Source organism: Streptomyces sp. NPDC044719 (assembly GCF_056433405.1).
This window is the reverse complement of sequence record NZ_JBWKHE010000001.1, coordinates 280,996-335,438: the sequence shown is the minus strand read 5'-3', so window position 1 is coordinate 335,438 and position 54,443 is coordinate 280,996. Positions and strand designations below refer to the sequence as shown.

At 67.8% G+C, this 54,443-nt stretch carries 63 protein-coding genes (1 of these 63 running past the window's edge); 13 read left to right on the top strand and 50 right to left on the bottom strand.

From position 1 onward, the window contains the following. The 4 genes from glmM to AC07DF_RS01645 all read right to left on the bottom strand — a co-directional run. A protein-coding gene (gene glmM / locus AC07DF_RS01660) for a phosphoglucosamine mutase (RefSeq protein ID WP_478965919.1) crosses the window boundary here: on the bottom strand, positions 1 to 1,356 show its 5' portion. The gene continues 3 nt to the left of window position 1, outside the view; only the first 1,356 of its 1,359 coding nucleotides appear in the window; its start codon is at positions 1,354 to 1,356; its stop codon lies off the left edge, out of view. A gap of 176 nt (positions 1,357 to 1,532) precedes the next feature. Then, positions 1,533 to 2,045 (bottom strand): 30S ribosomal protein S9, encoded by a 513-nt coding sequence (gene rpsI / locus AC07DF_RS01655; RefSeq protein WP_184591418.1) that lies wholly within the window; start codon positions 2,043 to 2,045, stop codon positions 1,533 to 1,535. A 44-nt stretch (positions 2,046 to 2,089) separates the two neighbouring features. After that, positions 2,090 to 2,533: a 50S ribosomal protein L13 gene (gene rplM / locus AC07DF_RS01650; protein ID WP_003992380.1), complete on the bottom strand. Its 444-nt coding sequence runs from the start codon at positions 2,531 to 2,533 to the stop codon at positions 2,090 to 2,092. Between the two features lie 214 nt (positions 2,534 to 2,747). Then, positions 2,748 to 3,083 (bottom strand): hypothetical protein, encoded by a 336-nt coding sequence (locus AC07DF_RS01645; protein WP_478965916.1) that lies wholly within the window; start codon positions 3,081 to 3,083, stop codon positions 2,748 to 2,750. A gap of 74 nt (positions 3,084 to 3,157) precedes the next feature. On the opposite strand from AC07DF_RS01645, the gene AC07DF_RS01640 reads away from it, so the two are divergent. Further along, a complete protein-coding gene (locus tag AC07DF_RS01640; RefSeq protein WP_478965914.1) occupies positions 3,158 to 4,030 on the top strand; it encodes a hypothetical protein in 873 nt (290 codons plus the stop codon). A gap of 3 nt (positions 4,031 to 4,033) precedes the next feature. Here AC07DF_RS01640 and truA read toward each other — a convergent pair whose 3' ends face one another. From truA to AC07DF_RS01455, 37 genes are all read right to left on the bottom strand, one after another. Beyond that, complete coding sequence (truA, locus tag AC07DF_RS01635) at positions 4,034 to 4,888, bottom strand: tRNA pseudouridine(38-40) synthase TruA (RefSeq protein WP_478965912.1); 855 nt, start codon at positions 4,886 to 4,888, stop codon at positions 4,034 to 4,036. Between the two features lie 69 nt (positions 4,889 to 4,957). Further along, entirely contained in the window at positions 4,958 to 5,458 is a 501-nt protein-coding gene (rplQ, locus tag AC07DF_RS01630; protein ID WP_478965910.1) for a 50S ribosomal protein L17, read from the bottom strand. A gap of 185 nt (positions 5,459 to 5,643) precedes the next feature. Then, positions 5,644 to 6,666 carry a DNA-directed RNA polymerase subunit alpha gene (locus tag AC07DF_RS01625; protein WP_003966937.1) on the bottom strand — a complete coding sequence of 341 codons (1,023 nt, stop codon included), beginning with the start codon at positions 6,664 to 6,666 and terminating at the stop codon, positions 5,644 to 5,646. 125 nt (positions 6,667 to 6,791) lie between these two features. Beyond that, the gene (rpsK, locus tag AC07DF_RS01620) at positions 6,792 to 7,196 is read right to left on the bottom strand and encodes a 30S ribosomal protein S11 (RefSeq protein ID WP_003956432.1); all 405 of its coding nucleotides are present in this window, start codon (positions 7,194 to 7,196) and stop codon (positions 6,792 to 6,794) included. 65 nt (positions 7,197 to 7,261) lie between these two features. Further along, the gene (gene rpsM, locus AC07DF_RS01615) at positions 7,262 to 7,642 is read right to left on the bottom strand and encodes a 30S ribosomal protein S13 (protein WP_189728755.1); all 381 of its coding nucleotides are present in this window, start codon (positions 7,640 to 7,642) and stop codon (positions 7,262 to 7,264) included. A 197-nt stretch (positions 7,643 to 7,839) separates the two neighbouring features. Further along, complete coding sequence (rpmJ, locus tag AC07DF_RS01610) at positions 7,840 to 7,953, bottom strand: 50S ribosomal protein L36 (RefSeq protein WP_003948619.1); 114 nt, start codon at positions 7,951 to 7,953, stop codon at positions 7,840 to 7,842. Between the two features lie 59 nt (positions 7,954 to 8,012). Beyond that, entirely contained in the window at positions 8,013 to 8,234 is a 222-nt protein-coding gene (infA, locus tag AC07DF_RS01605) for a translation initiation factor IF-1 (protein WP_003948620.1), read from the bottom strand. A 211-nt stretch (positions 8,235 to 8,445) separates the two neighbouring features. Then, the gene (map, locus tag AC07DF_RS01600) at positions 8,446 to 9,282 is read right to left on the bottom strand and encodes a type I methionyl aminopeptidase (RefSeq protein ID WP_478965908.1); all 837 of its coding nucleotides are present in this window, start codon (positions 9,280 to 9,282) and stop codon (positions 8,446 to 8,448) included. A gap of 132 nt (positions 9,283 to 9,414) precedes the next feature. Beyond that, the gene (locus tag AC07DF_RS01595) at positions 9,415 to 10,077 is read right to left on the bottom strand and encodes an adenylate kinase (protein WP_478965906.1); all 663 of its coding nucleotides are present in this window, start codon (positions 10,075 to 10,077) and stop codon (positions 9,415 to 9,417) included. Next, positions 10,077 to 11,390, bottom strand: a complete 1,314-nt coding sequence (gene secY / locus AC07DF_RS01590) for a preprotein translocase subunit SecY (protein WP_478965904.1) — start codon at positions 11,388 to 11,390, stop codon at positions 10,077 to 10,079. The genes AC07DF_RS01595 and secY overlap by 1 nt, the downstream gene beginning before the upstream one ends. Positions 11,391 to 11,635: 245 nt before the next feature. Then, complete coding sequence (rplO, locus tag AC07DF_RS01585) at positions 11,636 to 12,091, bottom strand: 50S ribosomal protein L15 (RefSeq protein WP_470135177.1); 456 nt, start codon at positions 12,089 to 12,091, stop codon at positions 11,636 to 11,638. Between the two features lie 2 nt (positions 12,092 to 12,093). Further along, positions 12,094 to 12,276, bottom strand: a complete 183-nt coding sequence (gene rpmD / locus AC07DF_RS01580; protein ID WP_003974250.1) for a 50S ribosomal protein L30 — start codon at positions 12,274 to 12,276, stop codon at positions 12,094 to 12,096. Positions 12,277 to 12,278: 2 nt separating this feature from the next. Beyond that, positions 12,279 to 12,884 carry a 30S ribosomal protein S5 gene (rpsE, locus tag AC07DF_RS01575; protein ID WP_164332815.1) on the bottom strand — a complete coding sequence of 202 codons (606 nt, stop codon included), beginning with the start codon at positions 12,882 to 12,884 and terminating at the stop codon, positions 12,279 to 12,281. 39 nt (positions 12,885 to 12,923) lie between these two features. After that, on the bottom strand, positions 12,924 to 13,307 hold the full coding sequence (rplR, locus tag AC07DF_RS01570) for a 50S ribosomal protein L18 (protein WP_030967303.1): 384 nt from the start codon (positions 13,305 to 13,307) through the stop codon (positions 12,924 to 12,926). 3 nt (positions 13,308 to 13,310) lie between these two features. Then, the gene (gene rplF / locus AC07DF_RS01565) at positions 13,311 to 13,850 is read right to left on the bottom strand and encodes a 50S ribosomal protein L6 (RefSeq protein WP_059424839.1); all 540 of its coding nucleotides are present in this window, start codon (positions 13,848 to 13,850) and stop codon (positions 13,311 to 13,313) included. Between the two features lie 24 nt (positions 13,851 to 13,874). Beyond that, complete coding sequence (gene rpsH / locus AC07DF_RS01560; protein ID WP_030839654.1) at positions 13,875 to 14,273, bottom strand: 30S ribosomal protein S8; 399 nt, start codon at positions 14,271 to 14,273, stop codon at positions 13,875 to 13,877. Positions 14,274 to 14,486: 213 nt separating this feature from the next. Beyond that, positions 14,487 to 14,672, bottom strand: a complete 186-nt coding sequence (locus tag AC07DF_RS01555) for a type Z 30S ribosomal protein S14 (RefSeq protein ID WP_003948630.1) — start codon at positions 14,670 to 14,672, stop codon at positions 14,487 to 14,489. Positions 14,673 to 14,677: 5 nt separating this feature from the next. Beyond that, positions 14,678 to 15,235 carry a 50S ribosomal protein L5 gene (rplE, locus tag AC07DF_RS01550; protein WP_003992366.1) on the bottom strand — a complete coding sequence of 186 codons (558 nt, stop codon included), beginning with the start codon at positions 15,233 to 15,235 and terminating at the stop codon, positions 14,678 to 14,680. Continuing rightward, positions 15,235 to 15,558 (bottom strand): 50S ribosomal protein L24, encoded by a 324-nt coding sequence (gene rplX, locus AC07DF_RS01545; protein ID WP_053674523.1) that lies wholly within the window; start codon positions 15,556 to 15,558, stop codon positions 15,235 to 15,237. Before rplX ends, rplE begins: the two co-directional genes overlap by 1 nt. Before the next feature lie 2 nt (positions 15,559 to 15,560). Further along, positions 15,561 to 15,929 carry a 50S ribosomal protein L14 gene (gene rplN / locus AC07DF_RS01540; protein ID WP_003992364.1) on the bottom strand — a complete coding sequence of 123 codons (369 nt, stop codon included), beginning with the start codon at positions 15,927 to 15,929 and terminating at the stop codon, positions 15,561 to 15,563. Positions 15,930 to 16,036: 107 nt separating this feature from the next. Next, positions 16,037 to 16,324, bottom strand: a complete 288-nt coding sequence (rpsQ, locus tag AC07DF_RS01535) for a 30S ribosomal protein S17 (protein WP_003992363.1) — start codon at positions 16,322 to 16,324, stop codon at positions 16,037 to 16,039. Beyond that, positions 16,324 to 16,548, bottom strand: coding sequence for a 50S ribosomal protein L29 (gene rpmC, locus AC07DF_RS01530; protein ID WP_010036720.1), 225 nt, complete (start codon positions 16,546 to 16,548; stop codon positions 16,324 to 16,326). The genes rpsQ and rpmC overlap by 1 nt, the downstream gene beginning before the upstream one ends. Continuing rightward, on the bottom strand, positions 16,548 to 16,967 hold the full coding sequence (gene rplP, locus AC07DF_RS01525) for a 50S ribosomal protein L16 (RefSeq protein ID WP_003992362.1): 420 nt from the start codon (positions 16,965 to 16,967) through the stop codon (positions 16,548 to 16,550). The genes rpmC and rplP overlap by 1 nt, the downstream gene beginning before the upstream one ends. A 5-nt stretch (positions 16,968 to 16,972) precedes the next feature. Beyond that, entirely contained in the window at positions 16,973 to 17,797 is an 825-nt protein-coding gene (gene rpsC / locus AC07DF_RS01520) for a 30S ribosomal protein S3 (protein WP_003992361.1), read from the bottom strand. Continuing rightward, a complete protein-coding gene (gene rplV, locus AC07DF_RS01515; RefSeq protein ID WP_345660740.1) occupies positions 17,797 to 18,144 on the bottom strand; it encodes a 50S ribosomal protein L22 in 348 nt (115 codons plus the stop codon). Before rplV ends, rpsC begins: the two co-directional genes overlap by 1 nt. Positions 18,145 to 18,186: 42 nt before the next feature. Next, positions 18,187 to 18,468, bottom strand: coding sequence for a 30S ribosomal protein S19 (gene rpsS / locus AC07DF_RS01510; RefSeq protein WP_003992359.1), 282 nt, complete (start codon positions 18,466 to 18,468; stop codon positions 18,187 to 18,189). A 12-nt stretch (positions 18,469 to 18,480) separates the two neighbouring features. Then, positions 18,481 to 19,317, bottom strand: coding sequence for a 50S ribosomal protein L2 (gene rplB, locus AC07DF_RS01505; RefSeq protein ID WP_031141294.1), 837 nt, complete (start codon positions 19,315 to 19,317; stop codon positions 18,481 to 18,483). 40 nt (positions 19,318 to 19,357) lie between these two features. Further along, complete coding sequence (gene rplW, locus AC07DF_RS01500) at positions 19,358 to 19,777, bottom strand: 50S ribosomal protein L23 (protein ID WP_031105224.1); 420 nt, start codon at positions 19,775 to 19,777, stop codon at positions 19,358 to 19,360. Next, positions 19,777 to 20,433 carry a 50S ribosomal protein L4 gene (gene rplD, locus AC07DF_RS01495; RefSeq protein ID WP_391103568.1) on the bottom strand — a complete coding sequence of 219 codons (657 nt, stop codon included), beginning with the start codon at positions 20,431 to 20,433 and terminating at the stop codon, positions 19,777 to 19,779. The genes rplW and rplD overlap by 1 nt, the downstream gene beginning before the upstream one ends. Positions 20,434 to 20,440: 7 nt before the next feature. Next, positions 20,441 to 21,085 (bottom strand): 50S ribosomal protein L3, encoded by a 645-nt coding sequence (gene rplC, locus AC07DF_RS01490; protein ID WP_030839681.1) that lies wholly within the window; start codon positions 21,083 to 21,085, stop codon positions 20,441 to 20,443. A gap of 17 nt (positions 21,086 to 21,102) precedes the next feature. Further along, positions 21,103 to 21,411 carry a 30S ribosomal protein S10 gene (gene rpsJ, locus AC07DF_RS01485; RefSeq protein WP_003948644.1) on the bottom strand — a complete coding sequence of 103 codons (309 nt, stop codon included), beginning with the start codon at positions 21,409 to 21,411 and terminating at the stop codon, positions 21,103 to 21,105. Positions 21,412 to 22,043: 632 nt separating this feature from the next. Beyond that, positions 22,044 to 22,589, bottom strand: coding sequence for a hypothetical protein (locus AC07DF_RS01480; RefSeq protein WP_478965896.1), 546 nt, complete (start codon positions 22,587 to 22,589; stop codon positions 22,044 to 22,046). A 5-nt stretch (positions 22,590 to 22,594) separates the two neighbouring features. Continuing rightward, the gene (locus AC07DF_RS01475; RefSeq protein ID WP_478965894.1) at positions 22,595 to 27,097 is read right to left on the bottom strand and encodes a DUF6531 domain-containing protein; all 4,503 of its coding nucleotides are present in this window, start codon (positions 27,095 to 27,097) and stop codon (positions 22,595 to 22,597) included. A 92-nt stretch (positions 27,098 to 27,189) separates the two neighbouring features. After that, positions 27,190 to 27,687, bottom strand: a complete 498-nt coding sequence (locus tag AC07DF_RS01470) for a hypothetical protein (protein WP_478965892.1) — start codon at positions 27,685 to 27,687, stop codon at positions 27,190 to 27,192. Then, positions 27,632 to 27,829, bottom strand: a complete 198-nt coding sequence (locus AC07DF_RS01465) for a hypothetical protein (RefSeq protein ID WP_478965889.1) — start codon at positions 27,827 to 27,829, stop codon at positions 27,632 to 27,634. Before AC07DF_RS01465 ends, AC07DF_RS01470 begins: the two co-directional genes overlap by 56 nt. 156 nt (positions 27,830 to 27,985) lie before the next feature. Further along, complete coding sequence (locus AC07DF_RS01460; protein WP_478965885.1) at positions 27,986 to 28,633, bottom strand: hypothetical protein; 648 nt, start codon at positions 28,631 to 28,633, stop codon at positions 27,986 to 27,988. A 62-nt stretch (positions 28,634 to 28,695) separates the two neighbouring features. Beyond that, positions 28,696 to 29,217, bottom strand: coding sequence for a hypothetical protein (locus tag AC07DF_RS01455; RefSeq protein WP_478965883.1), 522 nt, complete (start codon positions 29,215 to 29,217; stop codon positions 28,696 to 28,698). Between the two features lie 135 nt (positions 29,218 to 29,352). On the opposite strand from AC07DF_RS01455, the gene AC07DF_RS01450 reads away from it, so the two are divergent. Both AC07DF_RS01450 and AC07DF_RS01445 read left to right on the top strand, forming a co-directional pair. Next, positions 29,353 to 30,789 (top strand): S41 family peptidase, encoded by a 1,437-nt coding sequence (locus AC07DF_RS01450; RefSeq protein ID WP_478965881.1) that lies wholly within the window; start codon positions 29,353 to 29,355, stop codon positions 30,787 to 30,789. Positions 30,790 to 30,824: 35 nt separating this feature from the next. Next, entirely contained in the window at positions 30,825 to 31,481 is a 657-nt protein-coding gene (locus AC07DF_RS01445; RefSeq protein WP_478965879.1) for a histidine phosphatase family protein, read from the top strand. Here the strand turns inward: AC07DF_RS01445 and AC07DF_RS01440 are convergent. Further along, a complete protein-coding gene (locus AC07DF_RS01440) occupies positions 31,478 to 31,675 on the bottom strand; it encodes a DUF397 domain-containing protein (RefSeq protein ID WP_478965877.1) in 198 nt (65 codons plus the stop codon). The two genes, AC07DF_RS01445 and AC07DF_RS01440, sit on opposite strands and share 4 nt — an antisense overlap. Beyond that, positions 31,672 to 32,550, bottom strand: a complete 879-nt coding sequence (locus AC07DF_RS01435; protein WP_478965875.1) for a helix-turn-helix domain-containing protein — start codon at positions 32,548 to 32,550, stop codon at positions 31,672 to 31,674. Before AC07DF_RS01435 ends, AC07DF_RS01440 begins: the two co-directional genes overlap by 4 nt. A gap of 155 nt (positions 32,551 to 32,705) precedes the next feature. Between AC07DF_RS01435 and AC07DF_RS01430 the strand changes: the two genes are divergently transcribed. The 4 genes from AC07DF_RS01430 (at position 32,706) to AC07DF_RS01415 (ending at position 34,936) form a co-directional block, all read left to right on the top strand. Further along, positions 32,706 to 33,170, top strand: a complete 465-nt coding sequence (locus AC07DF_RS01430; RefSeq protein WP_478965873.1) for an ATP-binding protein — start codon at positions 32,706 to 32,708, stop codon at positions 33,168 to 33,170. A gap of 211 nt (positions 33,171 to 33,381) precedes the next feature. Beyond that, positions 33,382 to 34,248: a helix-turn-helix domain-containing protein gene (locus AC07DF_RS01425; protein WP_478965871.1), complete on the top strand. Its 867-nt coding sequence runs from the start codon at positions 33,382 to 33,384 to the stop codon at positions 34,246 to 34,248. An 86-nt stretch (positions 34,249 to 34,334) separates the two neighbouring features. Further along, positions 34,335 to 34,682 carry a hypothetical protein gene (locus AC07DF_RS01420; protein WP_478965869.1) on the top strand — a complete coding sequence of 116 codons (348 nt, stop codon included), beginning with the start codon at positions 34,335 to 34,337 and terminating at the stop codon, positions 34,680 to 34,682. Beyond that, entirely contained in the window at positions 34,679 to 34,936 is a 258-nt protein-coding gene (locus AC07DF_RS01415; RefSeq protein ID WP_478965867.1) for a hypothetical protein, read from the top strand. Before AC07DF_RS01420 ends, AC07DF_RS01415 begins: the two co-directional genes overlap by 4 nt. 97 nt (positions 34,937 to 35,033) lie before the next feature. On the opposite strand, the gene tuf is transcribed toward AC07DF_RS01415, so the two are convergent. From tuf to AC07DF_RS01390, 5 genes are all read right to left on the bottom strand, one after another. After that, entirely contained in the window at positions 35,034 to 36,227 is a 1,194-nt protein-coding gene (gene tuf / locus AC07DF_RS01410; protein ID WP_193482362.1) for an elongation factor Tu, read from the bottom strand. A gap of 156 nt (positions 36,228 to 36,383) precedes the next feature. Beyond that, complete coding sequence (gene fusA / locus AC07DF_RS01405; RefSeq protein WP_184591469.1) at positions 36,384 to 38,510, bottom strand: elongation factor G; 2,127 nt, start codon at positions 38,508 to 38,510, stop codon at positions 36,384 to 36,386. A gap of 39 nt (positions 38,511 to 38,549) precedes the next feature. Further along, positions 38,550 to 39,020 carry a 30S ribosomal protein S7 gene (rpsG, locus tag AC07DF_RS01400; RefSeq protein ID WP_003992340.1) on the bottom strand — a complete coding sequence of 157 codons (471 nt, stop codon included), beginning with the start codon at positions 39,018 to 39,020 and terminating at the stop codon, positions 38,550 to 38,552. Between the two features lie 2 nt (positions 39,021 to 39,022). Beyond that, on the bottom strand, positions 39,023 to 39,394 hold the full coding sequence (gene rpsL, locus AC07DF_RS01395) for a 30S ribosomal protein S12 (protein ID WP_003948652.1): 372 nt from the start codon (positions 39,392 to 39,394) through the stop codon (positions 39,023 to 39,025). A 290-nt stretch (positions 39,395 to 39,684) separates the two neighbouring features. Then, positions 39,685 to 40,206, bottom strand: coding sequence for a DUF1707 and DUF4190 domain-containing protein (locus tag AC07DF_RS01390; protein ID WP_478965865.1), 522 nt, complete (start codon positions 40,204 to 40,206; stop codon positions 39,685 to 39,687). A gap of 204 nt (positions 40,207 to 40,410) precedes the next feature. Between AC07DF_RS01390 and AC07DF_RS01385 the strand changes: the two genes are divergently transcribed. The 6 genes from AC07DF_RS01385 to AC07DF_RS01360 all read left to right on the top strand — a co-directional run bounded on the left by AC07DF_RS01385 (position 40,411) and on the right by AC07DF_RS01360 (position 46,518). Then, entirely contained in the window at positions 40,411 to 41,115 is a 705-nt protein-coding gene (locus AC07DF_RS01385) for a Crp/Fnr family transcriptional regulator (RefSeq protein ID WP_478965863.1), read from the top strand. Between the two features lie 140 nt (positions 41,116 to 41,255). Then, positions 41,256 to 41,990 (top strand): hypothetical protein, encoded by a 735-nt coding sequence (locus AC07DF_RS01380; protein WP_478965861.1) that lies wholly within the window; start codon positions 41,256 to 41,258, stop codon positions 41,988 to 41,990. After that, the gene (locus AC07DF_RS01375; RefSeq protein WP_478965859.1) at positions 41,987 to 44,092 is read left to right on the top strand and encodes a hypothetical protein; all 2,106 of its coding nucleotides are present in this window, start codon (positions 41,987 to 41,989) and stop codon (positions 44,090 to 44,092) included. The genes AC07DF_RS01380 and AC07DF_RS01375 overlap by 4 nt, the downstream gene beginning before the upstream one ends. A 19-nt stretch (positions 44,093 to 44,111) precedes the next feature. Continuing rightward, positions 44,112 to 45,020 (top strand): SPFH domain-containing protein, encoded by a 909-nt coding sequence (locus tag AC07DF_RS01370; RefSeq protein ID WP_478965857.1) that lies wholly within the window; start codon positions 44,112 to 44,114, stop codon positions 45,018 to 45,020. Next, positions 45,017 to 45,523: a Pycsar system effector family protein gene (locus AC07DF_RS01365; protein WP_478965855.1), complete on the top strand. Its 507-nt coding sequence runs from the start codon at positions 45,017 to 45,019 to the stop codon at positions 45,521 to 45,523. The genes AC07DF_RS01370 and AC07DF_RS01365 overlap by 4 nt, the downstream gene beginning before the upstream one ends. A 44-nt stretch (positions 45,524 to 45,567) precedes the next feature. Beyond that, positions 45,568 to 46,518 carry a M48 family metalloprotease gene (locus AC07DF_RS01360; RefSeq protein WP_478965853.1) on the top strand — a complete coding sequence of 317 codons (951 nt, stop codon included), beginning with the start codon at positions 45,568 to 45,570 and terminating at the stop codon, positions 46,516 to 46,518. 54 nt (positions 46,519 to 46,572) lie between these two features. On the opposite strand, the gene AC07DF_RS01355 is transcribed toward AC07DF_RS01360, so the two are convergent. Together AC07DF_RS01355 and rpoB are read right to left on the bottom strand one after the other, a co-directional pair. After that, positions 46,573 to 50,472 carry a DNA-directed RNA polymerase subunit beta' gene (locus AC07DF_RS01355; protein WP_478965851.1) on the bottom strand — a complete coding sequence of 1,300 codons (3,900 nt, stop codon included), beginning with the start codon at positions 50,470 to 50,472 and terminating at the stop codon, positions 46,573 to 46,575. A gap of 94 nt (positions 50,473 to 50,566) precedes the next feature. Further along, a complete protein-coding gene (gene rpoB / locus AC07DF_RS01350) occupies positions 50,567 to 54,052 on the bottom strand; it encodes a DNA-directed RNA polymerase subunit beta (RefSeq protein WP_454358870.1) in 3,486 nt (1,161 codons plus the stop codon). Positions 54,053 to 54,443 lie beyond the last annotated feature (391 nt).

Sequence of the window (54,443 nt, the reverse complement as noted above, 5' to 3'; positions counted from 1 at the left end):
CCCCAGCGCGGACTTCACGGCATCAGCCAGCCGCCCCGCAACAGACCGAGCCTGCTCGATATCAGCCGCCTCCACCATCACCCGAACCAACGGCTCGGTCCCGGAAGGCCGAAGCAGCACCCGCCCGGTAGCCCCGAGCTCCCGCTCCGCGTCAGCGACCGCCGCCGACAACTCCGCGGACGTCCGCACCCGCGTCCTGTCGACATCCGGCACATTGATCAGCACCTGCGGCAACCGCTCCATGACAGACGCCAGCTCCCGCAACGAACGCCCGCTCCCGGCGACCCGGGCCGCCAGCAGCAGCCCCGTCAGCGTCCCGTCACCCGTCGTCGCGTGGTCGAGGATGATCACATGCCCGGACTGCTCGCCCCCGAGGGCGAACCCGTGCTCCTTCATCTCCTCGAGCACATACCGGTCACCGACAGCGGTCTGCACCAGCCGGATGCCCTCACGCTCCATGGCCAGCTTGAACCCGAGGTTGGACATCACCGTCGCGACCACCGTCTCGGACCGCAGAACGGAGCGCTCCCGCATCGCCAGCGCGAGCACGGCCAGGATCTGGTCGCCGTCCACCTCCGCACCCGTGTGGTCCACGGCGAGGCACCGGTCGGCGTCACCGTCGTGCGCGATGCCCAGGTCCGCCCCGTGCTCGACGACGGCGGCCTTGATCTTGTCCAGGTGTGTGGAGCCGCACCCGTCGTTGATGTTGAGCCCGTCCGGCTCGGCCCCGATCGTGACGACCTCGGCACCGGCCCGCTGGAACACCTCCGGCGAGACCCGGGCGGCGGCGCCGTGCGCCTCGTCGAGGACGACCTTCAGCCCGTCGATCCGGTTGGGCAGGGCACCCAGCAGATGCTCGACGTACCGGTCGAAGCCCTCCCCGTACTCCCGGACGCGGCCCACCCCGGCCCCGGTCGGCCGCTCCCACGGGGCGCCGGTGCGGTGCTCCTCGTAGACGGACTCGATCCGGTCCTCCAGCTCGTCGGCGAGCTTGTGGCCGCCGCGGGCGAAGAACTTGATGCCGTTGTCGGGCATGGCGTTGTGGCTCGCGGAGAGCATCACACCGAGGTCGGCACCGAGCTCCCCGGTCAGGTACGCCACCGCCGGGGTCGGCAGCACGCCGACCCGCAGGACGTCCACACCGGCGCTGGCGAGGCCCGCGACCACGGCGGCTTCCAGGAACTCCCCGGACGCGCGCGGGTCACGCCCGACGACAGCGGTCGGGCGGTGCCCCTCAAAGGTGCCCGCCTCGGCCAGTACGTGCGCCGCGGCCACGGAGAGGCCCAGGGCCATCTCCGCCGTCAGATCCGCGTTGGCGACACCGCGCACGCCGTCAGTGCCGAAGAGTCGTCCCACTGTGGTGTCCTCCGAATTGCTGTGAGAATGCGGCTCACATCCCCAGGTACGTCCCCAGTACATCCCTGAGACTGTCCGGGGGCGGTAGGGGTTGTGTAAACGAACCGCCCCGGCGGCACCATTCGTGCCGCCGGGGCGATCGTTGCAAAAGCCAGTCGCCAGGACAGGCGACGCGATTAGCGCTTGCTGTACTGCGGGGCCTTGCGGGCCTTCTTCAGACCGGCCTTCTTGCGCTCGACCGCACGGTCGTCGCGCTTGAGGAAGCCGGCCTTCTTCAGCGGGCCGCGGTTGTTGTCGACGTCCGCCTCGTTCAGCGCACGGGCGACACCGAGACGGAGCGCACCGGCCTGACCGGAGACACCGCCACCGGAGATGCGGGCGACGACGTCGTAGCGGTCGTCGAGCTCGAGCACCTTGAAGGGCTCGTTGACTTCCTGCTGGTGCACCTTGTTCGGGAAGTAGTCCTCGAGGGTGCGACCGTTGATCTTCCACTTGCCGGTGCCCGGGACGATCCGGACACGGGCGATGGCGTTCTTGCGACGGCCCAGGCCGGCGGCCGGCTGGGGCTCACCGAAACGCGAGGCGAGGGACTCGGAGGTGTACTCACCCTCCACCGGAACCTCGGACTCGGTGGTGTAGCTGTCGATGTCGACTTCTTCGAGCGGCTGCTCGGCAGTGGTCTCGGCCACGATGCTCCTCAGATTCTGTTCAGTCTTAGGGGGTGTGGCCGGACTTACTGCGCGACCTGGGTGATCTCGTACGGCTGCGGCTGCTGCGCGCCGTGCGGGTGCTGGTCACCCTTGTAGACCTTCAGCTTCGAGAGCATCTGACGGCCCAGGGAGTTCTTGGGGAGCATGCCCTTGACGGCCTTCTCGACGGCCTTCTCGGGGTTCTTGTCCAGCAGCTCGTCGTAACGGACGGAACGCAGACCACCCGGGTAACCGGAGTGGCGGTACGCCATCTTCTGGGTCCGCTTGTTGCCGGACAGGTGCACCTTGTCCGCGTTGATGATGATGACGAAGTCACCAGCGTCGACGTGGGGGGCGTAGATCGGCTTGTGCTTGCCCCGGAGGAGGGTCGCTGCGGTGGTGGCGAGACGACCCAGGACAACGTCCTGGGCGTCGATGACGTGCCACTGGCGCGTCACATCGCCGGGCTTGGGGCTGTACGTACGCACGGTTCGTAGCCTTCGCTTCGAGTGAATGGTCCTGAACAGGTCACCGAAACGATCACGACAGCCTTGACCGCACTGCGGTGACGCAAACCGCGTGCTGGTCGCTGGTCATCGGCCCGGCGGACCGGTGTAAGGGCCCGTCCCGTGAGAATGAGCAAGCCAATACACAACGAACAAGCAGAATACCGGGGCTCACCACAAGGGTCAAAACGCGGGATCACCGTCGACGGTCGAACACGCAGACGCACAGGCCCGCACAGAGCGTGACAGCCCTCCGCAGAGTCCGGCGCCGCACCGGCCGCACCAAGGGAAGCACCGACGACAGCAGCACATCGACGACCACCGCGGCGCCCCACCGCAGCACGGATCCGCCCCCGCGCGGACGACGGTACGCCCGCAGCACCGCGAGCCCGGCGGGCAGCCCGACCGACGGCCACGACAGCACGCACACCAGCAGCGCGACGGCCACGAGCACCCGCGCGGACCCCACCCACAGACTCCGGCTCACGAGTCGCCCCAACCACCCGGAGATGTCGCCTTTGCCCGTCCGCATGGGAGGAACGCTAAGCGCTACGAGCCCGATCCGGACGGACCAGCACACCCCATGTCCCGTCTAAGATGCGCCACATGAGCTATGGGCAGGGGGGACCCCAGTCCCAGTGGGATCCCTGGAAACCGCAGTCGCAGCAGCCCTGGAACAGCGGGGGCGGAGGCCAGTCTCCGGACTGGGCCGCGCTCGCCGAGGCGTCGGAGTCACGTAACAAACGACGGCGGCTGCTGCTGGTCGGCGGCGGCGCGGTCGCCACCGTCGCGATCGGTGCCGCCGTGGCCGTGGCCGTGGTCTCGGCCAACGGCGACAACCAGGCGAGCAACCCGGCCTCCCTGCCCTCGGCGGACATCCCGAGCGGGTCGCCCTCCGGCCCGTCGTTCGCCCCGACCAGCGCCCCGCCCCCGCTGGACCCGAAGGACTTCGTCGCCAGCGCGAAGAAGGACAAGGCGCCGCTCGGCCCGGACACCCTCTTCCCCGGCACCCAGCTGACCATGGGCGAGACGGTCTACAAGAAGGGTCCCACGGCCGACACCAGGAGCTGCGGCACGGCGGCGGGCGGCTCGCTGCCCAAGGTCCTCAAGGCGAACGACTGCACCCGCCTGATACGAGTCACCTACTCCAAGGACGGGATCGCGGTGACGGTCGGCGTGGCGGTCTTCGACACCGAGGCGCAGGCCGTCAAGGCCAAGGCCCAGACCGACAAGAAGAGCTTCGTGAAGTCGCTCTCCGGCGGCGGCGTGAAGCCCTTCTGCGAGGCCGGGTTCTGCCGCACGACCAGCAACTCCTACGGCCGCTACGCCTACTTCACCAACGCCGGCTTCACCAACGGCAAGGACGTGACGGAGAAGGACACCGAGGTGTTCGCCACGGGCGACAACCTCCAGCAGTTCACGTTCAACCAGATCCGCCGCCGCGGCGAGGCCCAGGCATCGGCCGCGGCCAACGAATAGCCCTCAGCAGCACCCGGCCGGCGGCAGCGACCGCTTGTTCCGCGCCTCCTTGTTGCGCGCCGCCAGCAGCTCGTCGGCCGGGTAGCCGACCTCCTCCAGCGTCAGCCCGTGCGGCCGTACGACGTGTACGGCCGAGTCGCGGACGCCGGCCGCCAGCACCTTCCCCGGCCAGTCCGGCGGCCGGTGCCCGTCGCCCACGAACAGCAGCGCCCCGATGAGCGAGCGCACCATGTTGTGGCAGAAGGCGTCGGCCCGCACGGTCGCGGTGATGATTCCCTCGTCGCCCCTCACGAGACTCAGCTCCTGGAGCGTGCGGATCGTCGTCGCGCCCTCCCGCTTCTTGCAGTAGGCGGCGAAGTCGTGCTCCCCGAGCAGCCGGCGCGCGGCCTCGTTCATGGCGTCGACGTCCAGGGGCCAGTCGTGCCACAGCACATGGTTGCGCAGCAGCGGGTCGACGCCTCCGGGATTGTCGGTGACCCGGTACGCGTATCGCCGCCAGACGGCCGAGAATCGCGCGTTGAAGCCACTGGGCGCCTCCCTGAGGGCCCAGACCCGCACGTCCCGGGGCAGCCGCCCGGCGAGCCGCTTCAGCAGCTTCTGATGGTGCTCGGCCCAGACCTCACGCGGCAGATCGACATGCGCGACCTGCCCCCGGGCGTGCACCCCGGCATCGGTACGCCCCGCCACGGTCAGCTCGTACGTCTCCCGCGACCGCGTCACGGTCCGCAGCGCGTCCTCGATCTCCCCCTGCACGGTCCGCCGCCCCCCGGCCTGCTTGGCCCACCCGGAGAACTCACTCCCGTCGTACGACAGATCAAGCCGAACACGAACAAACCCGGCAGCTGCTTCATCACTCACGCACAGATCCTCTCAGAGCACAAAAAAGCGGGCCCGCTCCTGTAAAGGAACGGGCCCGCGGCAGAACGCTTACGCGTCCTTCGACTCCTCGGCGGAAGCCTCGGCGGCCTCGTCGGACTTGGCCTCGACGGCCTCGTCCTTCTTGAGGGCGTCTTCCTTGACCGCACGCTTGGTCGCGGCCTCGGCCTCGCCGGTCGCCTCCTGCGCCACCGTCAGCGCCTCGACCAGCTCGATGACAGCCATGGGCGCGTTGTCGCCACGGCGGTTACCGATCTTGGTGATACGGGTGTAGCCACCCGGACGGTTCTCGTAGCGCGGGCCGATCTCGGTGAAGAGCGTGTGGACGATGCTCTTGTCCGTGATGACCTGGAGCACCTGACGGCGGTTGTGAAGGTCGCCCTTCTTCGCCTTGGTGACCAGACGCTCGGCGTACGGCCGCAGCTTGCGGGCCTTCGCCTCGGTGGTGGTGATGCGACCGTGCTCGAACAGCGCCTTCGCGAGGTTCGCGAGGAGCAGCTTCTCGTGCGCGGCGCTGCCGCCCATACGGGCACCCTTGGTGGGCTTCGGCATGGTGTTTCTCCTAGGTGTCTGCCCCGGCCGTATCAGGTACCGGGGTCAGTATCTGAGCAGACGGTTGCCTGTCAGAGATCCGGACGACAGGCCCCGAAGGGGCTGTCGTCCGGAAGGGGCGCGGGGAACTGCGCGATCAAGCACAGCGCACCCGCACCCGGGTACGGACCGTATCGCCCGAGTTCTCAGTACTGCTCGGTCTCCACGAAGCCCGCGTCCGCGTCGTCGTCCGCGCCAAACGCGTCCGCCGCAGCGGTCGGGTCGAATCCGGGCGGGGAGTCCTTGAGCGCCAGGCCCATACCCGCCAGCTTCGCCTTGACCTCGTCGATCGACTTCGCACCGAAGTTGCGAATGTCGAGCAGGTCCGCCTCGGACCGCGCGACGAGCTCACCCACGGAGTGGATGCCCTCACGCTTGAGGCAGTTGTACGACCGAACGGTGAGCTCGAGCTCCTCGATCGGCAGCGCCAGATCGGCGGCGAGGGCGGCGTCCGTGGGGGACGGGCCCATGTCGATGCCCTCGGCGTCGATGTTGAGCTCACGGGCCAGACCGAACAGCTCGACCAGGGTCTTACCGGCCGACGCCATGGCGTCACGCGGACGCATGGCCTGCTTGGTCTCGACGTCGACGATCAGCTTGTCGAAGTCGGTCCGCTGCTCGACACGCGTGGCCTCGACCTTGTACGTGACCTTGAGCACCGGCGAGTAGATCGAGTCGACCGGGATCCGGCCGATCTCCTGGCCGACCTGCTTGTTCTGCACGGCGGAGACGTAACCGCGGCCGCGCTCGACCGTCAGCTCCATCTCCAGCTTGCCCTTGCCGTTGAGCGTGGCGAGGACCAGGTCGGGGTTGTGCACCTCGACACCAGCCGGGGGCGCGATGTCGGCGGCGGTGACCAGACCCGGGCCCTGCTTGCGCAGGTACATCACGACCGGCTCGTCGTGCTCCGAGGAGACGACCAGCTGCTTGATGTTGAGGATCAGGTCGGTGACGTCCTCCTTGACGCCCGGCACGGTGGTGAACTCGTGCAGGACACCGTCGATGCGGATGGACGTGACCGCCGCACCCGGGATCGAGGAGAGGAGGGTCCGGCGGAGGGAGTTGCCGAGGGTGTAACCGAAGCCCGGCTCCAGCGGCTCGATCACGAACCGGGAGCGGAATTCGTCGACGACCTCTTCGGTCAACGAGGGACGCTGAGCGATCAGCATATTGCGATCCTTCTGTCAGGGGCGCCCGCTATTTGACGCCCTGATGTGAAACAAGGGTACGGGCGATATGGCTCCGAAGAGCCATACCGCCCGAAAACCTCAGACCAAGCGGCCTGCGTCCAAGATCAGACGCGACGGCGCTTGGGCGGACGGCAGCCGTTGTGCGGGGTCGGCGTGACGTCCTGGATGGAGCCGACCTCGAGGCCGGTCGCCTGCAGGGAGCGGATCGCGGTCTCACGACCGGAGCCCGGGCCCTTGACGAAGACGTCGACCTTGCGCATGCCGTGCTCCTGGGCGCGGCGGGCAGCCGACTCGGCGGCCATCTGCGCGGCGAACGGCGTGGACTTGCGCGAGCCCTTGAAGCCGACGTGGCCGGCGGAGGCCCAGGAGATCACGTTGCCGGACGGGTCCGTGATCGAGACGATCGTGTTGTTGAACGTGCTCTTGATGTGCGCGTGGCCGTGAGCGACGTTCTTCTTTTCCTTGCGGCGCACCTTCTTGGCAGCGCCCTGACGTCCCTTGGGGGGCATCTCTTAACTCCTACGGGAGGTGGTCGGTCCTACAGCGAAGACCGTGGACAGGCGTCCGCTGCGGACTACTTCTTGCCCGGCTTCTTCTTGCCGGCGATGGCGCGACGCGGGCCCTTGCGGGTGCGGGCGTTGGTGCTGGTGCGCTGACCGCGGACGGGCAGGCCGCGGCGGTGACGCAGACCCTGGTAGCAGCCGATCTCGACCTTGCGGCGGATGTCGGCCTGGATCTCACGACGGAGGTCACCCTCGGTCCTGATGTTGTTGTCCACGAACTCGCGGATCGCGACGAGCTGCTCCTCGGAGAGATCGCGAACGCGGGTGTTCGGGTCGACGCCGGTGGCGGCCAGCGTCTGCTGCGCGAGGGTCCGGCCGATGCCGAACACGTAGGTGAGGGCGACCTCCACGCGCTTTTCGCGCGGGATGTCAACACCGGAAACGCGTGCCATTCAATGGCTCCAGTTACTTGTCGGAGGTCTTCCACAGAACCGACTCCCAGCCGCCGTATGAGGTACGAACTGGGTCCCCGGCCTCCGAACCAGGGGTGTCAGGCGAACTTCGTCCGCCCGGGTCCTGCGTATGAACATATTCAGCTCGCGTCGCGCGAATCCCTGCGATGGATGCAGAGGGTGCGATCCGCTGTCGATCAGCCCTGGCGCTGCTTGTGGCGCGGGTTGTCGCAGATGATCATGACCCGGCCGTGACGGCGGATCACCCTGCACTTGTCGCAGATCTTCTTGACGCTCGGCTTGACCTTCATTAGGTGAGGTTCTCCGGGTCAGTGCCACCACCTCGCCGGGGCGAGATGCGGGGCAAGATCTACTTGTAGCGGTAGACGATCCGGCCACGCGTCAGGTCGTACGGAGACAGCTCCACCACGACCCGGTCGTCAGGGAGGATGCGGATGTAGTGCATGCGCATCTTGCCGCTGATGTGTGCCAGGACCTGGTGGCCGTTCTGGAGCTCGACCTTGAACATGGCGTTCGGAAGAGACTCGACGACAGTGCCCTCGATCTCGATGGCACCTTGCTTCTTGGCCACGCTTCGCCCTTCGAATCGACTACCTTGATCGACTCCGGGCGAGCGCATGCAGACATGCGGGTGCACCAGAGCCGACGAGTCAGTCTACGTCAGGCCCCTCAGAAACACGAATCGAGAGAGTCTGCCCCAGCGGGCAGCCCTTTAAGCGCCCCCACAGGGGCGCGGGGAACTACGCGAAGAACCCCCACCGGCCCGCAGCCGCGGTCGGCGCTCAGCCCAGCGGGTCCGGAGCGGCAACGATCCCCAGCTCGGCGAGCTTCGCCTTCCCCCCGTCGAAAGACGTCAGCACCAGCGGCCCTTCCTCGGTCAGCGCGACCGAGTGCTCCCAGTGCGACGACCACGTACCGTCCGTCGTGATGACGGTCCAGTCGTCCTTGAGGACCTCCGTCTTCGGAGTGCCCAGGGACACCATCGGCTCGATGGCGAGGCAGAAGCCCGGCACCAGCTTCGGCCCCTTGCCGCGCCGCCGGTCGACGTAGTTCAGCAGGTGCGGGTCCATGTGCATCTCCGTGCCGATGCCGTGCCCGCCGTAGTCCTCGATGATCCCGTACTTGCCACCGCCGGGCTTGGGCTGGCGGCGGATGTACGTCTCGATGGCCCGGGAGACGTCGACCAGCCGGTTGCCCTGCTTCATGGCCGCGATGCCGGCCCACATCGACTCCTCGGTCACCCGGGAGAGCTCGACCAGCTCCGGGGAGTGGCCGGAGCCGACGAAGGCCGTGTAGGCGGCGTCGCCGTGCCAGCCGTCGATGATCGCGCCGCAGTCGATGGAGATGACGTCCCCGTCCTTGAGGACGACGTCCTCGGACGGGATGCCGTGGACGACGACCTCGTTCACGGACGTGCAGATCGTCGCCGGGAAGCCGCCGTAGCCGAGGAAGTTCGGCTTGGCGTTGTGCTCGGCGAGCACCTTGCGGGCGACCTGGTCCAGATCCTTCGTGGTGGCCCCCGGCACCGCGGCTTCCCGGGTCGCCGCGTGGATGGCGGCGACGACCAGGCCCGCCTCACGCATCTTGGCGATCTGCTCGGAGGTCTTGATCTGCACCATGGGAGCTACGGCCTTTCTGGACCGGAGAGAGAATGAACGCCTTCAACGATACGGGGACGCGCGAGGGACCCCGCCCCACACAGCAGCCGCGGCTCCCCGAGGGGAACCGCGGCCGTAGCTGCGTACGAACGACTACTTGTCGCCCTCGCCACGCTTCAGCGCCTCCATGGCGCGTGTCGTGACGTCCTCCACCTTGCCGAGCGCGGAGATCGTGACCACCAGGCCCTGGGCCTTGTAGTAGTCGATGATCGGCTCGGTCTGCGTGTGGTAGACCTCCAGCCGCGTGCGGACGGTCTCCTCGGAGTCGTCGTCCCGCTGGTACAGCTCGCCGCCGCAGACGTCGCAGACGCCCTCCTTGGCCGGCTGCTTGTACGTCACGTGGAAGACGTGCGAGGAGTCGTTGCGGCAGATGCGGCGGCCGGCGATCCGCTTGACGACCTCGTCCTCGGGGACCTCCAGGTCCAGCACCGCGTCGAGCTGCATGGTCTCGGTCTCGAGCAGCTCGTCGAGCGCCTCGGCCTGCGAGACATTGCGGGGGAAGCCGTCCAGCAGGAAACCGTTCTCGGCGTCCGGCTGCTCCATGCGGTCCTTCGCCATGGCGATGGTGACCTCGTCGGGCACGAGATTGCCCGCGTCCATGTAGGACTTCGCCAGTTTGCCGAGTTCCGTCTGCTGGCTGATGTTGGCCCGGAACAGGTCGCCCGTGGAGATGTGCGGGATCGACAGGTTTCTGGCCAGGAACGCGGCCTGCGTTCCCTTACCGGCGCCCGGCGGCCCGACGAGGACGATACGCATCAGCGGAGGAACCCTTCGTAATTGCGCTGCTGGAGCTGGCTCTCGATCTGCTTCACGGTCTCGAGGCCGACACCCACGATGATCAGGATGCTGGTCCCGCCGAACGGGAAGTTCTGGTTTGCCCCGAAACCAACCAACGCCATCGTCGGTACGAGAGCGATCAGACCCAGGTACAGCGAACCCGGCCAGGTGATCCGGTTGAGTACGTAGCTCAGGTACTCAGCGGTCGGTCGGCCAGCCCGGATGCCCGGGATGAAGCCACCATACTTCTTCATGTTGTCGGCGACTTCCTCGGGGTTGAAGGAGATCGCCACATAGAAGAACGCGAAGAAAACGATCAGCAGGAAGTACGAAATGATGTAGTACGGGTGGTCGCCCTTGACGAAGTGTTGCTCGATCCAGGTTTTCCAGCCCGAGTTTCCACCGGCGAACTGGGCGATCAGCGCCGGGATGTAGAGCAGCGACGAGGCGAAGATGACGGGAATCACACCCGCCTGGTTCACCTTCAGCGGGATGTACGTGGACGTACCGCCGTAGGAGCGGCGGCCGATCATGCGCTTGGCGTACTGCACCGGGATACGGCGCTGGGCCTGCTCGACGAAGACCACCAGGCCGACCATGACCAGGCCGACGGCGATGACGGTGCCGAACTCGATCCAGCCGCCGGCCAGGGAGCCCTGCTTCTTGATGGCCCACAGGGCGGACGGGAAGGTGGCGGCGATCGAGATGAACATCAGGATCGACATGCCGTTGCCGATACCGCGGTCGGTGATGAGCTCACCGAGCCACATCACGGCCGCCGTGCCGGCGGTCATCGTGATGACCATGGTGATGGTGACGAAGATCGACTGGTCCGGGACGATCTGGCTGGCCACGGGGCAGCCCTGGAACAGAGCGCCGCTGCGGGCGGTGGCGACGAGGCCGGTGCCCTGGAGGATGGCGAGGGCGATCGTCAGGTAACGGGTGTACTGCGTGATCTTCGCCGTACCTGCCTGGCCCTCCTTCTTCAGGGCTTCCAGGCGGGGGATCACCACGGTCAGCAGCTGGAGGATGATGCTCGCCGTGATGTACGGCATGATGCCCAGCGCGAAGATGGTGATCTGCAGCAGCGCACCGCCACTGAACATGTTGACCAGACCGAAGAGACCCTGGTTGGCCTGGGCGTTATCGATACACGTCTGGACGTTCCGGTAATCGACACCTGGGATCGGGATATGTGTACCGACCCGGTAGACCACGATGATGGCGAGCGTGAAGAGCAGCTTCTTGCGCAGGTCGGGCGTCTTGAACGCCCGGGCGAACGCGGTGAGCACGGTGCCTCCTGCGACCCCCGCGCAACTGCGTCAAGGGTGACGGTCTGAGAGTCCAATGGGAACAACGACATAGGTAACGGTCAACTGCCGCTCAGAGTGCCCGAAGTGCAGCACCCTGTGAAAAGAGGGCAGTGCAGGCCACCTTACCGGCGTGACTGCCGCCCTAGGAACGACCAACCGGGGATACCCCATATGTGGGGTATCCCCGGTCGGGATCGCTCAGGTCATCAAGACGCCCGTGGTGTTCAGACGAGCTCGGTGACGCTACCGCCGGCGGCGGTGATCTTCTCCTTGGCGGAGCCGGAGACGGCGTCGACCGTCACCTGCAGCGCCACGGAGAGCTCGCCCTGGCCGAGGACCTTGACGAGGCTGTTCTTGCGGACGGCACCCTTGGCGACCAGGTCGGCAACGGTGACCTCCCCACCCTCGGGGTAGAGGGCGGCGAGCTTGTCCAGGTTCACGACCTGGAACTCCGTCTTGAACGGGTTCTTGAAGCCCTTCAGCTTCGGGAGACGCATGTGGAGGGGCATCTGGCCACCCTCGAAGCGCTCCGGAACCTGGTAGCGGGCCTTCGTGCCCTTGGTACCACGACCGGCCGTCTTACCCTTCGACGCCTCACCACGACCGACACGGGTCTTGGCGGTCTTGGCGCCCGGGGCGGGACGGAGGTTGTGGATCTTGAGCGGGTTGTTCTCCGCCATGATCAGTCGACCTCCTCGACCGTCACGAGGTGGCGGACGGTGTGCACCATGCCGCGGAACTCGGGGCGGTCCTCCTTGACGACCTGCGTGTTGATGCCCTTGAGACCAAGGGAGCGCAGGGTGTCACGGTGGTTCTGCTTGCTGCCGATGTAGGACTTGACCTGCGTAATCTTGAGCTGCGCCATGATTACGCACCCGCCCCGGCACGCGCACGGAGAAGAGCCGCGGGGGCGACGTCCTCGAGGGGCAGACCACGGCGGGCCGCGATCTCCTCGGGACGCTGCAGACCCCGGAGGGCCTCCACGGTCGCGTGCACGATGTTGATCGCGTTGTCGGAGCCGAGCGACTTCGACAGCACGTCGTGGATACCGGCGCACTCGAGCACGGCACGCACCGGACCACCGGCGATAACACCGGTACCGGGCGACGCGGGCTTGAGCAGCACGACGCCGGCAGCCTTCTCACCCTGGATGGGGTGCGGGATGGTGCCCTGGATGCGGGGGACCTTGAAGAAGTGCTTCTTGGCCTCCTCAACGCCCTTGGCGATGGCGGCCGGCACCTCCTTGGCCTTGCCGTATCCGACACCCACGGTGCCGTCACCGTCGCCCACCACGACCAGCGCGGTGAAGCTGAAGCGACGACCACCCTTCACAACCTTGGCGACGCGGTTGATCGCGACAACGCGCTCAACGTACGCGGTCTTCTCGGCGGCAGCAGCGCCGCCGTCACGGCCCTTCCGGTCCCGCCGCTCGCCGCCACCGGCACCGCCACCGCGGCGCTGGGGTCCAGCCATTGGAATTACCTCTCTCTGTTTCCGCTAGCTACGGCAGGCTCAGAACTTGAGCCCGGCTTCGCGGGCGGCGTCCGCCAGGGCGGCGATGCGCCCCGCGTACTGGTTACCACCACGGTCGAACACGACGGCCTCGACACCGGCGGCCTTGGCGCGCTCGGCGACCAGGGCGCCGACCTGCTTGGCCTGCGCGGACTTGTCGCCCTCGCCACCGCGGATCGAGGTGTCCAGGGTGGACGCCGACGCAAGGGTGTGACCCTTGAGGTCGTCGATCACCTGGGCCACGATGTGGCGGTTCGAGCGGGTAACGACCAGACGCGGACGCTCCGCCGTTCCGTTGATGTGCTTACGGATCCGGATGTGGCGGCGCTTGATCGCGGCGCGCTTGTAGGCGTCGCCCTTAAGGATCTTCTGTCCGTATGCCATGGCTTACTTACCCGCCTTTCCGACCTTGCGGCGGATGACTTCGCCCTCGTACTTGACGCCCTTGGCCTTGTACGGGTCGGGCCTGCGCAGCTTGCGGATGTTGGCCGCAACCTCGCCGACCTTCTGCTTGTCGATGCCCTCGACCGAGAAACGGGTCGGGGACTCCACCTTGAAGGTGATGCCCTCGGGGGCCTCGACCAGGATCGGGTGGCTGTAGCCCAGGGAGAACTCCAGGTTGGAGCCCTTGGCCTGGACGCGGTAACCGACACCGCTGATTTCGAGCTTCTTGACGTATCCCTGGGTCACACCGGTGATCATGTTCGCCACCAGCGTGCGGGACAGGCCGTGCAGGGCCTTGCTCTGCCGCTCGTCGTTGGGCCGGAGCACCTGAAGGGTGCCGTCCTCGGCCTTGGCGATGTCGATCGGCGCGATGACGGTGTGGGTCAGTTCGCCCTTGGGGCCCTTGACCGCGACCGTACGGCCGTCGATGGTGACGTCCACGCCGGCGGGAACCGGGATGGGGAGCTTGCCGATACGCGACATTGCTGTCTCTCCTCCGTTCCCGAACTACCAGACGTAGGCGAGGACTTCCCCACCCACGCCCTTCTTCTGCGCCTGCTTGTCGGTCAGGAGACCGTGGGACGTGGAGATGATGGCCACGCCCAGGCCGCCGAGAACCTTCGGCAGGTTGGTGGACTTCGCGTACACCCGGAGACCGGGCTTGGAGATCCGCTTGATGCCCGCGATGGAGCGCTCACGGTTGGGGCCGAACTTCAGCTCCAGGACGAGGTTCTTGCCGACCTCGGCGTCCTCGACCTTCCAGCCCGTGATGAAGCCCTCCTGCTGGAGGATCTCCGCGATGTGCGACTTGATCTTCGACGCCGGCATCGTCACGGAGTCGTGGTATGCCGAGTTCGCGTTCCGCAGACGCGTCAGCATGTCTGCGATCGGATCAGTCATGGTCATGAATTGGCCTTCGGCCTCTCTCGCCGGGGTTTCCTGGTGCGCCATCCTTCTCCCCGATCCGAGACGGGGCGGGTGCGGCGCGGTGGACCTACGGCGTAGTAAGTCGTACGGGCGGCAGTCAGGCGCCCAACCCTCCAAGCCTAAGCCATGGAGAGGAGGGCACCTGACACGCCCATTGCTTACCGAGAGCCCTGGGAATCCCTAAAAGGGGGATTACCAGGAGCTCTTGGTCACGCCCGGCAGCTCGCCACGGTGAGCCATCTCACGAAGGCACACGCGGCACAGGCCGAACTTGCGGTACACGGAGTGCGGGCGGCCACAGCGCTGGCAGCGGGTGTAGCCACGCACACCGAACTTGGGCTTGCGAGCAGCCTTCGCGATCAGAGCCTTCTTCGCCATCTCGCTCACGCCTCCTTGAAGGGGAAGCCGAGGTGACGAAGGAGCGCGCGGCCCTCAGCGTCGTTGGTCGCCGTGGTCACCACGGTGATGTCCATACCCCGGGTGCGGTCGATCTTGTCCTGGTCGATCTCGTGGAACATGACCTGCTCCGTGAGACCGAAGGTGTAGTTGCCACGGCCGTCGAACTGCTTGGGGGACAGGCCGCGGAAGTCGCGGATGCGCGGCAGCGCGAGCGACAGGGTGCGGTCCAGGAACTCCCACATGCGGTCGCCACGGAGCGTGACGTGGGCACCGATCGGCTGGCCCTCACGCAGCTTGAACTGCGCGATGGACTTGCGGGCCTTGGTGACGGCCGGCTTCTGACCGGTGATCGTGGTGAGGTCCTTGATGGCACCCTCGATCAGCTTGGAGTCGCGGGCGGCGTCGCCCACACCCATGTTGACCACGATCTTGACGAGACCGGGGATCTGCATGACGTTCTCGTACTTGAACTCGTCACGCAGCTTGCCCGTGATCTCCTCACGGTACTTCTGCTTCAGACGCGGGCTGGTGGTGGTCGTCATCAGATGTCCTCACCCGTCCGCTTGGCAACGCGGATCTTGTTGCCTTCGTCGTCGAAGCGGTAACCGACGCGGGTCACGACCTTGTTGCCGTCCTTCTCCACGACCAGCTGGACGTTGGAGACGTGGATCGGCGCCTCGGTGGTGACGATGCCGCCGGCCTGCGAACCGCGAGCCGTCGGACCTGCCTTGGTGTGCTTCTTGACCCGGTTGACACCCTCGACCAGGACACGCTCGTCGCGCGGGTAAGCGGCAATGACCTTGCCCTGCTTGCCCTTGTCCTTACCGGTGATGACCTGGACCAGGTCGCCCTTCTTGATCTTCATGCTCACAGCACCTCCGGCGCGAGGGAGATGATCTTCATGAACTTCTTCTCGCGCAGCTCACGGCCGACCGGGCCGAAGATACGGGTGCCACGAGGGTCGCCGTCGTTCTTCAGAATGACAGCGGCGTTCTCGTCGAAGCGGATGTACGAGCCGTCCGGACGGCGGCGCTCCTTGACGGTGCGAACGATGACCGCCTTGATGACGTCACCCTTCTTCACGTTGCCGCCGGGGATCGCGTCCTTGACGGTGGCGACGATGACGTCACCGATACCCGCGTAGCGGCGACCGGAGCCACCGAGCACACGGATGCAGAGGATTTCCTTCGCACCCGTGTTGTCGGCGACACGCAGTCGCGACTCCTGCTGGATCACGTCTATCTCCTGGTTGTCTGCCGGTTCCCGGCAGGGGCTTCCCTCGTGCGAGGTCGGCCCCTGCCGAGCCTGGCGGAACGATTCCTAGGGCATCCCCCTAGGAGGGATTACTTGGCCTTCTCGAGGATCTCGACGACGCGCCAGCGCTTCGTCGCGGACAGCGGCCGGGTCTCCATGAGGAGGACACGGTCGCCGACACCCGCGGCGTTCTGCTCGTCGTGCGCCTTGAGCTTGTTGGTACGGCGGATGACCTTGCCGTACAGCGCGTGCTTGACGCGGTCCTCGACGGCGACGACGACGGTCTTGTCCATCTTGTCGCTGACGACGAGACCCTCGCGGGTCTTGCGGAAGCCGCGGGCCTCTGCAGTCTGCTCAGTCACGTTGCTCTCACTCATCAGGCGCTCTCCACCGTCTCGATGCCCAGCTCGCGCTCACGCATCAGGGTGTAGATCCGCGCGATGTCCTTACGGACGGCCTTCAGCCGGCCGTGGTTCTCGAGCTGGCCCGTCGCCGCCTGGAAGCGGAGGTTGAACAGCTCTTCCTTGGCCTCGCGGAGCTTGTTGAGCAGCTCCTCGTTGCCCAGCTCGCGCAGCTCGGACGCCTTGGTACCGGCCGACATCACGCTTCACCTGCCTCGCGCTTGACGATCTTGCACTTCATCGGCAGCTTGTGAGCCGCACGGGTCAGGGCCTCGCGCGCGATCTTCTCGTTGGGGTACGACAGCTCGAACATCACGCGTCCGGGCTTGACGTTGGCGATCCACCACTCCGGAGAACCCTTACCGGAACCCATGCGGGTCTCGGCGGGCTTCTTCGTGAGGGGGCGGTCCGGGTAGATGTTGATCCAGACCTTGCCGCCACGCTTGATGTGACGGGTCATGGCGATACGAGCTGCCTCGATCTGCCGGTTCGTCACGTACGCCGGGGTCAGGGCCTGAATGCCGTACTCGCCGAACGCAACCTGCGTGCCACCCTTGGACATGCCGTTGCGCTTGGGGTGGTGCTGCTTGCGGTGCTTGACCCTACGGGGGATCAGCATGTCGGTCAGGCCTCCGTTCCGGTGCTCTCAGCCGGAGCGGCGGACGCGGGAGCCTCGGCCTTGGGGGCCTCGGAACCAGCGGCCTGCTGCGGCTTGCGACCGCGCCGCTCGCCACCGCGGCCACCACGGGCCGGGCGGTCGGCACCGCCGCGGGCCGGGCGGTTACCCGCACGGGCAGCGGCGTTCTCGGCGCGGACCTCGGCGATGTTCTTGACGTCGCCCTTGTAGATCCAGACCTTCACACCGATGCGGCCGAAGGTCGTCTTGGCCTCGAAGAAGCCGTAGTCCACGTTCGCGCGGAGCGTGTGCAGGGGCACACGGCCCTCGCGGTAGAACTCCGAGCGGGACATCTCGGCGCCACCGAGGCGGCCACCGCACTGGATCTTGATGCCCTTGGCGCCGGCCTTCATCGTGCCCTGCATGCTCTTGCGCATGGCGCGACGGAAGGAGACGCGGGAGGAGAGCTGCTCGGCGACGGCCTGGGCAACCAGCTGAGCGTCGGTCTCGGGGCTCTTGACCTCGAGGATGTTCAGCTGGACCTGCTTGCCCGTGAGCTTCTCGAGGTCACCGCGGATGCGGTCGGCCTCGGCGCCACGGCGGCCGATGACGATGCCCGGACGCGCGGTGTGGATGTCCACACGCACACGGTCACGGGTGCGCTCGATCTCGACCTTGGAGATGCCGGCGCGCTCCATGCCGGACGTCATCATCCGACGGATGGCGACGTCTTCCTTGACGTAGTCCTTGTACAGCTTGTCGGCGTACCAACGCGACTTGAAGTCGGTCGTGACACCGAGCCGGAACCCGTGCGGGTTTACCTTCTGGCCCATTACCGGGTTCCTTCCTTGCTGCTGACGACCACGGTGATGTGGCTGGTCCGCTTGCGGATCCGGTAGGCACGGCCCTGGGCGCGCGGACGGAACCGCTTCAGGGTCGGGCCCTCGTCGACGTAGGCCTCGGAGATGTAGAGGCTGTCGACATCGGTGTGGTCGTAGTTGTGCGCGGCGTTGGCAATGGCGCTGTCCAGCACCTTGCCGACCGGCACGCTCGCGGCCTGCGGGGCGAAACGCAGGACCGCCTGAGCCTCCGTGGCGTTCAGGCCACGGATGAGGTCCACCACTCGGCGGGCCTTCATGGGCGTGACGCGGATGTACCGCGCCTGGGCCCTGGCGTCCATGGTTGTCCTTCCAGTGTCTGTCATGGTCATTCCACCCCGCTGCTAGCGGCGCTTCGACTTCCGGTCGTCCTTGACGTGACCCCGGAAGGTGCGCGTCGGCGAGAACTCGCCGAGCTTGTGGCCGACCATCGACTCGGTGACAAACACCGGAATGTGGGTCTTGCCGTTGTGCACCGCGAGCGTGTGGCCGAGCATGGCCGGCACGATCATGGAGCGACGGGACCAGGTCTTGATGACGTTCTTGGTGCCGGCTTCGTTCTGTGCGTCCACCTTCTTGATCAGGTGGTCGTCGACGAAGGGCCCCTTCTTCAAGCTACGAGGCATCTCAACCCGTCCTTAGCGCTTCTTGTTCGTCTTGCGGCGGCGGACGATGTACTTGTTCGACGCCTTCTTGGGCGAACGAGTACGGCCTTCCTTCTTGCCCCAGGGGGACACCGGGTGACGACCACCCGAGGTACGGCCTTCGCCACCACCGTGCGGGTGGTCCACCGGGTTCATGACCACACCACGCACGGTCGGGCGAACGCCCAGCCAGCGCTTACGGCCCGCCTTACCCCAGTTGATGTTGCTCTGCTCGGCGTTGCCCACCTCGCCGACCGTGGCGCGGCAGCGCTGGTCGACCAGGCGGATCTCACCGGACGGCATGCGGAGGTGGGCCATCGAGCCCTCCTTCGCGAGCAGCTGCACCGAGGCGCCGGCGGAGCGGGCGAACTTCGCACCGCCGCCCGGACGCAGCTCGATGGCGTGCAGCGTGGTACCGACCGGGATGTTGCGCAGGGCAAGGTTGTTGCCCGGCTTGATGTCGGCCCCGGGACCGTTCTCGACGCGGTCGCCCTGGCTCAGGCCACGCGGCGCGAGGATGTAGCGCTTCTCGCCGTCCGCGTAGTGCAGGAGCGCGATGCGCGCGGTGCGGTTAGGGTCGTACTCGATGTGCGCGACCTTCGCCGGCACGCCGTCCTTGTCGTGACGACGGAAGTCGATCACGCGGTAGGCGCGCTTGTGGCCACCGCCCTGGTGGCGGACGGTCACACGACCGGAGTTGTTACGGCCACCCTTGCTGTGCAGGGGGCGGACCAACGACTTCTCCGGCGTGGACCGCGTGACCTCGACGAAGTCGGCGACGCTGGAGCCACGACGGCCCGGCGTAGTCGGCTTGTACTTGCGGATTCCCATTTCTCAGTCCTCGTCCGATATCGGACGATCCGGACCGCCCTTAGGCGGTCGGACCGCCGAAGATGTCGATACGGTCGCCCTCAGCGAGGGTCACGATCGCGCGCTTGGTGGACGCGCGCTGGCCGAAGCCGGTGCGGGTCCGCTTGCGCTTGCCCTGGCGGTTGATCGTGTTGACCCCGGTGACCTTGACCGAGAAGACCGCCTGGACGGCCTGCTTGATCTGGGTCTTGTTGGCGCTCGGGTCGACGACGAACGTGTACTTGCCCTCGTCGAGGAGCGCGTAGCTCTTCTCCGAGACAACCGGCTTGAGCAGCACGTCACGGGGGTCCGTGAAGGACTTGCTCAGCGGGGTCTCGACGGTGTTCTTGCCCTCGGCGGCGTGGCGACGCGCCTTGGCGACGCGCGCGGCCTTGGCCTTCTTCGCCGCCTTGGAGGCGATAGCGGGGTGACGGATAGCCATCAGGCCTCGCTCCCTTCGGTGTCATTGGCCTTCGGGCCGGACACGAAGGACTCGAAGGCGGCCTGGGTGAAGACCACGTCGTCCGAGACGAGAACGTCGTACGTGTTCAGCTGGCCCGGCTCCAGGATGTGGACCTGGGGCAGGTTACGGGCGGACAGCCACGCGGCCTCATCGGCGCGGTCGACGACCAGGAGCAGGTTCTTGCGCTCCGAGATCTTGCCGAACAGCGTCTTGGCGGCCTTCGTCGACGGGTTCTCACCCTCGATGACGCCGGAGACGACGTGGATGCGGTTGTGGCGGGCCCGGTCGGTGAGGGCGTGACGCAGAGCGGCAGCCTTCATCTTCTTCGGGGTCCGCTGCGAGTAGTCGCGCGGCACGGGACCGTGCACGACGCCACCACCGGCGAACTGCGGCGCGCGGGTCGAACCCTGACGGGCGCGACCGGTGCCCTTCTGGCGGTACGGCTTCTTGCCGCCACCACGGACTTCACCGCGACGCTTGGTCTTGTGCGTGCCCTGGCGGGCAGCGGCGTTCTGCGCGACGACGACCTGGTGGATCAGCGGGATGCTGATCTTCTCCACGCCGAAGATCTCCGCGGGGAGCTCGACGCTACCGGTCTTCTCGCCCGCAGGCGAAAGGATGTCAACAGTGCTCATCGGTACCTCAGGCCCCCTTGGCCGCGGTGCGGACCAGGACGAGGCCGCCGTTCGGACCGGGAACCGCGCCCTTGATGAGCAGCAGACCCTTCTCCGCGTCAACGGCGTGGACGGTCAGGTTCTGGGTGGTGACACGCTCGTTGCCCATGCGACCCGCCATGCGGAGGCCCTTGAACACGCGGCCCGGGGTGGCGCAGCCACCGATGGAACCGGGCGAGCGGTGCTTGCGCTGGGTGCCGTGTCCGGCGCCGAGGCCCTTGAAGTTGTGACGCTTCATGACACCGGCGAAGCCCTTGCCCTTGCTCTTGCCGGTCACGTCGACCTTGAGGCCGGCCTCGAACACCTCGGCGGTGATCTCCTGGCCGAGGGTGTACTCGCTGGCGTCAGCGGTACGGATCTCGACGAGGTGGCGGCGGGGAGTGACGTCGGCCTTGGCGAAGTGGCCCTTGAGGGGCTTGTTCACCTTGCGCGGGTCGATCTCGCCGAACGCGATCTGGACGGACTCGTAGCCGTCGACGTCGTTCGTGCGGACCTGGGTGACGACATTGGGGCCGGCCTTGACGACGGTGACCGGAACAACACGGTTGTTCGCGTCCCACACCTGCGTCATGCCGAGCTTCTCGCCCAGGATGCCCTTGATCTGCTTAGCCATTCTCAGATCACCAGCCCTCAGAGCTTGATCTCGATGTCGACACCGGCCGGGAGGTCGAGTCGCATCAGAGAGTCAACGGTCTTGGGCGTCGGGTCGAGAATGTCGATCAGGCGCTTGTGCGTGCGCATCTCGAAGTGCTCGCGCGAGTCCTTGTACTTGTGCGGCGACTTGATGACGCAGTACACGTTCTTCTCAGTGGGCAGCGGCACCGGGCCCGCGACCGACGCACCAGTGCGGGTCACCGTCTCGACGATCTTCTTCGCCGAGGAGTCGATGACCTCGTGGTCGTAGGCCTTGAGCCGGATGCGGATCTTCTGTCCCGCCATGGCTACTCAGTAGTCCTGTCTCTCGTAACGCTCTGGAACCCGGTGTTCCGTACTATCCGTTCTCCGACCCACGCGGTCGGGCGTGTCGCGCTCCCGCTGACAAGGATGTCCCTTGTCCGTACTACTTTCCGGGATTGCACACGGCCCTTCCGGAACCGCGAGCCGAGGGCGGAAAACCCACCGGGTGCCTGGCCGGTGCCGCGCAGACGCTTCCCGGAAGATTCCCGTACGTCCGCCTCAGCGCTGCCGTAAGGCAGTTGGGGCGACGAGTACTGTGGGACTCGCTTCCGGTCCCCCCGGCGGGAGGCGCGCAGCATCAACACTCGACCGAGCAACTCGGACAGTCTGCCATATGGGGCAGGGGCGACGCCAATCGAGCCGAGGAGAATACCCCGGGGGTGACGTAGGTCAAACACAAGGCCGGACAGGCCCGGGCCCCTCCCCCTCGACGAGCCACTCCAGCTCTGCGTCGTAGGCCCGGTAGCCGGCCTTGCCCCAGTCGGGTGCGTCGGACTCCGGCCGGATCTCCACCACTCCCCCGAGCGGACCGGAGACGGACCGGAGACGGACCGGAGACGGACCGGGCCGGCCGCCCTTCTTCCGGGACGCGCGTCTTCTCCTGATGGAACAGATCACTCGGCCCAGGGAACGCGCACCGGCTTGCGCTTCCACCACTCGCCGAGTTCCTCTTCCGGCCTCTCGTTCGTCGGGCGCACCCAGGGGCGAAGTGAACGCTCCGGGTCCGGGACGGTGGCGGCACGGAAACGGGCGTCCAGCCGTGCGAGCAGCTGCCCGAGCGCACCCCCGCGCGCCTCCGTCGGCAGCGCACGCATCACCTCGTCCAGAGCGTCCCGGGAGTCGAGGTCGTTGCTGTAGGCACTGATGGGGTAGAACTCGTCGCTCGACCAGCCGGGCTCCATCCGGCGCACCAGGCGTTCCCAGGAGGCGAAGCGGTCGGCGACCGAGTACGCGGGGCTCGTGATCTTTTCCCGTAGGTGGGGTGCGACACGCGACCGCTCCGCCTCCAGCCGCTCCGCGTCACACCGGGCGATCGCCTCCAGGACGGGTGGGCAGAGCTCATCCCATACGGCCCGGCTGTCGGGGGCGACCCAGAAGACGTCGCGGGGTGGCCGCGGCTTGCCCCGTCGAGACCGACCGTGCCCGGCTGCGTCTGCCAAACCGCTCACTCCTTCAGCTGTTTCAAGAAGTACTCGTAGCCACCGTCGGGCTGCATGAAGGTCCCATTGTCACCCTCGCGGATCAGCATCGTCCCGGTCGCGTCGTCCCACCACGCGAAGCGGGGGATACCGGACGGAGTGCTGCGCATGCGCAGTCCCTGCGAGCCGGTCAGCATGTCTTCCAGGTACTCCGGCACGTCCAGGTCGTCGACCCCCGGAATGCCACGTTTCTTGATGTCGCCGTGTGCGGCGATCTTGTCCGCGATCATGGGCAGATTGCCCGCCTGGCTCGCGGCGTCCGGCTTTCCGATCTCGTAGAGCCCGTACAGATCCGCCGAGAGCTGGGGATCGAGGAAGTAGAGGAAGGGGTTGGGTGAGGGGCCCAGTCCGAGCGGATCAGGGGTGATGTAGCGGGCCGTCTCGGGGTCGTAGTAGCGATGGAAGTTGTAGTGCAGGCCGCTTTCGGGGTCGTAGTACTGACCGGGAAAGCGCAGCGGGGTGTACGCACTGCTGTCACCCGTCCAGGCCGTGACGCCCCACAGCGTGCTTCTCGCCTGCCAGGCCAGGTGGCCGTCCTCGCCGACCAGTTCGGTGGGAGCTCCGGCCAGGTCGGTAACGATGGCGAAGAACCGCGTGTCGATCTCTTCCCGGGACGCGGTGAGGAGGCGTTCCGTCTGAGTGAGGGGACGTGCTCCGTCGTAGTCCCAGGTCACCGCCACATCGTGCGAGTGGGTGGGACCGGTCGTGAGTTGTTCGGCGAGCGCGGTCCCGTCCCAGGTGAAGTCCGTCTGTTCGACCACGGTGGCGCCGTCCGCCCCCAGCCGCTGCTTGGCGATACGGCGCCCCATCGGGTCGTACCGATACCGCCACAACGTGCCGTCGGGCGTGCGGACGGAGGTCAGGCGATCCTCCGCGTCCCACGTGTACGCCCAAACCTCCGGCTTGCGGGACAGGCGGGTGCGCTGCCGTCGCACCACCCGGCCCTGCTCGTCGTAGTGGTAGCGCGTGTTGCCGGCCCTCAGCAGCCGGGTTCCCACGCTCTCTCGTTGGCCCACAGCGGCCTGACCAGGATGCGTGCTCGGCCAGGCGGCGGCTGTCTGCGCACCGTCGTCACCGTACGCGTACGACTCTGTCCAGTGTTCCGCCCTGACAGCCGTGGTGCGGCCGACCCTGTCCAGCTCGAAGGTCAGGGGCTCACCGTCGGGACCATCGACCCCGACGAGGTGTCCGTCGGCGCGGTAGTGGTAAGAGCGCTCGAGCACTGTGCGGCCGACGGCGGTGCCGACGCTCTGCGCACTGATTCTCCCGCCCTCGTCGTACGCGCGCGTCAGCGACAGGGAGTCGTCCACACCGAGGGACAGCAGTTGTCCCGCCGCGTCTCGGCCGCAGGCGAGAGTGCGGCCTGCGATGCGGCTGCTGGACCGATCGCCACGGTCGTCGTAGGCCCATGTGCTGGTCGCCCCGGTGGGGGTGGTGCGACTGAGGGGTCGGCCTGCGGCGTCGTAGGTGAAAGTACTGGTCCTGCCGTTGACCGTCTCCGAGACCAGGCGTCCTTCCAGATCCCGCAGCAGCGTCACGGTCGCGTCGGGGCCCTCGGCTCCGACCAGCCGGTCGTTGAGGTCGTAGGTGTAGGTGCTGGCTGCGAGGTCCGCGTCCTTGGCGACCATGCGCCCGAACTCGTCCCGGGTCATGCGGACGGTCTGGCCCAGCGCGTTGGTGCGCTCGACGACCTGGCCCCTGGCGTCACGGCGGTAGAGCTGGGTTCGGCCGTCGAAATCGGTCTCCGCGACGAGCCGTCCCGCGATGTCGTACCGGTAGTCCCAGTGCCGTCCGTCCGGGCGGCTCACCCCTACCAGCCGCAACGAGGGGTCGTAGGTGAATTCGTGGCGGACGCCGTCGGGAGAGGTCCGCGCCGCGAGCAGATTGAAGTGGGTGTACTCGAACCGTGTGACCTCGCCCATGGCGCCGGTGTGGCTGGTCCGGTTGCCCTCACCGTCGTATGTCCACTCCTCCACCGCCCCGTCCGGCACGATCCGGCGCAGCAGTTCTCCGTCCGCGCCCCAGATCATCCGGGTCGAACGGCCCAGCGGGTCGGTCACGGACGCGACGCGGCCGAAGGCATCGTGGTCGTAGCGCGTGACACCGCCTGTGGGATCGCAGACGCGTTCCGCCAGCCCGGCCGCGTCGCACCTCACCCGGGTCACGTGCCCCATGGGATCGGTGACTGAGGCGAGGTGACCGGCATCGTCGTAGGTGTAGTGGGTCGTGGCGCCCCCGGGCTTGACGATCGTCACGCAGTTGCCCCGGGCGTCATACTCGCGGCGCAGCACGTATCCGTCCGGGCGGGTCACGGCGATCGGGTTGCCCTGGGCGTCGTACTGGACGCGAACCGTCGTGCCGTCGGGGCGTTGGACGTTCAGCAGGCGGCCGAGCTCGTCGTAGGTCCGGCGGGTGGTGTTGCCCAGTTCGTCCGTCCAGGACGTGAGGTGGTGGTGCTCGTCCCAGGTGCTGCTGGTCGTACCGCCGAGCGGGTCGACTTCGGCGACGATCTGGCAACTGCCGTTGACGACAAACTTGCTGACTGCGCCTTCGGCGGTGGTGACGGTCGTGATCCGGCTGCCTGGCCAGACGGGGTCCGTGCCGTCGTAGTCCAGCGTGAGGGTGAGGTGCCCGGCCTCGCCGCCCTCAGCCACGCAGCGGTCCTCGGCGTCGTAGGTATAGGAGTAACTGCGGCCGTTGCGGTCGGTCCAGGAAGTGATGCGGTACCGGTCGTCGTACGTCAGCCTCATCGCGTGGCCGGTCGCGTTGACGACAGCGGTGAGACAGCCGTCCGAGTACGCGTACCGGCGCACCATGACGTCCGTGCCCTCTTCACCCGCCCCGACCAGTTGCAGGGCCGTGACGCGCCCTTCGTCGACGGCCAGTCGGAGGTGCCAGCCGCAGGAGTGCCGAATGGCGAACGGAGTCCCGTCACCCGTGTATTCGAAGTCGATCGCGTCACCGTTACGGTCGCTAATCCGCTCCAGGAGCGCGATGCCGTCCTGGGGCACGCCGAAACGGCGGACGACACCCGTGAGGGGATCTTCGACCTGATATCCGCCATCCCCGAGACGGGCCAGTCGGAAACGAGGACCGGCCTCGGGCAACACCGTGTGCCGAGGGCCGGTCGGGTGCGGGTAGGCGAGGAGCATGCCGTCTTCGGTGACGAACACGACCCCGTCCTCGTCGACTTCAAGGCGTTGGTCGACGGTGGAGGCCCAGGAGGGGCCGAACCACCAGCCACAGCGGTAGTCCGAAGCGGCCCGGCGGGTGAAGGACAGCGGCAAGCTGCCGGGCAGGGTGATGTCGCTCTCCGGAAAGAACATCTTTCCGGTGGCCATGTCGATGGGGTCGCTGCCCTTGGAACGAACGACGTTCTTGAGCCGGTCGTAGGCACCCTTCGCACCGTCCGCGAGCATGCCCCGGGCGTTCTTGCCCAGCCCGCGCACGGCGAGCCCCATCCCCTTCAGACCACCCCTGAGCCCCTTCATGGCAGCCATGCCGCCCTTGAGGCCCTTGGCAAGTCCGCCGAGGGTGGTCAGGCCCTTCATGCCCGGTATGCAGTCCAGGGCCGCCAGCCCCACGTCCCATAGAGACGCCTGTCCCTTCGAGTATTTGTAGAGGGTGTCGGCGAGGACGACGGCGGCCGCGATCAGCACGATCGCGCCCAGGATCGGCCCGCCGATGATCATCGCGACGATGCCGACGACCGCGACGACGACCTTGCACACCGCGACGATGGTGTCCCAGTTGTCGGTGACCCAGTCGCCGATCTCCTCCCACCACGACCGGTTCTGAATACCCGCGTCCGAGGCCTCGTCGATCTTCGACTTCGCCTCACGCGCGGCCTCATCACGCATCGTGCGCGCGTCCGCGGCCATCTTCTTCGCCGCGGCCAGAGCGTCCTGCGCGTCGGAAACAGCCGACTGCGCCTTCGACTGCGCCGACTTCGCGTGCTGGACATCCCGCGTCGCGGCGCGGACCTTGGCCTCGTCCGGCTTGTCCGCGTCGGACTTGCTGCCGGTGGGGTCGTCCTTGTACTTGTCCGCCTCCTTGCCCGCCCGCGTCACCCACGAGTCGGCCGAGGACAGCTTCGACTGAGCCGAGGAGAGACTGTCACGGGCCTCACGGCCCTTGACCAGCGCCTTGTCCGCCAGCGACTGCGCACGCTCCAGCTTCGGCCAGAAGTCCGCCAGCGCATCCCCGCACATCTCATAGGACTTCTTCAGCTTCTTGAGGTTCTTCGGGACATCCGCGAAGTCCTCCTTGAACACATCCGCCGACTTGCCCGCCCACTCCAGAAGCGTGCCCTCCCCCGCCATGCCCTTGACCAGACGCAGCGCGTCGGAGACATCGTCGGCGAAGTCGTGCAACTGCTTCGCGAGCGAGCGCACCCGCTGCGGATCACCCGGGGTCGGGTCCTTGTCCAAGTCCAGGACATGCCAGTCCGCCGGCCTGTGCCCCGCCATACCGCAACCCCCGTCACCTGCGCACCTTCAACATCCGTATGCACACGTGAACTTACAAGGCACAATCGTTCGACGGAAACACGAGCTCCACATCATGAACGGCGTCCGCGCACGGCCCGCCGGGCATCCCCGACGGCGTCCACGGACCGCAGCCACCAGCCATCCAGCTTGTTTCGCACAGTCGCATACACCCAGCGTCTCTTGAGCCACAGCGGCAGTTTCCGGAACGGCACGTAGTCGAAGGTGTCGTCGATGGCGTTCACGGCGATGCTCTTGCGGCCGGGGCGTTCCGCTCGCAGCGCGGCGTACAGCTCTGGCGTCAACTCACAGTTGAGACGGGCCGCGTGACCCGCAGCCGTGAACGCGAAGCCCCGCTGACCGGGGTCCGGCGACTGCATCGCCTTGACGATCCGAGGCGACGCCTCCGCGAGCGAACAATGGAACGTCAACCCGATCACCGCCGTACCGAGATGTTCCTCGCCGCGCTCGAACGCGGCGTCCCACTCCTCGGGGTCATCGAGCCCGAGCAGGCCCTCACCGCTCTCCCAGTGCCACTCCGGGCGCCCTGTGGAGGAACTCCCTGACTTCATCGACTGTCGCCTGCCACTCGGAGATCCCGTTCCCTTCTTCGTCAACCGTGGATCGTGGTCCGACGGAGCGCCAGGGGTCGTCGGGGACGAAGGCCTGGTCGAGCTCTTCGAGAAAGATGATCGAGTTCTGGACGTAGACCATGTCCCCGGACCCAACTGGCCTGATACTCCTCCACCTCCCAATAGGTCAGGTCCATCGGGAAGCTCTCTTCGAAGTCCCCCACCGTGATACGGCCAACAGCACCACCGCCGGCCTCGGCCTCTGCCCGCGACGGCGCGGAGACCACCCGGATGTCGATCAACCCGTGAACCGGAACGTAGACGTGATCGCGTCGAAGATGTCGAAGAACGAATCCGCGAGGTCAAGGACCTGGCTGCTGCCGGCGACCAGGGCGACCTTGCCCTCCTGGCCCGGCACGGGGATGTACGTCTGCATCAGCACAGCGCGGATCGTGCGGTTGAGGGCGTCGCCGGGTACGGGGATGCCCTCGATGCCGTGCGTGCGGGCGGCGGGGCCGACCCCCGGGATGTCGACCGTCGTCACCTTGCGCCAGGAGTCGCCCTCCCGCTTGGCCTCCTTGACCGCGAGCTGGCTCGCGATGACAGAGGGGTCGTTCGACAGCGGCTCGCCCCGCTCGTTGCGGCCGCCGACCAGGGAGACGGTCACCGAGCCGGTTATCGGCGTATCGCCGCCGAAGTTCTCCGCCATGCACCCGCAGTACAGCGCGCCCGACTTCCAGGCATCGGCGGCGGCCTTCTGGAGGAAGTCGACGTAGGTGCCGCGGTACTGCTCCAACTCCGGGCGCTGCTGCACCCGTTCGCTCACCATCCGGCGGATCGAGTCGTCCCGCGACTCCGGCCGTACGTCGAACTCCCACCACGTCTCCGGCACCTTGATCCGGAAACCGCCCCGCTCGACGGTCAGTGTCTCCATGTAGCGGGCCATGACGCCGGCCTCCCCGTTCGCACGATCACTCGGTCATTCGTTGCCGTGCGCACATCGTGCCACTACTCCTCCAGCGTCCAGAACGGTGAGTCCTTCGGTGGTGCGGGGCGCACGGGGTGGGTGCTGAAGTCGATGTCCGCGTCCGCGTTCGGGTCGCCGATCGGAATACGGTGCCGGTCATCCGGGCCGTAGTACACCCCGTAAGCCCAGTACTCCGGCAGCTCGTGCCCCAAGATCCCCACACCCCAGCTCACCGACTCTCGCGTCCCGTACACCGCGTTGATCCTCGCGACCGCCTCCGCACGGGAGATACCGATGCGCTCCACCAGTACGTCCGCCATCTCGCGGAAGTACGCCAGCATCTCCTCGTCGAGCTCGAGCACGAACTCCGTGCCGGTCGTGCCGGCCGTGTCGCACGCCCCGAAGGAGACGAGCCAGCGCAGTCGCCGTACCTCCGCCACGAGCAGCGGCACCATCTCCCTGGCGGTGGCGGCCAGCACCGGATCCGGAGTCGAGGCGAGGCACAGCTCCTCGATCCCATCCAGGTCGAGGTGGTCGTCAGGAGCCGCTGGTTTCGAAGTCATGCTCCAGTGTCACTGCCCGGCAGTGGGCAACCGGCCGGGGGCTGTCCCCACCCCCGTCCACCAGCCCACCGGATGGCCCACCCCCACTGCCCCGGGCACTGTAGAAACATACGACCACGTACGGGGGAACCGACCATGCGAACCGCCACAGCCACCGCCCTCACCCTGGCCCTCGCCGCCGCGGCGGCAGCACCCGCCGCCGCCTCCACTCCCACCAAACAGAGCACCGACGGCCTCTGGCGCATGGACGGCTACGGCACCGTCCTCTCCCTCGACGGCGACACCCTCCAGGAGTTCCAGACGACGTCCGTCAGCTGCATCGAGGGCGACACCGCCCGGCGCACCGGCCCTGGCACGTACACGACGGACGACGGCACCGTAGTGACCGTCCGCCCCGGCCCGGGCCAGGACCGCGCCACCTTCGGCGCGGACAGTTCGGTCGGCCACCGCGCACTGCGGCGGATCAAGGAACTACCGGCCGGCTGCACCCGCCCCACGCCCAAGGACCCCCGCACCACCTTCGACGTCTTCTGGCACTCCTTCGCCGAGAGCTACCCCTTCTTCGCCGCGAAGGGCGTCGACTGGCAGGACATGCGGGACCGCTACCGGCCCGAGGTGCACAAGGACACCACCCGCAAGGAGCTCTTCGGGATCTTCAGCGACATGGTGCGGCCTCTCTACGACGCCCATGTCGCCGTCGAGGACGAGGACAGTGTCTTCGCCCAGGTCCGCCCGGGCACCGAGATGCCCACGGAGGCGTTGGACACCAAGGTCAAGAAGTTCGTCGTCGAACGCGATCTCAAGGGCGCCCCGTACCGCCAGGACTTCGCGAACGGCCGCATCACCTACGCGGACCTGCCCCGCGGCACCGGCCGTGCCGACCTGGGCTACCTCCGCATCTCCGGCTTCAGCGGCTACACCTCCGAGGACGCCCCATACTCCGCCCACGTCGCCGCGCTCGACAAGGCCCTGGACACCGTCCTCACCAAGGACCGCACCCAGCGCCTCAAAGGCCTGATCATCGACCTGCGCATCAACGGCGGCGGCTCCGACGCCCTCGGTATCCGCATCGCCGAGCGCCTCACCGACAAGCCCTACGTCGCCTACGCCAAACGCGCCCGCAACCACCCCACCGACCCCACCCGGCACACCCGCCCCGAGCCCATCCCTGTCACACCTGCCGACGGGCGGCCCCGCTACACCGGCCCCATCGCCGTACTCACCTCAGGCTCCACCGTCAGCGCGGGCGAGACCTTCACCCAGGCGCTCATCAACCGCCCCGGCGGCACCCTCCGCGTCGGTCAGCCCACCCAGGGCGTCTTCTCCGACGTCATGGAACGCGACCTGCCCAACGGCATGACCGCGATCCTCCCGAACGAGGAGTTCCTCAACCGCTCCGGCCAGACCTACGACGGCACGGGCATCCCGCCCCACCTGACCGAACCGGTGTTCACCAAGGAGGAGTTCGCGAAGAAGCGGGACTCGGCGTTCGACCGCGCGGTCAATGTTCTGCGGGGCCGTGGCGCGCCAGCAACCGCATCCGCATCCGCATCCGCATCCGCAGCCCACTGACTCGGACGAAGTCCAGGGGTGCCAGAGTGGGAGGCATGCGCCTGCTCCTCATCCGCCATGGCCAGACCCCTTCCAACCTCAAGCATCTCCTGGACACCGCGGCGCCGGGGCCGGCGCTGACCCCACTGGGCCAGCAGCAGGCAGCGGCCCTTCCGGCAGCGCTGGCCGACGAGGAGATCGGCGCCCTCTACGCCTCCACCCTGCTCCGCACACAGCTCACCGCCGCGCCGCTGGCGACCCGGACCGGGCTGGAGGTCCGCGTGCGGGACGGCATCCGGGAGCTGTCCGCCGGCGACCTGGAGATGCGAGGGGACGCCCTCGCCATCGAGACGTACATGCGCACCGCCTTCGCCTGGTCCGCCGGAGACACCGAGCTGCGCATGCCGGGCGGGGAGAACGGAGTGGAAGCCCTACGCCGTTTCGACGCCGTGGTCGAGGAGGCCTCGGGTACGGGTGCTGAGACGGTGGCCCTGGTCAGCCATGGTGCCGTCATCCGTATGTGGGCGGCGGCACGGGCCGAGAACATCGACGTCGGCTTCGCGTCCGCGCACGTGCTGCAGAACACCGGAGTCGTCATCCTCACCGGCACCCCCGCCGAGGGCTGGCGGGTGCGGGATTGGGCCGGCCGTTCCATCGGTCCCGAGGCCGGGGCGCCTGAGGAGAGCGGGCCTGCCGGAGAAGCGGTCGATTAACGTCCCGGTTCCGCGACGCCGGATACGAATCCGGCCCACGCGGGGAGGGAGAGTGCGAGTCGGGGGCCCTGGTTCTGCTTGGAGTCCCGGACGTGGATGGTGTGGGGGGCTATCGCGACCTCGATGCAGGAGTCGCCATCAGGGCCACTGCTGTAGCTGCTCTTGAACCACGCCAGTTCAGCGTTGCGGATCATGTCTCTCCCAGCAGTTGCTCGATGAGAGCCAGCGACTCCCGTGGGGGAAGGGCCTGAGCTCGGATGGTGCCGTAGCGCATGTCGAGGATCCGGATGTGCTTCGGATCAGTGGTCGGCCTGCCGGTGAAAGCGCCGTCGGACCTGCCCACCGCAGTGCCGTCCCCGAATTTCAGCACCTCGATCCTCCCGTTCAGACCGGGATGGGCCTCGCTGCTCGTCGGCATCACCTGGAGCCTGACGTTGCGCAGCCGCCCCACCTCCAGCAGACGCTCAAGCTGCTGACGCCACACCATTGTGCCCCCAACCGGGCGGCGCAGCGTCGCCTCCTCCTGGACGAAGCTCAGCGATGGGGCGGGCGACCGCTCGAACACGGACTGCCGGGCCATACGAGCGACCACCAGACGCTCCACCTCTTCAGGCGAGTACGCGGGCTGCCAGGACTCGAACAGGGCTCGCGCGTGCTCAGGAGTCTGCAACAGGCCGTTGACACTGATGCTTTCGTACACCCCGATCTCCACCGCCTGCCCCTCCAACTTGGCCAGCTCCCGCACCCTCTTGGGATACCGAACCCTCTTCACGTCCTCCCAAGCCGCCGCGACGAGCCCACCCGCCCCCAGCACCTCATCCGCCCTGACCAGATAGTCCTGCCGAGGGATCCGCTTCCCGCCCTCGATCTTGTAGACCATGTCCTCGCCGTACCCCACCGCCGTTCCGAACTCGGCGGCCCGCATCCCCACCGCCTCCCGCCGCAGCTTCAGCTGCCGCCCGACGGTCGCGATGACGGCGACGCCCCACTCATCATCGGGATCGACTTCCCAACCCGGCTCGTCCGCCTCGCCCTTGAGCCGTCCCGAGTCCGCCTCGACCGCCGTCATCCCGCACCCTTCCGCCGTCGTACGACCGTGCCCAGCGCCCTACCCGTACGCCCGGCCCCGACAGCCCGGACACCACCGGACAAGCTCCGGACAGTCACCGTACGCACCCGCTGAGTCACTTTTCACAGTAACCACGGGCCGCCACGCTGAGTGACGTGAAGCAGAACTCCCCCGAACTCATCACCCCCGTACGCAACTTCAGCCTCCAGCTGTCGCCGACCCCACGCGGCGCCCGCCTCGCCCGCCTCCTGGCCGTCGAACAACTGCGTTCCTGGGACCTGCCGTTGGACCCGGCGAGGCAGGTCATCGCGGAGCTGTCGGTCAACGCGGCGACACACGGCCGCATCCCCGGCCGCGACTTCCGCCTGCTCCTCTACGTCGTCGCCGACACCCTCCGCATCGAGGTGACGGACACCCGAGACGACCATCTGCCGACGCTCTCCGAGACCGGCAGGGGCCTGCTCCTCGTCGAGGCGCTCAGCGACCGCTGGGGAGTCACTCCAGGACTCCCGCCCCGCAAGACCGTCTGGGCCGAACTGGACCTCACAACGAAAGCACCGGAGCCAAGGAACCTGCACTCCGGTGGCGCAAGCGGTCTCCCAGAAGGACCACATAGGTGAAAGAACCCCACCAAGCCCCACCCCTCCTCCCGCCCGCCGGGCCGCCTCACTCGCGCGAGTGAACATCCCCAACTCAGCTGGATTCGGAGGCCATTGCCTGCCCTACGCTCAGCGCAACACGCACCACACAACCGCAGACATGCGACGGCCCCCGCCGGGACGGCAATCCCAGTGCGAGGGCCTGACCACCGAGGAAGAAAAGGCCTTCCCGATGGATACGCAGAACCCTAACGTGCCCCCGCACGCCCACACCCGGGTTGCCGCAAAGAAGCACCCGAACCGGCGGCACCCCCACTCCGGCCTGGTACACGACAACACCCGCCACACCACCCGCTTCACGGTGATCGGCAACCACCTCGCCCAGCACCCGGAGCTGTCGCTGCTCGCGATCGGGCTCGGCACGCACATCCAGTCGCTCCCCGTCGGCGCCCGCGTCGACATCAAGTCCCTCGCGGCCCGCTTCCCCGAGGGCACGGCCCGTATCGCCGCCGCCCTGCGCGAGCTGGAGACCCACGGCTACCTGCGCCGCGAGCGTGTACGCGTACCCGACGGCCGGATCATCACCCGCACGACCTCCTGCAACCAGCCAGGTCACAGCGGCACGGAGACGCCTCGCCCAGCCCCGAGTAAGCGGACGAGGCCGCCCGGCGGCAAGTCACTTCCCGCCGTACCGCAGCCGGCCTGCCCCGCCCCCGCCCTCCTCCAACAGGCCACGGACCTCCTCACCGGCCTCCGCCGCGAAGACCCCCGCCTCCTGCTGTCGGCGTGCGACACGGCCCACCTCTCCCCGGGCGTCGCGGCCTGGCTGGAACGCGACGTCTCCCCCACCGCCGTACGCCAGGCCCTGACCACCGACCTCCCACCCGAGTCCCTGCGCCGCCCGGCGGCCCTCCTGGCCCACCGCATCACGACCCGGCTTCCACCTCCGCCGCCCTTCCGTGCCCCCACGCCGCCCCCGCCCACGGCCCCTCACCGACTCCAGACCTGCGAAGGCTGCGACCGAGCCTTCCGCGCACCGGCCCCCGGCCGTTGCCGCGATTGCCGATCCCAGCGAACCGAGCTCCTGGAAGCCGCATGAAGCGAGCAGCTGCCGCGCACACGACCCCGCTCCCCCGCCACCCGGGCGGGATAGCCTGGCCGGGGCACTCCCTGGAGGTGGACACGATGAGCACGCAGGCAGGCCACGGACATGAGCTGGCCCCCCGCCCTCAGCAGACTCCTGACGCCCTGCGCGCGGCTCTCGCCACCGTCGATCCGGCCCGTCTGCAAGAGATGCAGGCCACCAAGGACGACGCGTTCGCCAAGGCGGTCGAATGGCAGTCCCTCAGCCCGGTGCAGAGCTGGGTGCTGACCTGGGCTCGGGACATCGAGATCGCCCGACGCCCCGACCTGTCCACCCGCTTCGCCCACGCGAAGACCCACTTGGAACACGAGGACCCAGCCGTCGCCCAGGAGGCGCTGCGTGAACTGAGCGCTGTCCTGGACGAAGCCATGAAGGCAGTCCGCGAGTGAGCTGGAAGTGGGAGTACGCCTTCGGCGCGGAGGAAGCGGCCCGAACCGCTCCCACCAGCTTCCTCGCCGAGGTGGGAAGCAAGGCGGAAGAGCTGGTCAGAGCCGCCGAAGCCTTACACGTCCACGGGCAGGCCCATGACGGCGTCGACCCGAAGGGCGGCGACATCATCGTCCCCGGCGGCATGTTCACGTATCAGGTCGTGGTCCGCAGCGAGCGGGTCTACATCCTCCAGATCACGTACCTGGGCTTCTGACCCCGCCCCGGGCACAACAAAGAGGCCCGCACGACCGAAGTCGTACGGGCCCCTTCGAGCCACTCAGGTCAGTCGACCCTCAAGCCAGTCCGAAGACTCACTTGTTGATCTTGGTGACCTGGCCGGCGCCCACGGTCCGGCCACCCTCACGGATGGCGAACTTCAGGCCCTCCTCCATGGCGACGGGCTGGATGAGCTCCACCTTCATCTCGGTGTTGTCACCCGGCATGACCATCTCGGTGCCCTCGGGGAGGGTCACCACGCCGGTCACGTCCGTCGTACGGAAGTAGAACTGCGGGCGGTAGTTGTTGAAGAACGGCGTGTGGCGGCCACCCTCGTCCTTGGACAGGATGTAGGCCTGCGCCTCGAACTCGGTGTGCGGGGTGACCGAGCCCGGCTTGATGATGACCTGGCCGCGCTCGACGTCCTCGCGCTTGATGCCGCGGAGCAGCAGACCGACGTTCTCACCGGCCTGGCCCTCGTCGAGCAGCTTGCGGAACATCTCGATGCCGGTGACCGTGGTGGTGGTCTTCTCGGTCTTGATGCCGATGATGTCGACGGTCTCGTTGACCTTGAGGACACCACGCTCGATGCGGCCGGTGACGACCGTACCGCGACCGGTGATCGTGAAGACGTCCTCGATCGGCATCAGGAACGGCTTGTCGACGTCGCGCTCCGGCTCCGGAATCGCGGTGTCGACGGCGCTCATGAGCTCCAGGACCGAGTTGCCCCACTCCTTGTCGCCCTCGAGGGCCTTCAGAGCGGAGACCTTGACGACGGGAACGTCGTCGCCCGGGAACTCGTACTCGGAGAGGAGCTCACGAACCTCGAGCTCGACGAGCTCCAGGATCTCCTCGTCGTCCACCATGTCGGCCTTGTTCAGGGCGACGACGATGTACGGAACGCCGACCTGGCGGGCCAGGAGCACGTGCTCCTTGGTCTGCGGCATCGGGCCGTCGGTGGCGGCGACCACGAGGATGGCGCCGTCCATCTGCGCCGCACCCGTGATCATGTTCTTGATGTAGTCCGCGTGACCGGGGCAGTCGACGTGGGCGTAGTGACGCGTCTCGGTCTGGTACTCGACGTGCGCGATCGAGATCGTGATACCGCGCTGGCGCTCCTCGGGAGCCTTGTCGATCTGGTCGAAGGCCGAGGCCTCGTTCAGCTCGGGGTACGCGTCGTGCAGCACCTTGGTAATGGCGGCCGTGAGGGTCGTCTTACCGTGGTCGATGTGACCGATGGTGCCGATGTTGACGTGCGGCTTAGTCCGCTCGAACTTCGCCTTCGCCACTGGGGTCCTCCTGTGGAGTGGTTCTGGTACGCCTTACTCATCGGCGCCAGGTGATCTTTGCTGGAAAGCCCGGGCCCCGGGGCATTCTCGCCACGATTGTGACGGAATGCCCCTCAAGGCTCCGGAGTCAAGCCTACGGCGTGTAGACGCGGTGCGTTACTCGCCCTTGGCCTTCGCGATGATCTCCTCGGCGACGTTCCGGGGAACCTCGGCGTAGGAGTCGAACTGCATCGAGTAGCTTGCGCGACCCGACGTCTTGCTGCGGAGGTCTCCGACGTAGCCGAACATCTCCGAGAGGGGCACCAGGCCCTTCACGAGGCGGGCACCGGCCCGCTCCTCCATGGCCTGGATCTGGCCACGGCGGGAGTTGATGTCGCCGATGACCTCACCCATGTAGTCCTCGGGCGTGGTGACCTCGACGGCCATCATCGGCTCGAGCAGCACGGGGCTGGCCTTGCGCGCGGCCTCCTTGAAGGCCTGCGAGCCGGCGATCTTGAACGCGAGCTCGGAGGAGTCGACCTCGTGGTAGCCACCGTCGATGAGCGTGACGCGGACGCCCGTCATCTCGTAGCCGGCGAGGATGCCGAACTGCATGGCCTCCTGGGCACCGGCGTCCACCGAAGGGATGTACTCCTTCGGGATACGGCCACCGGTGACCTTGTTCACGAACTCGTACGCGGCGTCGCCGCCCTCGATCGGCTCGATCGCGATCTGCACCTTGGCGAACTGGCCGGTACCACCAGTCTGCTTCTTGTGCGTGTAGTCGACCCGCTCGACCGCCTTGCGGATGGTCTCGCGGTACGCGACCTGCGGCTTGCCGACGTTGGCCTCGACCTTGAACTCGCGCTTCATGCGGTCGACCAGCACCTCGAGGTGAAGCTCGCCCATACCACCGATGATGGTCTGGCCGGTCTCCTCGTTGGTGTGGACCTGGAAGGACGGGTCCTCCTCGGCCAGGCGCTGGATCGCGACGCCCAGCTTCTCCTGGTCACCCTTCGACTTGGGCTCGATGGCGACCTGGATGACCGGCGCCGGGAAGTCCATGGACTCCAGGATGACCGGGTTCTTGTCGTCGCTCAGCGTCTCACCGGTGGTGGTCTGCTTGAGGCCCATGACGGCGACGATGTCGCCGGCGCCCACCGACTCGATCTCCTCACGCTTGTTCGCGTGCATGCGGTAGATCTTGCCGATGCGCTCCTTCTTGCCCTTCACGGAGTTCAGCACGGCGGTGCCGGACACCAGACGGCCGGAGTACACGCGGACGAAGGTGAGCTTGCCGAGGTGCGGGTCGCTCATGATCTTGAACGCCAGCGCGGCGAGGGGCTCGTCCTCCGACGGCTTGCGCGCGATGACCTGCTCCGGGTCCTTGACGTCGTGGCCCTCGATGGCCTCGACGTCGAGCGGGGTGGGCAGGTAGCGCACGACCGCGTCGAGCAGGGGCTGAACGCCCTTGTTCTTGAACGCGGTGCCGCAGAACACGGGGGTGACGGTGGTGCCGTCGCTCTTGCCGGACGCGATGGTGATACGACGGATCGCGGCGTAGAGCTGCTCCACGGTGGGCTCGGTGCCCTCCAGGTACAGCTCCATCAGCTCTTCGTCGTTCTCGGCGACGGCCTCGAGCAGCTTGCCGCGGTACTCCTCGGCAGCCTCGGCGTGGGTGTCCGGGATGTCGACGGTGTCGTACATCTCGCCCTTGGTCGCCTCGGCCGACCAGACCAGGGCCTTCATCGTCACGAGGTCGATGACGCCCTTGAAGTCCGCCTCGGCACCGATCGGCAGCTGCATGACCAGCGGCTGCGCACCAAGGCGGTCCGAGATCATGTCGACGCAGCGGTGGAACTCCGCGCCGGTCCGGTCGAGCTTGTTGACGAAGCAGATACGCGGAACGCCGTAGCGGTCGGCCTGACGCCACACCGTCTCGGACTGCGGCTCGACACCGGCGACACCGTCGAACACCGTCACGGCACCGTCGAGCACGCGCAGGGAGCGCTCCACCTCGACGGTGAAGTCGACGTGACCCGGGGTGTCGATGATGTTGATGGTGTAGTCGTTGTCCTCGAGCGGCCAGTGACAGGTGGTGGCAGCAGAGGTGATCGTGATGCCACGCTCCTGCTCCTGCTCCATCCAGTCCATGGTGGCAGCGCCGTCGTGGACCTCACCGATCTTGTAAGACACACCGGTGTAGAACAGGATCCGCTCGGTGGTGGTCGTCTTGCCCGCGTCGATGTGGGCCATGATCCCGATGTTGCGGACCTTGGCCAGGTCAAGTGAAGTGGTAGCCATAAGGCTTCAGTCTTCTCTCGGTCTCGATGTGGGTAGCGACTACCAGCGGTAGTGCGCGAAGGCCTTGTTGGACTCGGCCATCTTGTGGGTGTCCTCGCGCTTCTTCACAGCGGCACCAAGGCCGTTGGAGGCGTCGAGAAGCTCGTTGAGCAGACGCTCGGTCATGGTCTTCTCGCGACGGGCGCGGGAGTAACCGACCAGCCAGCGCAGCGCGAGCGTGTTGGCACGACCGGGCTTGACCTCGATCGGGACCTGGTACGTCGCACCACCGACACGGCGGGACTTGACCTCGAGGGTCGGCTTGATGTTTTCCAGCGCGCGCTTCAGCGTGATGATCGGGTCGTTGCCCGTCTTCTCACGCAGACCCTCCATGGCGCCGTAGACGATGCGCTCGGCGGTGGAGCGCTTGCCGTTCAGCAGCACCTTGTTGATGAGGGAGGTCACCAGAGGAGAACCGTAGACCGGGTCGATGATGACCGGGCGCTTCGGGGCGGGGCCCTTACGAGGCATTCTTACTTCTCCTTCTTGGCGCCGTAGCGGCTGCGGGCCTGCTTGCGGTTCTTGACACCCTGGGTGTCGAGCGAGCCGCGGATGATCTTGTAGCGAACACCCGGCAGGTCCTTCACACGGCCGCCGCGCACGAGCACGATGGAGTGCTCCTGCAGGTTGTGTCCCTCACCCGGAATGTAAGCGGTGACCTCGATCCCGCTGGTCAGACGCACACGCGCGACCTTACGCAGGGCCGAGTTCGGCTTCTTCGGGGTGGTCGTGAACACACGCGTGCAGACGCCACGACGCTGAGGGGAACCCTCGAGTGCGGGCGTCTTGTTCTTCTCGACCTTGTCCTGCCGGCCCTTACGGACCAGCTGCTGGATCGTAGGCACTACTTCTCCGGTTTCTGTGTGCCGAATGGTGAAGCTAACCTGGAACGTCGCCGACCCACGCGGTCGGGTGTGTCGAATCCCGCGGACTCCCGCCGCGAGGCAGAAAGAAGCGCAGATTGCGGTGGCCGGTAACAGCTCGCGATGCGGTTGATGGCACGCACGAGAGCCAGGGCACACCCCAGGCACAAGGTCTGAGCGTACCTATCGCATTCGCTGCGGTCAAAACAAATGGGTGCCGCCCGCATGGTTATGCGGAGCATGTCAAGACCCCAGGCCGTTCAGCCGGACGTTCAGCCCGCCGCGATGGACACCACCGTGAGCAACACCAGGACGAGTGCCCAGCCTGCCGTGGACAACCATCCGAGCACCAGCCCGGTCAGCGCGAGCCCGTCCCCCAGCTCGCCCCGGCTGCGGATCTCGGCCCGCGCCACGTGCCCCAGCACGACGGCCGGGATCCCGGTCAGCCCCATCGTCGGCACACACAGCAGACCGCACACGCCCGCCGCGACGGCCTTCCCGTTCGTCGCGGGCCGCGGCACCGGCAGGAACGTCCGCGGCACGGGCACGGCAGCGACCGACTGCGGCACGGGCCCCTGCGGCAGGTCCGCGACGAGCAGCGCCAGCTCCCCCACGGTCCGGGCCCCGTACGCCCGCGCCACCCGCTTCTCGAACTCGTCCCGCTCCATCCGCCCCTCGCCGTACCCGGCTCTGAGCACGTCCACGGCCCGCTCCCGATCGGCGTGCGAGGCGAGCATCGACGGTGGGCCGGCGCCCTGCCAGGGCTGCCAGGACGGATAGGGCGGCTGCGACACGGAGTACCTCCCCGGGAGCCCGAGTCCTTCCATGATGCGCCGACGGGACGTTTCCGGCATCGGTGCGCCCGGGGCGAGGCACCGTACGTCAGCCACGCGGCCGAATCACGCCGGTTTCCTCCATGGTCGTTTCCAGTACGTTGACGCCAGGACGACGCCTGTACAGGGCAGGCATCGGCACAGGTGCACGCGGGGGTCGGCGGGATGACCGGGGGGCAGGCACGCGCGTGGGACGACGACGGCGTCCCCTTCCTCGCCCGGCTGGAGCGGGAGGACCGCGCCGCCCTGCTCGCCATCGGCCGCCCCCTCGGCTACCGGGCCCGGGGCGTCATCCTGCACCAGGACGAGCCCTCGGCCCATGTCCTGCTCCTCCTGCACGGCTGGACCAAGGTCACGGCGATCGCCGCCAACGGCTACGAGGCCCTGCTCGCCCTGCGCGGCCCCGGCGACATCATCGGCGAGGGCGCGGCCCTCAGCGGCCGCGGCCGCTCGGCGACGGTGACGGCCCTGGAGCCGGTCGAGGCGGTCGTCATCGACCAGAACCGTTTCACCGTGTTCGTCTCGGACCACCCCCGGGTGGCGCTGCACCTGCTGAGCCTGTCCACGGACCGGCAGCGGTCGACCGACCGCCGCCGGCTGGAATGGGCCGCGCTGACGGTGCGCGAGCGGCTGGCCGTCCTGCTGCTCGAACTGGTGCGCACACACGGCAGCCGGACGGACGAGGGCGTCGAACTCACCATCGGGCTCAGCCAGCAGGAGTTCGCCGGTTCCGTGGGCTCCTCGCGCGAGGCGGTGGCCCGACTCCTCAAGGAGCTGCGTGACCGGCAGGTCGTCGCCACCCGGCGCCGCCGCATCGTCGTGCTCCGCCCCGACGTACTGCGCCGCATAGCCGGCGACGCCACCGCCTGACGCACATGCCCGCCTGACGCACATCCCCGCCCGCCGTTCCATGCACACGGTCACACTCCGTCCGTGTCATCGGCCCTCCGGCGCTCGCCCGCGACCCGCCATCGTGCTGGACGACGGACACCGACGTGCGAGAGGCAGCCATGACCGACCCCGTGTACCGCACGATCCTCCTCTTCGACATCGAGCAGTACGGCTCGCGCGACGACGTGGAACAGGCGTTCCTGCGCCGCGTCCTGTACGACGTCGTCGACACGACCCTGCTCGACGCCGCCGTCGACGAGACGGCCCGGCTGCGCGCCGACCGCGGCGACTCCGTCATGGAGCTGATCGACACCGCGGTCCCCGTACCCGCCCTGATCAAGACACTTCTGACCGAGACCCCCGCCCTCCTCCACAACAAGAACCGGCTCCTGGCGACCAGCGCCCGTATGCGGCTGCGCATCGTCCTGTCCTCCGGCTACGTCGCCGTCGACGAACTCGACGGCTGGGTCGGCTCCGACCTCAACCACGCGGTCCGCCTGCTGAACTCAGACCCCCTGCGCGACGCCCTGAAGCAGCGCGAGTCCGACTGCGTGCTGTGCGTGTCGGAAGGGATCTACCAGGGGGTGGTGCGGCACGGCCCGCTGGGCGTGCGCCCGGAGGAGTTCCACCGGGTGACGGTGGGGACGAAGGAGGGGCCTACGGTGGCTTGGGTGCACGGGGAGCCGGGCACCCCGGGGTCTCTCGAGGCCTCCTCTTCCGAGGCCCCGGACACCCCCGCGCCCCAGCGCGACAGCGTCCATATCCACGGCGATCAATACGGTCAGGCGGGCGGCACACTCCACGGCGGCCAGCACTTCGACTTCACCGGCCGGGCCCGGGACGAGCGCCGATGAGCCAGGAGGAAGCGGCGGCCGACGCGACGAATCCGGCCGAAGCGCAGGACGGCGAGAAGAAGCAGCGGGACGAGGCGGCCGAGGAACAGCCGAGGCAAGAGGCGTGGGCCGCGCGCCGGGACCTGATCGCGCACGCCCCGGACTTCGTCTCCACCCTCGTCACCCGCGACCAGTTCGGCCAGGCGGGCGGCACGCACTACGGCGACCAGCACTTCCACTTCGGAGGCCGGGCCGAGGCACCTCGCACGCTGTCCGGGCCGATTCCGCCGTCGGAGGTCGAGGAGCTGGAGGGCGTCTTCCGCGGCTGCCAGAGCTTCGACGAGGCCCTGAAGCGCCTGCGGGACGACAGGCTCGTCATCCTTTCCGGCGGGCGCGAGACAGGCCGCCGTACCGCCGCGCTGATGCTGCTGCACCGGTCGGGCGCCGGGCGGCTGCGCTCCCTCGATCCCCCCGCGTCGTTCCCGGAGCTGGCCGACCAGGTGGACGCCCCGGCCGGATACGTCCTGTGCGATCTGCCCGTCAGCCGGAACCGTCCCCTGAGCGAAGCCCGACTGCACTCTCTTCGGGAGCGGTTGGAGCGCGCCCGGGCCCGCCTGGTGATCACAGTCGAGCCCTCGGCGGCGCTGGGCGACCTGCCCTCCGTACGGTGGGAGCCGCCGTCGGCCGCGGACCTGCTGCACGCCCATGTCACCCCGGCGACCGGTGAGGCCGCCTGGCCGGAACTGTGCGGACTGGCAGCGGTGAAGGAGTTCCTCACCCGGCACCACCGGCCCGAGGAGATCAGGCGGTTCGCGCTGGAACTCGTCGCACACCAACGCGGCGAGATCGACGAGGCACGGCTCGGCGCCTTCGGCGAGACGGCCGTGGCGACCCAGGTGACCCGCTGGCTCACCGAGGAGAAGCCCGAACTGCGCGACAAGGCGTTCCTCGTCTCCCTCGCCGTGTTCGACAAGGCGCCGTACGCGGTGACGGCCGAGCTCGCCGACGGCCTCTTCGTACGCCTGCACGACATCCAGGATCCGAACGTCCGGCCGTCCATCCCCGTCTTCGGCAGCTCCCGCGAGGAGCGGCTCCGGCTCGCGCACGCCGACGGCTATGCGACCGCGGAGGTCACCGAGTGGGGTTCCCTGGAGGGCAGGTTCTGCGCCGCGTTCCGGGACGAGCGGACGGCTCCGATGCTGCTGGAGGAGGTGTGGAACCTCCACCCGTCCGCGCGCCCCGCCTTCGCGGAGTGGATCCGCAAGCTGGCCGACGACCGCCGCCCTCTGGTGCGGACCCGGGCGGCGTCGGCCGCCGCGCTGCTGGCCAAGGCCGATCTGTCGTCCGCCATGGCCCACCTCATCGAGCCGTGGGCGGACGGCCGTAAGCCGCATGCCTGGCTGACCGCGGCCAACGCCCTCACCATGACCCAGCTGCTGGACGTGCCGGCCGTCTCCCGGATCCTGCACGACTGGTGCGTCGGGGACGTCGAGAGCCGTCGCTGGACGGCCATCCGTGCCTACGGCCTCCTGGGGCCGGTGCACCACGAGGAGACCCTGGCAGCACTCGTGGACGCCATGCACCGGCCACCGCCCGACGATGCCGGGGGTGTCCAGGAGGACGGGGAGCCACCGGAGGAGGCCCGGCAGCTCGCCGACGCCCTCGAACTCCTCCTCCTCGCCGTACGGGACCCGGTACTGGCCGCCCTGACCGAACTCCGCCGCACCGACCGCGTGGTCCGCCCGCACGCCCTGCTCGCCTTCTTCCAGGCCTGCCGGCAGACGAAGGACGACGACAGCGACCGCCCGCCCGTCCTCGCCTGGTACGCGCGGGCCGCGGCAGCCGATGACCCGACGGCCGCCGGGCAGCTGACCGCGTTCTGGGACGCGCTGCTCACCGACCGGACGCACAACCCGAAGGCCCTCGGCGTCCTGCGCGGCTGGGTGCGCCAGGCCGACGACGACCCGGAGACCGAGTCGGCCCTCGCCTCGCTGCTCGGCGCCCTCGTCACCACGCCCACCAACCGGCGGCGCGTCAGCCATCTGCTGGGCACGGTCCGCGACTCCAGGGGAGCCGTCACACCGGCCGCGGACCGGCTGCGCAAGCGCCTCGCCCTCGACTGACCGGCTACGGAGGCCGACCATGGAACACGACACCGACCCCGTGCGCACCGTCTGGCAGTTGCCGCGCTTCCACCTCGGCGGCCGGCGCTTCACTGGCCGCATCGACCACGCCCTGGTGTGTGTGACCAGAAAGGGCGCGTACGAGACCTTCCCGCCACCCGACCGTCCCGCTTCCATGCGGCGGTACGTCGCCGTGTACGAGGTGGACACGGACCCGCACGCCTTCCAGCTGGACGTGCTCCTGCCCAGCCGGGTCGACAGCTTCGAGTTCGAGGTCACGGCCGACGTCGGCTGGCGGGTCAGCCACCCGGCGCTCTTCGTCCGCAGCCAGGAGCGGGACGTACCCGGGCTGCTCACCCGGGAGCTGCTGCCGCTCATGCGGGACGCCGGCCGCCGTCACCCCATCGACGCGAGCGCCGAGGCGGAGCGGGCCGTTCAGCAGGCCGTGCGGGAGGCGACCTGGCTCGGCCGCGCCCAGGGCCTGCACGTCACCTGCTCGATACGCCTGCGCCGCGACGCCACCGAACGATCCCACCAGGCCCGCCTGCGGACCGCCCGGCACGAGGTGGAGGCCGCGAAGCCGGAGCACGAGGCGACCCGGCTCCGTGACACCTACGAGGCCGAGCGCAGGGCCGAACAGATCAGGTTCTACGAACTCACCCTGGCCAGGGGCGGCACCGCCGCGCTCGCCCTGCACCTGGCGGCGCACCCGGAGGAGACCCGGCTCGTCCTGGAACACCTCCAGTCGGGCCAGAACAGGCTGCTGGACACCCAGGTGAACCTGATCAACCAGGCCTTGGACAACAAGCAGCTGGAGGGCTACCAGCTCGACGAGCCTCACAAGCTCATCGCCGAGCGGATGAAGGTCATCCTGCGGACCACGGACCCCTCCGCCCCGCCCGAGGACGATCCGGAGTCCGGCACATGACCTCCTCGGACGATTCCTGCGTGCGGGCGGGCACCCGGCTGCTCGCCGACCTCCGCGGCGAGATCGCCCGCGCCGACGCCAAAGCCACCGTGCTGGTCGGCGCCCTGGGCATCTCGGGGGGCATGCTCGCCGCGCTCCTGGCCGACCGCGACTGGACTCCCGGCCGGCTTCCGGCGCCCGCCGCCGTGCTGTGGTGGGCCGGGGCGACGTCCCTGGTCGTCGCGCTGTTCGCCCTCCTGCTCGCGGTCGTGCCCCGCTACCGGAGCAGCCGCTGGACGCCCGGCAGCCCGCTCACCTACTTCGGCGACGTACGACGAGCCGCAGCCGAGGGGATGCTCAGCACGGCACTCGCGGACACCGGCCGCGACCCCGCTCGTGGCCTGCTGCTCGCCCTCGCCGAGACGAGCGGCATCGCCGCCCGCAAGCACTTCTGGATCCGGACCGGACTGTTCTCGTTCGGCTGCTCGGCGGTCCTGCTGCCCGGATCGATGCTCCTCGCCTGAACCACGCCGCTCTGTCCCCCGCACGGGAAGGAAGGCCCATGCCCATGTCCGCACCGGTCCCCGACGACGATCTCCCCCGCCGCTCCGGCCGGGTCCACATAGCCGCACGCCGGCGCGGGGCGGACCTGACCGCCCTCGGCTCGCTGGCGCTGCACCTCCCCCACGTCACCACCAGCCTGGCCGTCGTCTTCGTCGTGTCGTACGCAATGGGCCGGCTGAGCGATCTGCCCTGGTGGCTTCTCTTCGGCTGCTGGGTCCTGAGCGGGGCCCTGGTCTTCCACCGGCCGTGCGAGCGGCTCCTGGCCCGGTGGCTGTTCGGCCTGCGCTACCCCACGCCGGAGGAGGACGGGCGGCTGTGGCCCGTCTGGCGCGAGGTGACCGCCCGGGCCGGAGTGGACGCGGGCGCGTATCAGCTCTGGATGGAGGAGAGCGACGAGATCAACGCCCTGGCGGCGGCCGGTCACATCGTCGGCGTGACCAGTCACTCGCTGCGGACGCTGACGCCCGCCCAGCTCGCCGGCGTCCTCGCCCACGAACTCGGGCACCACACGCGGGGACACGCGTGGGCCTCGCTGCTGTCCCTCTGGTACGCGCTGCCGGCCCGGCTCGCCTGGCGGCTGCTGCTCCTGCTGTGCACCCGGCTGGGCCGGCTCCCTACGGGTGCGGCCGCCGTGGTGATCGGCGTGGCCGGGGCCGTTCTGATCGCGCTGGCGACCGCCACGTACGGGCTGATCTTCCTGCCGCTGGCGACGCCCTACCTGGTGGCGGCGGTCGCCCGGCGGTCCGAGCTGCGGGCCGACGACCACGCGGCGGGACTTGGCTTCGCGCCCCAGCTCATGGCCGTACTGCACCAGGAGCGCGAACGGGAGGTCACGGCCACCGCCCCGGGCCTCGCCTTCACGAAAGGCGGAATGATCACGCGGCTGCTCGACTCGCACCCCGATGTGCACACCCGGCTCCACCGCCTGCAGGCCCATCTGGACAGCCGGCGCTGACACGCCGAAGGGCGGCCACCCCAAGGTGACCGCCCTCCGGTTCAAACGACTCGCTTACTGGTTGTACGGACCGTAGTCGTAGTCCTCCAGCGGAACGGCCTGGCCGGAGCCCGTGCCGAACGGCGAGTAGTCGATGTCGTCGTAGCCGACGGCCGAGTACATCGCGGCCTTGGCCTCCTCGGTCGGCTCGACCCGGATGTTGCGGTAGCGGGACAGACCCGTACCGGCCGGGATGAGCTTACCGATGATGACGTTCTCCTTGAGGCCGATGAGGCTGTCGGACTTGGCGTTGATCGCCGCGTCCGTCAGGACTCGGGTCGTCTCCTGGAAGGAGGCGGCCGACAGCCAGGATTCCGTCGCCAGCGAGGCCTTGGTGATACCCATCAGCTGCGGACGACCGGAGGCCGGGTGACCGCCCTCCTGGACCACACGACGGTTCTCGGTCTCGAACTTCGAGCGCTCGACCAGCTCGCCGGGCAGCAGCTCGGCGTCGCCCGACTCGATGATCGTCACGCGGCGGAGCATCTGCCGGATGATGATCTCGATGTGCTTGTCGTGGATCGACACACCCTGCGAGTTGTAGACCTTCTGGACCTCGCCGACCAGGTGGACCTGGACGGCACGCTGGCCCAGGATGCGCAGCACGTCGTGCGGGTTGGTGGCACCCACGGTGAGCTTCTGGCCCACCTCGACGTGCTCGCCCTCGCTGACCAGGAGACGGGCACGCTTCGAGATCGGGAACGCCGTCTCGTCGCTGCCGTCGTCCGGGGTGACGACGATCTTCTTGGTCTTCTCGGTCTCCTCGATCCGGACGCGGCCGGAGGCCTCGGAGATCGGGGCGACACCCTTCGGGGTACGGGCCTCGAAGAGCTCGACGACACGCGGCAGACCCTGGGTGATGTCGTCACCGGCCACACCACCGGTGTGGAAGGTACGCATCGTCAGCTGGGTACCGGGCTCACCGATGGACTGGGCGGCGATGATGCCGACCGCCTCACCGATGTCGACCAGCTTGCCGGTGGCCAGCGAACGGCCGTAGCACATGGCACAGGTGCCGACGTGCGACTCGCAGGTCAGGATCGAGCGGGTCTTGACCTCCTCGACACCGTGGTGCACGAGCTGGTCGATGAGCACGTCGCCCAGGTCCACGTTGGCCGGCGCGATCACCTTGCCGTCGATGACGACGTCCTGGGCGAGCATGCGGGCGTAGACGCTGGTCTCGACGTCCTCGGCCTTGCGCAGGACACCGGACTCGTCCTTCGAGGCGATCCGCAGCTTCAGACCGCGCTCGGTGCCGCAGTCCTCCTCGCGGATGATGACGTCCTGGGAGACGTCGACCAGACGACGGGTCAGGTAACCCGAGTCGGCGGTACGCAGAGCGGTGTCCGCCAGACCCTTACGGGCACCGTGCGTGGAGATGAAGTACTCCAGCACGGACAGACCCTCACGGAACGACGCCTTGATCGGACGCGGGATCGTCTCGTTCTTCGCGTTCGACACCAGACCACGCATACCGGCGATCTGACGCATCTGCATCATGTTGCCTCGTGCACCCGAGTTCACCATCATGAAGATCGGGTTGGTCTTCGGGAAGTTGTCGTTCATCGCCTCGGCGACCTCGTTGGTCGCCTTGGTCCAGATCGCGATGAGCTCCTGCGTGCGCTCGTCCTTGGTGATCAGACCGCGCTCGTACTGCTTCTGGACCTTCTCGTCCTGCGCCTCGTACCCGCGGACGATCTCCTTCTTCGCCTCGGGAACGACGACGTCGGAGATGGCCACGGTGACGCCGGAGCGGGTCGCCCAGTAGAAGCCGGCCGCCTTCAGGTTGTCGAGCGTCGCCGCCACGATGACCTTGGGGTAGCGCTCGGCGAGGTCGTTGACGATCTCGGAGAGCTGCTTCTTGCCGACCTCGTAGTCGACGAACGGGTAGTCCTCGGGCAGCAGCTCGTTGAAGAGCGCACGGCCCAGGGTGGTGTTCAGCCGGAAGCTGTCACCCTGCTGCCACTCGGGCTCGCCCTCCTCACGCGCCGGCGGCATCCAGCCACGCGGCGGGATGGTGCCCACCGGGAAGCGGACGTCGATCTTCGACTGGAGCGACAGCTCGCCCGCGTCGAAGGCCATGATCGCCTCGGCGACCGAGGCGAAGGAACGGCCCTCGCCCTTGAGGTCGCGCATCTCGCCGTCGGTGGTGAGGAAGAACAGACCGAGGACCATGTCCTGGGTCGGCATCGTCACCGGACGGCCGTCGGCGGGCTTGAGGATGTTGTTCGAGGACAGCATCAGGATGCGGGCCTCGGCCTGCGCCTCCGCGGACAGCGGCAGGTGCACGGCCATCTGGTCACCGTCGAAGTCCGCGTTGAACGCGGTGCAGACGAGCGGGTGAATCTGAATGGCCTTGCCCTCGACCAGCTGCGGCTCGAAGGCCTGGATGCCGAGGCGGTGCAGCGTGGGCGCACGGTTCAGCAGAACCGGGTGCTCCGCGATGACCTCTTCCAGCACGTCGTACACGACCGTGCGGCCGCGCTCGACCATGCGCTTGGCGCTCTTGATGTTCTGCGCGTGGTTCAGGTCGACCAGGCGCTTCATCACGAACGGCTTGAAGAGCTCCAGCGCCATCGCCTTCGGCAGACCGCACTGGTGCAGCTTCAGCTGCGGACCGACGACGATCACGGAACGCGCGGAGTAGTCCACACGCTTACCGAGCAGGTTCTGACGGAAGCGGCCCTGCTTACCCTTCAGCATGTCGCTGAGGGACTTCAGGGGGCGGTTACCGGGACCGGTGACCGGACGACCACGACGGCCGTTGTCGAACAGCGCGTCGACGGCCTCCTGGAGCATGCGCTTCTCGTTGTTCACGATGATCTCGGGCGCACCGAGGTCGAGAAGCCGCTTCAGTCGGTTGTTCCGGTTGATCACACGGCGGTACAGGTCGTTCAGGTCGGAGGTCGCGAAGCGGCCACCGTCCAGCTGCACCATCGGGCGAAGGTCCGGCGGGATGACCGGCACGCAGTCGAGCACCATGCCCTTGGGGCTGTTGCTGGTCTGCAGGAACGCGGAGACGACCTTCAGGCGCTTGAGCGCACGGGTCTTCTTCTGGCCCTTGCCGGTACGGATGATCTCGCGGAGCTTCTCGGCCTCCTCGTCGAGGTCGAAGGACTCCAGGCGCTTCTGCAGCGCCGCGGCACCCATCGAGCCGTCGAAGTACGTGCCGAAGCGGTCACGCAGCTCGCGGTAGAGCAGCTCGTCGCCCTCGAGGTCCTGGACCTTGAGGTTCTTGAAGCGGTTCCACACCTCGTCGAGACGGTCGATCTCGCGCTGCGCACGGTCACGCAGCTGCTTCATCTCACGCTCGGCACCCTCGCGCACCTTGCGGCGCACGTCCGCCTTGGCGCCCTCGGCCTCCAGCTCGGCCAGGTCGGTCTCGAGCTTCTTGGCGCGGGCCTCCAGGTCGGCGTCGCGGCGCTGCTCGATCTGCTGGCGCTCGACGGAGACGTGGGCCTCCAGCGAGGGCAGGTCGCGCGTACGGCGCTCCTCGTCGACGTACGTGATCATGTACGCGGCGAAGTAGATGACCTTCTCGAGGTCCTTCGGGGCCAGGTCGAGCAGGTAGCCCAGACGCGACGGGACGCCCTTGAAGTACCAGATGTGCGTGACGGGCGCTGCCAGCTCGATGTGGCCCATCCGCTCACGACGCACCTTGGCGCGGGTGACCTCGACGCCACAGCGCTCACAGATGATGCCCTTGAAGCGGACGCGCTTGTACTTGCCGCAGTAGCACTCCCAGTCCCGGGTCGGACCGAAGATCTTCTCGCAGAAGAGTCCGTCCTTTTCGGGCTTGAGGGTGCGGTAGTTGATGGTCTCGGGCTTCTTGACCTCGCCGTGGCTCCACTGACGGATGTCGTCAGCGGTGGCCAGACCGATCCGGAGCTCGTCGAAGAAGTTGACGTCGAGCACTATGCGTCAATCCCTCTCAGGGTTGTAAGTCATGGGGTCTGATACGGGGGTCCTGGGGCCGGCGGCCTTCATGACGAAGGCCGCCGAACTCCCGTCAGACCTCTTCGACGCTGCTCGGCTCGCGCCGGGACAGGTCGATGCCAAGCTCCTCCGCAGCACGGAAGACGTCCTCGTCGGTGTCGCGCATCTCGATGGACATGCCGTCCGAGGACAGCACCTCCACGTTGAGGCACAGGGACTGCATCTCCTTGATGAGCACCTTGAAGGACTCGGGGATGCCGGGCTCGGGAATGTTCTCGCCCTTGACGATGGCCTCGTAGACCTTCACGCGGCCGGTCACGTCGTCGGACTTGATGGTCAGCAGCTCCTGGAGGGCGTACGCGGCGCCGTAAGCCTCCAGCGCCCACACCTCCATCTCACCGAAGCGCTGGCCACCGAACTGGGCCTTACCACCCAGCGGCTGCTGGGTGATCATCGAGTACGGACCGGTCGAACGGGCGTGCAGCTTGTCGTCGACCAGGTGGTGCAGCTTCAGGATGTACATGTAGCCGACCGAGATCGGCTCCGGGAACGGCTCGCCGGAGCGGCCGTCGAACAGCGGCGCCTTACCGGTCGGGAGCACCATGCGCTCGCCGTCGCGGTTCGGGATCGTGTGGTTCAGCAGACCCGCCAGCTCGTCCTCACGCGCACCGTCGAAGACGGGGGTGGCGACGTTGGTGCCGGGCTCGACCTTGTCGGCCTCGATGGCCTGGAGGCGCTGCGCCCAGTCGTCCGCCAGACCGGAGACGTCCCAGCCGCGGCTGGCGAGCCAGCCGAGGTGGATCTCCAGGACCTGTCCCGGGTTCATTCGGGACGGCACACCGAGCGGGTTGAGGATGATGTCGACCGGGGTGCCGTCCTCCAGGAACGGCATGTCCTCGATCGGCAGGATCTTCGAGATGACGCCCTTGTTGCCGTGGCGGCCGGCGAGCTTGTCACCGTCGGTGATCTTGCGCTTCTGCGCGACGTAGACGCGCACCAGCTGGTTCACACCGGGGGGAAGCTCGTCGCCCTCCTCGCGGTCGAAGACGCGGACGCCGATGACCTTGCCGGTCTCGCCGTGCGGCACCTTCAGCGAGGTGTCACGGACCTCACGGGCCTTCTCACCGAAGATCGCGCGCAGCAGGCGCTCCTCGGGCGTCAGCTCGGTCTCACCCTTGGGCGTGACCTTGCCGACGAGGATGTCACCGGCGATGACCTCGGCACCGATACGGATGATGCCGCGCTCGTCGAGGTCGGCGAGGACCTCCTCGGAGACGTTCGGGATGTCCCGGGTGATCTCCTCGGGGCCGAGCTTGGTGTCACGGGCGTCGACCTCGTGCTCCTCGATGTGGATCGAGGAGAGGACGTCGTCCTGCACGAGGCGCTGCGACAGGATGATCGCGTCCTCGTAGTTGTGACCCTCCCACGGCATGAACGCCACGAGCAGGTTCTTGCCCAGGGCCATCTCGCCGTGCTGGGTGGCCGGACCGTCGGCGAGGATCTGGCCCTCGATGATCCGGTCGCCCTCGTTGACGATGACCTTCTGGTTGACCGAGGTGCCCTGGTTGGAGCGGGCGAACTTGGCCAGGCGGTACGTGATGTACGTGCCGTCGTCGTTGGCGGTGGTGATGTAGTCCGCGGAGACCTCCTGGACCACACCGGGCTTCTCGGCCTTGACCACGTCGCCGGCGTCGGCGGCGGAGCGGTACTCCATGCCGGTGCCGACGAGCGGGGACTCGGACTTAATCAGCGGCACGGCCTGACGCATCATGTTCGCGCCCATGAGGGCACGGTTGGCGTCGTCGTGCTCGAGGAACGGGATCATGGCGGTCGCGACCGACACCATCTGGCGCGGCGAGACGTCCATGTAGTCCACGTCTTCGCCGGTGACGTAGTCGACCTCGCCGCCCTTACGGCGAACCAGCACCCGGGCCTCGGCGAAGCGGAGCTCGTCCGTCAGCGGCGCGTTGGCCTGCGCGATGACGAAGCGGTCCTCCTCGTCGGCGGTCAGGTAGTCCACCTGGTCGGTGACCTGGCCCTCGAAGACCTTGCGGTACGGGGTCTCGACGAAACCGAACGCGTTGACCCGGCCGTAGGTGGCGAGCGAGCCGATCAGACCGATGTTCGGGCCTTCAGGCGTCTCGATCGGGCACATGCGGCCGTAGTGCGAGGGGTGCACGTCACGGACTTCGAAGCCCGCCCGCTCACGGGACAGACCACCCGGGCCGAGCGCGGACAGACGCCGCTTGTGCGTCAGACCCGACAGCGGGTTGTTCTGGTCCATGAACTGGGACAGCTGGCTGGTGCCGAAGAACTCCTTGATGGAGGCGACGACCGGCCGGATGTTGATCAGGGTCTGCGGCGTGATCGCCTCGACGTCCTGGGTCGTCATCCGCTCGCGGACGACACGCTCCATACGCGCCAGACCCGTACGGACCTGGTTCTGGATGAGCTCGCCGACGCTGCGCAGACGACGGTTGCCGAAGTGGTCGATGTCGTCGGTCTCGACGACGATCGACGTACCGCTGTCGCCGACCGTCTCGGTCTCGCCCGCGTGCAGCTTCACCAGGTACTTGATCGTCGAGATGACGTCCTCGACGGTCAGGATGCCGGCGTCGAGCGGAGCGTCCGCGCCCAGCTTCTTGTTGACCTTGTAGCGGCCGACCTTCGCGAGGTCGTAGCGCTTGGGGTTGAAGTACAGGTTCTCAAGGAGCGTCTGCGCGGCCTCACGCGTGGGGGGCTCGCCCGGACGCAGCTTGCGGTAGATGTCGAGCAGCGCGTCGTCCTGGCCCTGGGTGTGGTCCTTCTCCAGGGTGGCGCGCATGGACTCGTACTCGCCGAACTCCTCCAGGATCTGCTCGGTCGTCCAACCGAGAGCCTTGAGCAGGACGGTGACGGACTGCTTGCGCTTGCGGTCGATGCGGACACCGACCATGTCGCGCTTGTCGATCTCCATCTCCAGCCAGGCACCCCGGGACGGGATGATCTTGGCGGAGAAGATGTCCTTGTCGGACGTCTTGTCGATCGAGGAGTCGAAGTAGACACCGGGCGAACGGACCAGCTGCGACACCACGACACGCTCGGTGCCGTTGATGACGAAGGTGCCCTTGTTCGTCATGAGCGGGAAGTCGCCCATGAAGACGGTCTGGGACTTGATCTCGCCGGTCTCGTTGTTCGTGAACTCGGCGGTGACGAAGAGTGGAGCCGCGTACGTGAAGTCGCGCTCCTTGCACTCGTCGATCGAGTTCTTCGGCGGCTCGAAGCGGTGGTCACGGAAGGTCAGCGACATCGACCCGCTGAAGTCCTCGATCGGGGAGATCTCCTCGAAGATCTCCTCGAGCCCGGACTTGGTGGGGACGTCCTGACCGTTGTCCAGAGCCTCCTCGACCCGACTCTGCCAAGCGGTGTTGCCGAGCAGCCAGTCGAAGCTCTCGGTCTGCAGCGCGAGCAGGTTCGGAACCTCGAGAGGCTCCTTGATCTTTGCAAAGGAAATGCGCAGCGGGGCGGTGCTGGCGCCGTTGTTCGTATTCGCGGTCGAGGCGTTGCGCGAGGCGGCCAAGAGGGGGTCCTTCCGAGGGCTCGGACTCACTACGCGCGTACCGGCCCCTCTCCCGTACACAGAGACAAGCTGAGTCGGTCCGGCCAAAAGGCCAGGTCAGACAGTCTTGTCGTCGATGCTCGGGTGAGGGCAGACCCCTGGTGACGGGCAGGGGACAGCTAACAGGCAGCGCAAAGGGTCAGTGTAGCCACTTGGCACACTGATGTCCAGTCCGGGTTTTCACGCCCGTGTTGACCCTCGTTGTTCCACTCCTGCGACAAGGCGCTGCCCTCAACGCACGTTGATACTGCCCTCTTCGTCGTCGATCCATGCCTCGGATACGGATCCTTGTGACGACGCGTCCTGAGAATTGCGCGCTGCGTGCGGTTCGTCAAGGCCCCCCTGCCCGAAC

What these genes read in the sequence shown, in the direction of transcription:
- AC07DF_RS01595 (WP_478965906.1), bottom strand. Translation starts at nt 10,077, where the DNA reads ATGCGTATCGTCCTCGTCGGGCCGCCGGGCGCCGGTAAGGGAACGCAG.
- AC07DF_RS01370 (WP_478965857.1), top strand. Translation starts at nt 44,112, where the DNA reads ATGGAACACGACACCGACCCCGTGCGCACCGTCTGGCAGTTGCCGCGC.
- rplR (WP_030967303.1), bottom strand. Translation starts at nt 13,307, where the DNA reads ATGGCATACGGACAGAAGATCCTTAAGGGCGACGCCTACAAGCGCGCC.
- AC07DF_RS01445 (WP_478965879.1), top strand. Translation starts at nt 30,825, where the DNA reads ATGCGCCTGCTCCTCATCCGCCATGGCCAGACCCCTTCCAACCTCAAG.
- rplO (WP_470135177.1), bottom strand. Translation starts at nt 12,091, where the DNA reads ATGGCGGAGAACAACCCGCTCAAGATCCACAACCTCCGTCCCGCCCCG.
- rpsQ (WP_003992363.1), bottom strand. Translation starts at nt 16,324, where the DNA reads ATGAGTGAGAGCAACGTGACTGAGCAGACTGCAGAGGCCCGCGGCTTC.
- rplP (WP_003992362.1), bottom strand. Translation starts at nt 16,967, where the DNA reads ATGCTGATCCCCCGTAGGGTCAAGCACCGCAAGCAGCACCACCCCAAG.
- AC07DF_RS01555 (WP_003948630.1), bottom strand. Translation starts at nt 14,672, where the DNA reads ATGGCGAAGAAGGCTCTGATCGCGAAGGCTGCTCGCAAGCCCAAGTTC.
- AC07DF_RS01440 (WP_478965877.1), bottom strand. Translation starts at nt 31,675, where the DNA reads ATGATCCGCAACGCTGAACTGGCGTGGTTCAAGAGCAGCTACAGCAGT.
- AC07DF_RS01460 (WP_478965885.1), bottom strand. Translation starts at nt 28,633, where the DNA reads ATGGCCCGCTACATGGAGACACTGACCGTCGAGCGGGGCGGTTTCCGG.
- rpsH (WP_030839654.1), bottom strand. Translation starts at nt 14,273, where the DNA reads ATGACCATGACTGATCCGATCGCAGACATGCTGACGCGTCTGCGGAAC.
- rplC (WP_030839681.1), bottom strand. Translation starts at nt 21,085, where the DNA reads ATGGCTAAGCAGATCAAGGGCATCCTGGGCGAGAAGCTCGGCATGACG.
- rpsG (WP_003992340.1), bottom strand. Translation starts at nt 39,020, where the DNA reads ATGCCTCGTAAGGGCCCCGCCCCGAAGCGCCCGGTCATCATCGACCCG.
- rplF (WP_059424839.1), bottom strand. Translation starts at nt 13,850, where the DNA reads ATGTCGCGTATCGGCAAGCTCCCCATCCCGGTTCCCGCCGGCGTGGAC.
- AC07DF_RS01470 (WP_478965892.1), bottom strand. Translation starts at nt 27,687, where the DNA reads ATGAAGTCAGGGAGTTCCTCCACAGGGCGCCCGGAGTGGCACTGGGAG.
- AC07DF_RS01365 (WP_478965855.1), top strand. Translation starts at nt 45,017, where the DNA reads ATGACCTCCTCGGACGATTCCTGCGTGCGGGCGGGCACCCGGCTGCTC.
- AC07DF_RS01380 (WP_478965861.1), top strand. Translation starts at nt 41,256, where the DNA reads ATGACCGACCCCGTGTACCGCACGATCCTCCTCTTCGACATCGAGCAG.
- rplE (WP_003992366.1), bottom strand. Translation starts at nt 15,235, where the DNA reads ATGACGACCACCACCAGCCCGCGTCTGAAGCAGAAGTACCGTGAGGAG.
- rpsM (WP_189728755.1), bottom strand. Translation starts at nt 7,642, where the DNA reads ATGGCACGCGTTTCCGGTGTTGACATCCCGCGCGAAAAGCGCGTGGAG.
- rplV (WP_345660740.1), bottom strand. Translation starts at nt 18,144, where the DNA reads ATGGACGCCAGGGCCCAGGCGCGGTACATCCGCGTCACGCCCATGAAG.
- AC07DF_RS01425 (WP_478965871.1), top strand. Translation starts at nt 33,382, where the DNA reads ATGGATACGCAGAACCCTAACGTGCCCCCGCACGCCCACACCCGGGTT.
- rplD (WP_391103568.1), bottom strand. Translation starts at nt 20,433, where the DNA reads ATGAGCACTGTTGACATCCTTTCGCCTGCGGGCGAGAAGACCGGTAGC.
- rplX (WP_053674523.1), bottom strand. Translation starts at nt 15,558, where the DNA reads ATGAAGATCAAGAAGGGCGACCTGGTCCAGGTCATCACCGGTAAGGAC.
- AC07DF_RS01465 (WP_478965889.1), bottom strand. Translation starts at nt 27,829, where the DNA reads ATGGTCTACGTCCAGAACTCGATCATCTTTCTCGAAGAGCTCGACCAG.
- rpsS (WP_003992359.1), bottom strand. Translation starts at nt 18,468, where the DNA reads ATGCCTCGTAGCTTGAAGAAGGGGCCCTTCGTCGACGACCACCTGATC.
- AC07DF_RS01455 (WP_478965883.1), bottom strand. Translation starts at nt 29,217, where the DNA reads ATGACTTCGAAACCAGCGGCTCCTGACGACCACCTCGACCTGGATGGG.
- AC07DF_RS01385 (WP_478965863.1), top strand. Translation starts at nt 40,411, where the DNA reads ATGACCGGGGGGCAGGCACGCGCGTGGGACGACGACGGCGTCCCCTTC.
- AC07DF_RS01420 (WP_478965869.1), top strand. Translation starts at nt 34,335, where the DNA reads ATGAGCACGCAGGCAGGCCACGGACATGAGCTGGCCCCCCGCCCTCAG.
- AC07DF_RS01640 (WP_478965914.1), top strand. Translation starts at nt 3,158, where the DNA reads ATGAGCTATGGGCAGGGGGGACCCCAGTCCCAGTGGGATCCCTGGAAA.
- rplW (WP_031105224.1), bottom strand. Translation starts at nt 19,777, where the DNA reads ATGGCTATCCGTCACCCCGCTATCGCCTCCAAGGCGGCGAAGAAGGCC.
- AC07DF_RS01360 (WP_478965853.1), top strand. Translation starts at nt 45,568, where the DNA reads ATGTCCGCACCGGTCCCCGACGACGATCTCCCCCGCCGCTCCGGCCGG.
- rpmD (WP_003974250.1), bottom strand. Translation starts at nt 12,276, where the DNA reads ATGGCGCAGCTCAAGATTACGCAGGTCAAGTCCTACATCGGCAGCAAG.
- fusA (WP_184591469.1), bottom strand. Translation starts at nt 38,510, where the DNA reads ATGGCTACCACTTCACTTGACCTGGCCAAGGTCCGCAACATCGGGATC.
- rpmC (WP_010036720.1), bottom strand. Translation starts at nt 16,548, where the DNA reads ATGTCGGCCGGTACCAAGGCGTCCGAGCTGCGCGAGCTGGGCAACGAG.
- rplB (WP_031141294.1), bottom strand. Translation starts at nt 19,317, where the DNA reads ATGGGAATCCGCAAGTACAAGCCGACTACGCCGGGCCGTCGTGGCTCC.
- AC07DF_RS01450 (WP_478965881.1), top strand. Translation starts at nt 29,353, where the DNA reads ATGCGAACCGCCACAGCCACCGCCCTCACCCTGGCCCTCGCCGCCGCG.
- rpsK (WP_003956432.1), bottom strand. Translation starts at nt 7,196, where the DNA reads ATGCCCCCCAAGGGACGTCAGGGCGCTGCCAAGAAGGTGCGCCGCAAG.
- AC07DF_RS01645 (WP_478965916.1), bottom strand. Translation starts at nt 3,083, where the DNA reads ATGCGGACGGGCAAAGGCGACATCTCCGGGTGGTTGGGGCGACTCGTG.
- rpmJ (WP_003948619.1), bottom strand. Translation starts at nt 7,953, where the DNA reads ATGAAGGTCAAGCCGAGCGTCAAGAAGATCTGCGACAAGTGCAGGGTG.
- rplQ (WP_478965910.1), bottom strand. Translation starts at nt 5,458, where the DNA reads ATGCCGAAGCCCACCAAGGGTGCCCGTATGGGCGGCAGCGCCGCGCAC.
- rpsC (WP_003992361.1), bottom strand. Translation starts at nt 17,797, where the DNA reads ATGGGCCAGAAGGTAAACCCGCACGGGTTCCGGCTCGGTGTCACGACC.
- rpsJ (WP_003948644.1), bottom strand. Translation starts at nt 21,411, where the DNA reads ATGGCGGGACAGAAGATCCGCATCCGGCTCAAGGCCTACGACCACGAG.
- AC07DF_RS01475 (WP_478965894.1), bottom strand. Translation starts at nt 27,097, where the DNA reads ATGGCGGGGCACAGGCCGGCGGACTGGCATGTCCTGGACTTGGACAAG.
- AC07DF_RS01625 (WP_003966937.1), bottom strand. Translation starts at nt 6,666, where the DNA reads ATGCTGATCGCTCAGCGTCCCTCGTTGACCGAAGAGGTCGTCGACGAA.
- rpsE (WP_164332815.1), bottom strand. Translation starts at nt 12,884, where the DNA reads ATGGCTGGACCCCAGCGCCGCGGTGGCGGTGCCGGTGGCGGCGAGCGG.
- AC07DF_RS01375 (WP_478965859.1), top strand. Translation starts at nt 41,987, where the DNA reads ATGAGCCAGGAGGAAGCGGCGGCCGACGCGACGAATCCGGCCGAAGCG.
- map (WP_478965908.1), bottom strand. Translation starts at nt 9,282, where the DNA reads ATGGTGCAGATCAAGACCTCCGAGCAGATCGCCAAGATGCGTGAGGCG.
- AC07DF_RS01435 (WP_478965875.1), bottom strand. Translation starts at nt 32,550, where the DNA reads ATGACGGCGGTCGAGGCGGACTCGGGACGGCTCAAGGGCGAGGCGGAC.